The following is a 56,930-nucleotide window of genomic DNA, read 5'->3' as shown; positions in this document are numbered from 1 at the left end:
ACCGGGGTCATGATCGGAAGAACGCTGGCGAGGCACCAATGACCTCGGACAATTCCTACAGAAATGTGGGAATTGTTTGGAAATCCGCAGGAGTCCGTGGCGCGGATGCTGCAATTCGGGTGTTGTAAAAACAAAACGGGCGACCCGCATGGGGTCGCCCGTTTCAGGCTCGCGATACAACTTTCTGGGTACTGCCCGATGCAATCGTCAGGCGGTCTGTGCGCTTCTGCGGCGCATCAGCTTGCCGATCAGCACGACCAGCACGGCGCCGATCACGCCGAACACCAAGTGCGCATGCGGCACGTGCACCTGGAACCATTCGGCATCCACCGGATCGCTGACCAGCATTTCGCCAGCCAGGTAGCCCAGCAGCGCGGCGCCCAGCACGATGATGATCGGGAAACGCTCCATCACCTTCAGCAGCAGCGTGCTGCCGAAGACAATCAGCGGAATCGACAGGCCCAGGCCGATGATCAGCAGCATCAGCTGGCTGCCTTCGGGGCCCTTCTGCGCGGCGGCGGCCACGGCCACCACGTTGTCCAGCGACATGACCAGGTCGGCGATCAGGATCGTGCGGATCGCGGCCCAGATGTTGTCCTTGGCGTCATGACCTTCTTCGTCGTCATCGCCAGTCAGCAGTTGCACGCCGATGTAGACCAGCAGGACGGCGCCCACGATCTTCAGGTACGGCAGGCTCAGCAGCTTGACGGCTGCCACGGTCAGCACCACGCGCATGATGATGGCGGCGGCGCTACCCCAGAAAATGGCCTTCTTCTGCTGGGCGGGGGGCAGGTTGCGCGATGCGAGCGCGATCACCACGGCGTTATCGCCCGACAGGACGATATTGGTCAGGATGATCGACCCCAGCGCAATCCAGAACGTGCTGCTGGACAACAATTCCACGGCTAGACTCCTCGAAATTCCAAAATTATGTTCCGTGCCCGCGGGAGCGGCCGGATGCGGCCAACTGCGGACTTTCGGATGTCTGAACTACCAGACATGAAGATTTATCGTACGAACCTTTCGATTCGGTTTCAACCGGGGTGGTTCGTGTCTCCGGATATACCCTAGGACATTGCCACGCCAGAACGACATTGCCCCCGCCACAAGGACGGGGGCAATGAATCGCGGTTCGCGAGGCGTCATGTCGACTCTCGCGCCCCGCAGGTACGGCATGCCGTGCGATGTGCCTGATAGCGCACAGGCACGTCATTGGCTGGCTGCTTACAGCATTGCCTTCAGCAGACGGCCCATTTCCGACGGGTTCTTGGTGACCTTGATACCGCAGGCTTCCATGATTTCCAGCTTGGCCTGGGCCGTATCGGCACCGCCCGAGATCAGCGCGCCGGCGTGGCCCATGCGCTTGCCCGGAGGCGCGGTCACGCCAGCGATGAAGCCAACCACCGGCTTCTTCATGTTTTCCTTGATCCAGTAAGCCGCGTTGGCTTCGTCCGGACCACCAATCTCACCGATCATGACCACGGCGTCCGTATCCGGATCGTCGTTGAACATCTTCATCACGTCGATGTGCTTCAGGCCGTTGATGGGGTCGCCACCAATGCCCACAGCCGACGACTGGCCCAGGCCCAGCGCGGTCAGCTGGCCCACGGCTTCGTACGTCAGCGTGCCCGAGCGCGACACCACGCCGATGCGGCCCTTCTTGTGGATGTGACCCGGCATGATGCCGATCTTGATCTCGTCCGGCGTGATCAGGCCCGGGCAGTTCGGTCCCAGCAGCAGCGTCTTCTTGTTCTGCTTGCGCATCTTGTCCTTGACTTCCATCATGTCGCGGACGGGGATGCCTTCGGTAATGCAGACCACCAGGTCCAGGTCGGCGTCAACGGCTTCCCAGATGGCGGCAGCTGCGCCTGCGGGCGGCACGTAGATCACCGACACGGTCGCGCCGGTCTGTGCCTTGGCGTCCTTCACGCTGGCATAGATAGGAATGCCTTCGAAGTCTTCGCCGGCCTTCTTCGGGTTCACGCCGGCAACGAACGCGTTCTTGCCGTTGGCATAGTCGCGGCAGCCACGGGTGTGGAACTGGCCGGTCTTGCCGGTGATGCCCTGGGTGATGACCTTGGTGTCCTTGTTGATCAGAATGCTCATTTGCTAGTCCTTTTAGTCGCCCCGCCCGGCTGCGGCCAGGCGGCAACGAAAGTTGTCCTTACTTGCCAGCGACTGCGGCCACGACCTTCTGGGCGGCTTCTTCCATCGTGTCGGCCGAAATGATCGGCAGACCCGACTCAGCCAGCATCTTGCGGCCCAGCTCTTCGTTCGTGCCCTTCATGCGGACGACCAGCGGCACGCCCAGCTGCACGGCCTTCGACGCGGTGATCACGCCTTCGGCGATCACGTCGCAGCGCATGATGCCGCCGAAGATGTTGACCAGGATGGCCTGCACGTTCGGGTTCTTCAGCATCAGCTTGAAGGCTTCGGTCACCTTCTCGGTCGTGGCGCCGCCGCCAACGTCCAGGAAGTTGGCCGGCTCGCCGCCGAACAGCTTGATGGTGTCCATCGTGGCCATGGCCAGACCGGCGCCGTTCACCAGGCAGCCGATGTTGCCGTCCAGCGAGATGTAGGCCAGGTCGAACTTCGAGGCTTCGATTTCGTTGGCGTCTTCTTCGTCCAGATCACGGTACGCGACGATCTCCGGGTGACGGAACAGTGCGTTCGAGTCGAAGTTGAACTTGGCGTCCAGGGCGATGACCTTGCCGTCGCCGGTCAGGATCAGCGGGTTGATTTCGGCCAGCGAAGCGTCGGTTTCCCAGAACGCCTTGTACAAGCCTTGCAGTGCCTGGCGAGCCTGGGCGATGCTGGCGTCGGGCACGCCGATCTTGCGGGCGATGTCGTCGGCGTCAGCGTCCTTCAGGCCTTCGGCCGGATCAACGATCAGCGTGTGGATCTTTTCCGGGGTGTGGGCAGCGACTTCCTCGATGTCCATGCCGCCTTCGCTCGATGCCATCAGGGCCACCTTCTGCGACACGCGGTCCACCACCAGCGACACGTACAGTTCCTTCTTGATGTCGGCGCCTTCTTCGATCAGCAGGCGGTTGACCTTCTTGCCTTCCGGGCCGGTCTGGTGCGTCACCAGCGTCATGCCGAGGATGTTGCTGGCGTAGGTCTTCACCTCGTCGATGCTCTTGGCCACCTTCACGCCGCCGCCCTTGCCGCGGCCGCCTGCGTGGATCTGTGCCTTGACAACCCACACCGGGCCGCCGAGCTGTTCAGCCGCCTTCAGGGCCTCTTCGACCGAGAAAGCCGGGATGCCGCGCGGAACCGGCACATTGTATTTGCGCAGGATTTCCTTGCCTTGATACTCATGGATATTCATGCGTGTTTCCTTTCGGGTAGGCGTAAAGGGATTGGAAAAATAGTTGGAGACGAAGGGCTTGCGCCTGTTTCCTTGGGCCGACCGTGACGGTCAGCCCGACGTACCGTTGGGCCGGTGGGCCAGGGTGTCTTCGCCACCTGATGCGGGGGCATCGGCGCGTGACGCGGTCTGGGGGGACGACGCCGCAGCGCCGGCTTTCGGTTTCGGCTGGTGACCATACCAGCGCGGGTAAAACTGGCGAACCACCTCGCCCTCGAAATGGAGCGCGTGGCATCCATGGAGCTGCATCGGCGGTTCGGGATTGGGGTCGTCGGCGCCGTCGCGAATCTTGAACACATCGCCCGCGAAGGCCTGGATGGCGGCGGTCGGCAGCACGCCGGCCAGTTCGGTGAGATGGGTGCAGCCGGCGACATGGCCCAGCCGGTCGCGCACGGCCTTGCGGAACCCCTTTGTCAGGTTCAGGCCGATCAACTGGCGGTAGGCCGGGCCGATCGTGTCACAATGCGTCGGATAAGGCACCCAGTCCGAACACGCCTCGGCGTCCACGATATTCAGGCGCAGGTCGATCGTCACGCGCAGCCAGAGGTCGTGCAACGGCTGGCCTTCCGGGCGGATGCGGTTACCGGCCAGTTCGATATCGCGCGGCTTCGTGTCGGTCAGGCGCGCCTCGATGTCCCAGAGGCCGTCATCCCGCAAATACGCTTCGGCCGTGATGGCACGGCGATGACGCAAGGCACGGTTGACGGGCGGGGAAAGCGGCATGACTGCGGGGCTGAAGCGGCAGGCTGAACGTGGCGGAATTCTGAGGCAGTACTTGCGCGGCGTTCGCTACGGCAAACTTCGCGGCTTCTCTTCGGTCCGGACGGCCCGGCGCATGCCGGACGGCCGTCTGGGCCGGATAACCCATGGAGTTTAACATGCCGCGCTGCTTTGACCGGGAACATCCTGCTCGACAGTCTGGCCGGCCCCGATTGTTGCAACGACAATGGCGGCAAACCGGCCTCACACCTGGGTTTCCGGCCGCCGACACGGCGCGGCGCTGCGTTGCATCAGTGGTACGACAACTTGCTTGACGGCCGCGCGAATACCCCTTATGCGTACGCAGGTATGCAGATGGCCACCCGGCGTAGGGTCCGCCGTTGCTCGCCGTTGGTACTCGTGCTGCTACTCGCCCTCGTACCCGTCCTCGGCGCCCCGGATGATCTTGCCGATCACGCTCCGCGAGAAGCCCCGGGCCATCATGAACCGGATCTGCTTGGCCCGCGCTTCGGGTGAATCAGGCGGCACACCAAACCGCTTGCGCCACACCTCGGCGGCCCGCTCCACTTCGGTATCGCGCAGCCGGTCCTGGAGTTCCCGCAGTTGGTCGTTGCCAAGTTGGTGGGTCTTCGCCTCCTGCATCACGCGCGCCGCGCCATACCGGCTGGCGCGCCGGTGGACCAGGCTATCGACGAAGCGATCATTCGACAGCCAGTTTTCGCGCTCCAGCGCATCGAGCAAGGCCTCCACTTCTTCGGCCGATTCGGCATGGGGCGCCAGCTTGCGCGCCAGTTCGACGCGACTGTGCTCGCGGCGCGAGAGATAGCCAACGGCGCGGGCCTTGAGGGAAAGCGGGGGACGGGTTCCGGCCATCAGGAATCAGGAGAGCGTTTGGGGGGCAAGGAGGGGACGAAAAACAAAAAAGCCGCCGCACTGTCATGCGACGGCTTTTGTTGCCGGCAGGCGTCAACCTCAGTCTTCGATCTCGGCCGGCGCGCCCAGCGCGGTGTTCGTCGGGGCCACGCCCAGCGCCGCACGCACCTTGTTTTCGATCTCGGCGGCGATGTCCGGATTCTCGCGCAGGTATTCACGCGCGTTGTCCTTGCCCTGGCCGATCTTGTCGCCGTTGTAGCTGTACCACGCGCCCGACTTTTCGACGATCTTGGCGTCCACGCCCAGGTCGATGATCTCGCCCTGGCGCGAGATCCCCTGGCCGTAGAGGATGTCGAAGAACGCCTCGCGGAACGGCGGCGAAACCTTGTTCTTGACCACCTTGACCTTGGTCTCGTTGCCGACCACTTCGTCGCCCTTCTTGATCGAGCCGATACGGCGGATGTCCAGACGCACCGAGGCGTAGAACTTCAGCGCGTTACCGCCGGTCGTGGTTTCAGGCGACCCAAACATCACACCGATCTTCATGCGGATCTGGTTGATGAAGATCACCAGGCAGTTGGTACGCTTGATGGTGCCGGTCAGCTTGCGCAGTGCCTGGCTCATCAGGCGGGCCTGCAGACCCGGCAGCGAATCGCCCATCTCGCCTTCGATTTCGGCCTTCGGCACCAGCGCGGCCACCGAGTCGATCACGATCAGGTCGATCGAGCCCGAGCGCACCAGCGCGTCGGTGATTTCCAGTGCCTGCTCGCCGGTGTCGGGCTGGGAGATCAGCAGGTTGCCCACGTCCACGCCGAGCTTGCCCGCGTACTGCACGTCCAGCGCGTGTTCCGCGTCGATGAACGCGCAGGTGCCGCCCAGCTTCTGCATTTCGGCGACGACCTGCAGCGTCAGCGTGGTCTTGCCCGACGATTCCGGACCATAGATCTCGACCACGCGGCCGCGCGGCAGGCCGCCGACGCCCAGCGCGATGTCCAGGCCCAGCGATCCGGTGGACACCACCTGGATATCCTTTTCGACGTCGCCATCGCCCAGGCGCATGATCGAGCCCTTGCCGAACTGCTTTTCGATCTGGGAGAGCGCGGCGGCAAGCGCCTTCTGCTTCTCAGCACTTACGCCGGCGCCGGCCTTCTTGTCGTCCATGGTCGTCCTTCAGTCAATGGGTGGTCAATTGGTGTATAAATAGGCCGCATGCGGCGTGGCGCCTGCTTTTCAAGCCTTTTCCGATGGATTTCGGGCGGCTTTCGAAGGCTTTTGGCGCCTGGACTCGCCAGTCCCGGCCCTGCGCAGTCCCTTCCGGGACGACTCGCGCGGAATGTCGGGTACTGTATAAAAAAACAGTATGCTTGGCAAGCCCCACCGGCACCGCAAACCGGCTGCGGGCGATGCAGCACAAAAAAGGTGACAAGGGTGGAGACAAACCATGCGGATTCTGATCGCCGAAGATGACGACGTGCTGGCAGACGGCCTGACACGGTCGTTGCGCCATTCCGGCTATGCCGTCGATCACGTCGCCAATGGCGTGGAAGCCGACTCGGCCCTTTCCACGCAGAGTTTCGACCTGCTGATCCTGGACCTTGGCCTGCCCCGCATGCCCGGGCTGGAGGTGCTCAAGCGGCTGCGTGCGCGCGGCGCGATGCTGCCTGTGATGATCCTGACCGCGGCCGACGGCGTGGACGAGCGCGTCAAGGGGCTGGACCTGGGCGCCGACGACTACATGGCCAAGCCCTTCGCGCTGTCCGAGCTGGAGGCACGCGTGCGTGCGCTGGTGCGGCGCGGCGCCGGCGGGGGCGCCACGCTGATGCGCCACGGCCCGCTGGCCTTCGACCAGGTCGGCCGCATCGCCTTCCTGAACGACCAGATGCTGGACCTGTCGGCGCGCGAGATCGGCCTGCTCGAAATCCTGCTCACGCGCAGCGGCCGGCTGGTGTCGAAGGAACAGCTTGTCGACCACCTGTGCGAATGGGGCGAGGAAGTCAGCAACAACGCCATCGAAGTCTACGTGCACCGCCTGCGCAAGAAGATCGAGGTGGGCGGCATCCGCATTGCCACCGTGCGCGGCCTGGGCTATTGCCTGGAGAAATTCCAGCCGGCCATGGCCACCCACGGCTGACGCAAACCGCCCATGAGCCTGCTGCGCCTGCCCTGGCGACGCCATCCCGCCGCAGGCGCCGCCCCGCTGCCCGAGGCCGCGCGCCCCACGCTGGCCGACGCCGCCGCCGAGGATTCGGCGCTGGCGGATGCCCTGCCCCATCTCGAGGAAACCTCGGCCCATCCCGCCCCGCGATCGCTGTTCGGCGAGATCCTGGACTGGATGCTGGCGCCGCTGCTGCTGCTCTGGCCGATGAGCATCGCGGTCACGTACCTGGTGGCCAAGTCGATCGCCAACGGACCGTTCGACCGGGCGCTGGAGGCCAGCGCCATCGTGCTGTCGCAGCAGGTGCGCGAAGTAAACGGACGCGTGACGCTGCAGCTGCCGCTGTCGGCGCGCGAGATCCTGCGCGCCGACGAGACCGACAACATCTATTACCAGGTGGTGGGCAAGCGCGGCGAGTACGTGGCCGGCGACCACGACCTTCCGCTGCCGTCCGAAGAGGAACAGGGCCATGCCGGGCTGGTGTCGATGCGCGACGACCGCGTGGCCGGCAACGATGTGCGCGTGGCTTATACCTATGTCGATCTGAAAAACGTCGGCGGCAACCAGCCGGTGCTGGTGCAGGTGGCCGAGACACTGGACAAGCGTGCCCGGCTGGCCAACGAGATCATCAAGGGGGTGATCCTGCCGCAGTTCGTGATCCTGCCGCTGGCCGTGGTGCTGGTGTGGTTCGGGCTCACGCGCGGGCTGGCGCCGCTGACGGCCATCCAGCAGCGCATTCGCTCGCGCAACCCTGGCGATACGAGCCCGATCGACGAACGCGCGGCGCCGCAGGAAATCACGCCGCTGGTGGCGTCGTTCAACGACCTGCTGGCCCAGCTCGACCAGTCCGTGCAGACACAGAAGCGTTTCATTGCCGATGCCGCGCACCAGATGAAGACCCCGCTGGCGGGCCTGCGCATGCAGGCCGAACTGGCGCAGCGCGAGCAGTCGCCCGAGGAACTGCGGCGGTCGCTGGCGCAGATCGCCGGCAGTTCGGAGCGCACGGCGCACCTGGTGACGCAGCTGCTGTCGCTGGCGCGCATGGAAAACCTGGCCGGCGCCGGCGGCATGGCGCCGCTGGACCTTGCCGCACTGGCTCGCGACGTGGTCAAGGACTGGCTGCCGCAGGCATGGGCCCGCAATATCGACCTGGGGCTGGAAGCCGACGATCACCCGGTCATGATCACCGGCAACCGCCTGATGCTGACCGAAATGCTCAACAACCTCTTGGACAACGCCATCCGCTACACGCCGGCCGGCGGCCATGCCACCGTGCGCGTGGCCAGCGACGCCTTCGAGCCGTTCGCGTACCTGGACGTGGAAGACACCGGGCCGGGCATCGCGCCGGCCGAGCGCGAACGGGTGATGGAACGCTTCTATCGGGTGCTGGGCACCAACACCGAGGGCAGCGGGCTGGGGCTGGCCATCGTGCGCGAGATCGTGCAGCAGCATGGCGGCGAAGTCGCCATCGACGACAACGTGTACCAGGCGTCCCCGCGGCTGGCCGGCGCGCGCCTGCGCATCACGCTGCGCCGGCTCGCCCCCGACGAGAATCCGGCATGAGCAGGAAAACGCCCCGCGACCGGATGACGCCCCTCGAACGGCGCGCCTGGCACCACAACGTGCGATGGATCGGGGGGCTGCTGGCAGCCTGGTTCCTGATCACGTTCGGCGTGAGCTGGTTCGCGCGCGAACTGCGCTTCGATTTCATGGGCTGGCCCTTTTCGTTCTGGATGGCCGCGCAGGGATCGCTGATTCTTTACGTGCTGATGGCCGCGCTGTACGCCTGGCGCATGAATCGCGCCGACGACGAGATGCACGCCCGCGAGCACGAACTGGCCCGCACGGACGCCGGCATCGACACCGGCATCGACGCCCATCCGGCGCCCCCCGCCGAACCTGACGACGCCGGCGGAAAACCGCGCCACGCCCCCTTCTAAGGGTTTCCTCTCGGGCCGCGCTCTTTGCTGCGGCGCAAGACGGCGTCCCGGCCCGCCAGCGGGCGCCCCGCGCCCCGAATGCCTCGCAATGCAGCACGCGCCGGGCCGCGCATCGGCCCGGTTTGCCTAGCGTATACCCCGACCGATTCCACCCGGTTTGCCCCGGATCTGTCAGAACTCAGTAAGTTTCGCCTCCCACAATCGTTCCAACCTTGGCGCAATGGGCCGGTACGTGCACACGTACACGGCCCTGACGGCGGGGACCTGAAGATTTTCGACGGAAGAACGGAAACGGAGGAGACAACACATGGCAAACGCGCAAAACGTGGGGACCGTACCTGCGGCCCACAATGCGCCGATGACGAAGGAAGAGAAAAAGGTCATTCTGGCCTCTTCCCTCGGCACGGTATTCGAGTGGTACGACTTTTACCTGTACGGTTCGCTGGCGGCGGTCATCGCCAAGCAGTTCTTCGCCGGCCTGGACCCGACGTCGGCATTCATCTTCGCGCTGCTGGCCTTTGCCGCAGGCTTCATCGTGCGGCCGTTCGGGGCACTGGTGTTCGGCCGCCTCGGCGACATGATCGGCCGCAAGTACACCTTCCTGGTGACCATCCTGATCATGGGCATGTCGACGTTCATCGTCGGCCTGCTGCCCGGTTACGCCACCATCGGCTGGGCCGCCCCGATCATCCTGATCGCATTGCGCATGCTGCAGGGCCTGGCACTGGGCGGCGAATACGGCGGCGCGGCCACCTATGTGGCCGAACACGCGCCGCACGGCAAGCGCGGCGCCTACACGGCATGGATCCAGACCACGGCCACGCTGGGCCTGTTCCTGTCGCTGATCGTGATCCTGCTGGTTCGCGAAGCCACCGGCCCGAACTTCGACGTCTGGGGCTGGCGTATCCCGTTCCTGGTCTCGATCCTGCTGCTGGCCATGTCGGTGTACATCCGCCTGTCGATGAGCGAGTCGCCGGCCTTCCAGAAGATGAAGGCCGAGGGCAAGACGTCGAAGGCACCGCTGACCGAAGCCTTCGGCCAATGGCGCAACCTGAAGATCGTGATCCTGGCACTGGTGGGCCTGACCGCCGGCCAGGCCGTGGTCTGGTACACGGGCCAGTTCTACTCGCTGTTCTTCCTGACCCAGGTGCTGAAGGTCGATGCCAAGACGGCCAACCTGCTGATCGCCGGCGCGCTGGTGATCGGCACGCCGTTCTTCATCTTCTTCGGCTCGCTGTCGGACAAGATCGGCCGCAAGTGGATCATCATGCTGGGCTGCGCCCTGGCCGTGCTGACCTACTTCCCGCTGTTCAAGGCGATGACCCACTACGCCAACCCGGCGCTGGAGCGTGCCCAGCAGTCGGCCCAGATCGTGGTGACGGCCGACCCGGCCACCTGCTCGTTCCAGGGCAGCCCGATCGCCCGCGAGATCGACTTCCGCAGCTCGTGCGACATCGTCAAGCGCACGCTGGCCCAGGCATCGGCCAGCTACGAGGTGGTGAACGCCCCGGCCGGTACCGTGGCTTCGGTCAAGATCGGCGACAAGGAGATCAAGGCCTTCGACGCCACCGTGGGCAACGGCACGTTCGACGACGCCAGCAAGAAGCAGATCGCCGATTTCAAGAAGTCGGTCAGCGGCGAGATGACGGCGCACGGCTACCCGACCAAGGCCGACCCGGCCCAGATGAACACGATCATGGTCCTGGTGATCCTGGTCATCCTGGTCATCTACGTCACGATGGTGTACGGCCCGATCGCGGCCATGCTGGTGGAAATGTTCCCAACCCGCATCCGCTATTCGTCGATGTCGCTGCCGTATCACATCGGCAACGGCTGGTTCGGCGGCCTGCTGCCGACCATCTCGTTCGCGCTGGTGGCCCAGAACGGCAATATCTACTACGGCCTCTGGTACCCGATCATCATCGCCGCCATGACCTTCGTGCTGGGCGCACTGTTCGTCCGCGAGACCAAGGACGTGGACATCTACGCCAACGACTGAACGGCCACACGACACATACGACAACGACGCGGCAATCCCGGCATTCACCGGAGGGATACAACCGGTAACCCTCGCTCAGGATGGCTGGCCTACCGGCCAGCCGCTCCTTCCAGGCAGACCCTCGGGTCTGCCATTTTTTTGGGCGACCGCCGAAGCTTGCAGAAAATTGTCACAAAGGTGTTGACAGGCCGAAAACCGAAGGTATAATTTCGATCTTCGTTGGCGAATTAGCTCAGTCGGTTAGAGCGACGGAATCATAATCCGCAGGTCCGGGGTTCGAATCCCTGATTCGCCACCATCTATTAGAAAAGCCGCAATCTCTCACGGGATTGCGGCTTTTTGCTTTGGGGCTGCGCAACGGCCCGTCGCCGGGCCCGGGCCATCGCAACGCATCTGGGCCAGCCGTCGCGGCGGTTGCCCGAGGCTCAGACCAGCGCCATCAACGGCGCCAGCATCGGGCTCTGCGCGGCCAGCGTGCGCTGTTCGGCCAGTACGCCGCGCAGGATGTCGTGCGTCGTATCGGGGTTGGCCAGCACCACGCGGAATACCGCGATGGCCCTGCCGCCCCATTGCGACGATGTCAGCTGCGTGCGCGACACGAACGACCGCCCGGCGTCGCGCTGCATCTCCTGGATGCTGATGGTCAGCGCGTCCAGCGCCTGCTGGATCTGCTCGCGCTTCTGCGCCGGGGTAGACGCCGACAGCAGCGCCGCACGCACGGCTTGGGGCACGTAGCGGTACGTCAGGATGCAAAGCTGTGGCCGGCTGTCGAGTTCGAAATCGGGCTGTTGCGCGATCAGTCCGGCAAAGAACTTCGCGTTGTCGATGCCGCTGTCGATCAGCCTGGCCAGGCCCTTGCGTCCCAGCAGGTGCAGGTTGGCATAGAGCATCACGGCCGCCGCGCCGCGCGAGCCTTCCAGCGTGTGGCGACCCAGGTCGACCGAACCCTTGCGCACGATGTAGTTCGCGTGCTGGATGATCTCCTGCGTCCAGGCCGGATCGCGGAACAGCACCATGCCGGCGCCCATCGGCACGTAGAACTGCTTGTGTGCGTCGATCACCACGGAATCGGCCCGCTCGATGCCGGCAAAGCGCCCGCGTTCGCGCTCGGACAGCAAGGTCGCGCCGCCCCAGGCGGCATCGACGTGGAAGTGGCAGCCAGCTTCCTGCGCCACGTCGGCAATCGCGTCCAGCGGGTCCACGGCGCCGGTCTCGGTCGATCCGGCGATGCCGACAATGGCCATCGTGCGGACATTGCGCGCCTTGAGGTCCGCGAGCGTTTCGCGGAGCTTGTCCATCCGCATGCGGCCATCGCCATCGACCGCCACCGGCACCAGGTTGTCACGCCCGATCCCCAGCACGTCGGCGGCCTTGCGCAGCGAATAGTGGCCACGCTCGGACACCACGATTGCCAGCCCGTCGTAGCCGTAGTGGCGCAGCGCCGCCATCAAGCCCGCACTGTGGATGCCCGGGAAGCCGTCGCGTGCGCGCAGCACGTTGTTGCGGCTGGCCCAGAGCGCCGCCAGGTTGGCCGTGGTGCCGCCCGCGCAGAACGCGCCAAGCGAATGCTCGGGGTTGTGCAGCCACTGCGCGTAGAAGCCGCCGTCGCGCGCGAAGACCAGCTTGTGCAGCATGCCGATGACCTGGCGTTCCAGGCCGGTGAGCGCGCCGGAGGTTTCCAGCTTCACGACGTTCTGATTCAGCGCCGCCACGATCTTGGCCAGCGACGGCATGAACGACGGCAGCGACGACGTCATATGGCCAATGAAGCTCGGCGACGCCACCGGCATCACGTGGCGGAACACATCGTGCAACAGATGATCGGCGTGCACCTGCGGCGCGGTCGGATCTTCTGGCAGGTCTACCGAGGAAAACTGCGCCTCGCGCGTGGCGCACGCGCCAACCGGATCGAAATCCTGGCTGGCGAAGAAGTCGGCGGGATGCTCGGCGATGCGTCGCTCGAGGTCTTCGAACGCGCCCCGGTCCGCGTCGAACCAGTGCAGCGGACAGTCGTCGTCCAATTGGCGTTCGTGCGAGTTGTCTGACGTCTCCGTCTTCGGCGCGTTCATTTGCAAAGCCCAGTCAATACCGTGCCGCCCCGGATGCGGCGCGGTGTGGCTGGGATTATGCCGGATAAGGGCCCGCCAGGGCCGGGCCAGACCGTACAGGGAAGCGGCCAATCCCGCCCCCGGCGGGCGTCAGCGCGCCGCGCGCCGCAGGCTCCGCCCCGGCCGCGCGCCGGTCGCCGCGCCGTGCTCCCACACGGCCTGCCCGTTCACGAACACGTGTGCGATGCCGGCCGACGGCTGCTGCGGGTCGAGATAGCTGGCCACATCCTTCACGGTCTTCGGATCGAACACGGTGACGTCTGCCGCATTGCCCTCCTGGATCTCGCCGCGCCCTGCCAGTCCGAAGGCGTGCGCGGTCATGCCGGTCATCTTGTGGACCGTCTCCTCCAGCGTCAGCAGTCCGAGATCGCGGCTGTAGTGGCCCAGCAGGCGCGTGAAGGTGCCCCACAGGCGTGGATGCGGGTAGTCGTCGGACGGAATCCCGTCGGACCCGATCATCGTGTCGGGATACGCCAGCACGCGCTGGACATCGCCTTCATCCATGAAGAAATACATGCCCATGCCGGGCATCACGCGGTCCAGCGCCTCGGCGCGCGAGCACTGCCATTCCTGCGCCAGATCGGACAGCTTGCGGCCGGCGCTCCTGGGCTCGGACTGCGAATAGGTAATCAGGATCTCGTCGCTGATGGCCAGCCGTTCGCGGCGCAGCAGCGACGACGAGGCCGTGTACGGGTAGCAGTCCAGGCAGATCTTCTGCGCACGGCCCAGTTCGCCGATGCGCGCCAGCGTTTCGCGGGTGCGGCCGAAGTTGGGCTTGCCGATGACCTTGTGGTGCGAGATCACAAGCTTGACGTCGATGGCCCGCGCAATCCGGGCCGACTCCTCGATGGCCTCGATCACGCCATCGCCCTCGGTGCGCATGTGCGTGGCATAGACGCCGCCGAACCGCTTCAGGTCGCGCCCCACGCCGATGATCTCCTCGGCCGGCGCGGCCGCCGCCGGCGGGTAGAAGGTGCCCGTGGAAAGGCCAATCGCCCCCTGCTCCAGCGCGGCGTTGGCCGCCTGGCGCATGGCTTCGACCTCGGCGCCCGTGGCAGGCCGGTCGAGATCGTCCTGATGCACCGCGCGCAACGCCGTATGGCCCACCAGCGATGCCACGTTGACGGCGGCCGGCGTGGCGTCCAGCGCGTCGAGATACTGACCGAACTCGGCAAAGCGCCATTGCGGTTCGACCGTCCGCAGCGGCAGCGGCGGGTCCCCGCCGCTCTGCCTGTACGGCGCCAGGCTGATGCCGCAGTTGCCGTTCACGACAGTCGTCACGCCCTGCGAGATCTTCGGCGCCATGCCCGGCGACTCCAGAACGGCGCGGTCGTCGTGCGCGTGACTGTCGATAAAGCCCGGCGCCACGACCATGCCGGCCACGTCGATCTCGCGGACGGCGCGCTGGCCAGTGGCATCGCCAATGAACACGATACGGCCACCTTCGATGGCCACGTCGGCACGGTAGCGCGCCGCGCCGGTGCCGTCGATCACGTCGCCGCCGCGCAGGATCACATCGAACATGCTGGTCTCCCCTTTCAGTCGAGCTTGATATCTGTCTTGCGGATCAGGTCGCCCCATTTGCGGCTTTCCTTGCCGATCATCTGGGCGAAGGCCTCGGGCGAACCGCCCACCACCACCGATCCGTTCTGCTCGGCTTCCTTGCGCATCGCCGGCAGCTGCAGGTAGGCATTGATCTCGCGGTTCAGCCGCTCCACCACAAGCCGGGGCGTGCCGGCGGGCGCCACGATGCCACCCCAGGCATTGACCTCGAAGCCGGGCAGGCCGGATTCCTCCATCGTCGGCACATTGGGCAGCACCGGCAGCCGCGCCTTGCTGGTCACCGCGATGGCGCGCAGCTTGTTGCCCTGCACGGCGGCGATGATGGACGGCACGTTGTCGAACATGAAGTCGACCTGGCCGCTGATGACGTCGATCTGCGCCTGCGGCGCGCCACGGTATGGAATATGGCGAAATTCGATGTGCGCCTGGTCCTTGAGCATTTCGCCACTCAGATGGCTGGTGGTGCCGTTGCCGCCAGAGCCCATCGTCAGCCGGCCCGGATTCTTGCGCGCGTAGTCGATCAGTTCCCTGAGGTTACGCACCGGCAGGCCGGGGCTCACGGCCAGGATGTTCGGGACAGTCGTGGTCGCGCAAACCGGCACCAGGTCCTTGTCGGGGTCATAGCCGGGGCGCGCCAGCAGGCTGCGGTTGATCGCCATCGTCACGATATTCCCGAAGCCGATGGTGTAGCCGTCCGGCCGGCTGCGCACCAGCGTCTGCATGGCGATGCTGCCTGCCGCGCCGGGCCGGTTGTCCACCACCACCGATGTGCCGAGCTTGTCGCCCAGGTACTGCGCCAGCTTGCGGCTCGACTGGTCAGGCGTGCTGCCCGCCGCCGCCGGCACGATCAGCGTGAGCGGCTTGCCGGCGGGCCATTCGGCGGCGTGGGCGGTGCCGGCGGCACATGGGCCCAGCAGCCCGGCCATCATCCCCGTGATCACGGCACCGGTTTTAAGAATTTCAATGGCTTTGCGTCTCTGGGGTATCGTCATCGGTAACCTCGCGGCAAGCGTGTAATCTCAGTGGGAACGCGCTATGTTGCGCCCGGCGCCGCGCGGCTGTATATCGAAGTTTCGGCAAGCGGCCATTACTTTTTTTGATGACATGAAGCATCCCGCCAGACGTCATATCCCCTCCGTGGTCAACCTGAACACGTTCGAGACCATCGCGCGCCGGGGCAGCGTGACAGCCGCCGCCGACGAACTGGGCCTGAGCCAGGGCGCGGTCAGCAAGCAGCTGCTCGATCTCGAAAGCTTTCTAGGCACGACGCTGTTCGCGCGCAACAACGCCCGGCTGGCGCTGAGCGACGAAGGCGCGGGCTACCTGGCACGCATCCGGCCGCTGCTGGATCAGCTGGAAGCGGCAACGGTGGCCGCCTCGGGCGCCGCCCAGCGTATGCGCGAGGTGCGCTTCTCGGTGCCGAACACGTTCGGGCTGCTATGGGTCATGCCGCGCCTGTGCGGCTTCGCGGCGGCGCATCCCGAAATCCGCATCCACGTGGCGAACCACATCGGGGCGGTATCGTTGCGCGACGCGGGGCTGGACGCCGCCATTGTCTACGCCGAGGACGGTCTCGACGACGACAGCGCCGATCTGCTGCACGGCGTGCGCAGCCTGCCCGTGGCGGCGCGCGAGCTGGTACCCGGCCGGCTGCCGCTGCCGGCCAGCCGCATCGCGGCGCTGCCGCTGCTGCACCACACGACCGCGCCCAGCGCGTGGGCCAGCTACCTGCGCGATCTCGACGCCAGCATCGCCCTGCCGCTGCCGTCGGGCACGCAGTACAACCTCGTCACGTTCGCGCTCAAGGCCGCCGAAGCCGGGCTCGGTGCCGCGTTGGTGCCCGACTATGCCGTCGCCGACAGCCTGCGCGAGGGCCGTGTGGTGCAGCTCAATCACGCTTCCCTGCCCTCGCGGCGCGGCTACTACCTGATTCGCCGCCCTGACCGCGCCGAAGTGCCGGCGGTGAAGGTGCTGCGCGAATGGCTGATGGCCCGGCGCGCGGATGTTATCGGCATGAAGGACTAGCGTACGTGGGCGACGCCTATAACGCCGCGGCGTCGCCCCGCCTGACGCGCGGCTTGGGCACCCGGGGCCCCGGCTCGCCCTCCATGGGCAGGAGCCGATGCACGCGCGCGAATTCCGCCAGATCGATCAGCGAGCCCAGTCCCAGCTTGTCCATGATGCTGGCCTTGTGCGAACTGACGGTCTTGTTGCTGATCTCCAGCACATCCGAAATCGCCTTGTTGGAATGGCCCACCGCCAGCAGACGCAGCACGGTCAGCTCACGGCGGCTCAGCAGCGCCTTCGGGTCCGCCGGGTTGGCCGCTGCGCGGCGGAAGGTCGGCAAGGACTTAAGCGGAAACGCCGCGTAGCCGCTCATCAGCGCACGCACGGCGTCGGCCAGCCCTTCCAGCCCGGCGCCCTTGTCGATAAATCCATGGGCGCCGCCCAGTAATGCGCGCTCCGCGGCGCGCCGCTGCGCCGACAGCACCAGCACGCATGTGACCGGCCAGGTCGACACCACTTCCTCGAGCACGGCGTCGCCGGGCAGGTCGTCGAGCTGCAGATCCATGACGACCAGGTTGGCCGGGCGGTCGCGCAGCGCCAGCAGGCCGGGGGCGCCGCCGGCGGCAACGCGGACCTCCTCGAAGCCGGAGACGGTCTCCAGGATGTTGCAGACCGTCTTGCGAACGGCGATATGCGGATCAATAACGATTGCGTTGGGCATGCCAGGTCTCCGTGAATGCGAACAGCGGGCAGCTTAGGCGTTCCTGCGCCTCGCCTGCGGCAGAACGGGCTGAAAATGCATGCTGAAACTTCCGGGTTTTCTTACGGAAATTTCAGGTGTTGAGTAGTTGCGTCCACGAGGGGGCCGAAGCACGCACGCTGACGACAGCGCTGGATCACATCGCCACGCAGATGACAATCGTGAAATCCTTAAAAATTACGCGTTGATTTGATCTACGTTACGGTGTGAGCACGGTCCGCGTGCCATGATGATCACGTCGCGCCAGCCGTGCGCCCGTAGCGTTTCAACCAAGGAGATGCCATGCCCCCGATGTCCACGATCGTGCTTGCCACCGACGGTTCCGCCTTCAGCGACGCCGCCGCACGCTTTCTGGCCGATGGCAAGCTGCTGCAGGCCGGCTTCACGGTGCATGTGATTCACGTGTCGCCCGATGTCACGGGCCAGGTGCGTGCCTTCGTCAGCAAGGAAACCATCGACGCCTGGCACAACGAGGCCAGCGACAAGGCCATGACACCGGTCTGCGCCATCCTGGAAGCGGCGAAGATCCCGTTCGAGCGCCACGCGCTGCATGGCTATCCGCCCGAGAAGATCCTGAGCCATGCGAAATCGGTGAATGCCAGCGCCATCGTCATGGGCACCCACGGGCGCGGGTCGTTCTTCGACGCCGTACTCGGGTCGGTAGCCGGCCGCGTTCTGGCGCAGGCCCCTTGCCCGGTGGTGATGGTGAAGGCGGAGGAAAAGGTCAAGCCGCAGGCTTGACGCAATCACCGGCCCGGGCGGGCCAGGAAGGGCCGATGCCGATGGATCAGACCGCCCAGAGCGGCGGTTCGTCCATCAGCGCGATCTGTTCGCGCAGTTCGAGGATGCGATCCTGCCAGTAGCGCGCCGTGCCGAACCACGGAAACGCGGCCGGGAACGCGGGATCGCGCCAGCGGCTGGCCAGCCAGGCGCTGTAGTGCAGCAGGCGCAGCGTGCGCAGCGCCTCTACCAGCCACAGCTCGCGCGTATCGAAATCGGCAAAGTCCTCGTAGCCGGCCACGATGTCGGCCAGCTGGTCCTGCATCGCGGCGCGATCGCCTTCCAGCAGCATCCAGATGTCCTGTACCGCCGGGCCCATGCGGCTATCGTCGAAGTCGACGAAGTGCGGCCCGGGCGTGCCCCGGCCGCGCGCATCGGCTTCGTCGATCCACAGCACATTGCCGCGATGGCAATCGCCATGCAGGCGCAGCAGGCGAACGTCGCCCGCACGCTCGTAGCAGCGGCGCACCGCATCGAGCGCCAGGTCCACGGCCGTGCGCCAGGGCGCCAGCAGATCGGCGGGAATGCAGTCGTGATCGAGCAGATAGTCGCGCGGGGCCACGCCGAACGTGTCGATATCGAGCGCCGGCCGTGCCTGGTAGGCCGTGGCCGCGCCACAGGCATGAATGCGGCCGATGAAACGGCCCAGCCAGGTGCGCGTGGCGGCCTGGTCCAGCGGCGGCTCGCGGCCGCCGCAGCGCGCAAACACGGCAAAGCGGAAGCCCGCGTGCGCCAGCAGCGTGCTGGCCGACGCGTCGCCCATCGGCAGCGGCAGTGCCGGCACGGCGGGAATCTCCGCATCGGCCAGCTGTTGCACAAAGGCATGTTCTTCGAGGATGGCCGCGTCGCTCCATCGGCCAGGCCGGTAGAACTTGACCACCACGGGCGAGGCATCCTCGATGCCGGCCTGCCAGACGCGATTCTCGTAGCTGTTCAGGGCCAGCAGACGGCCATCCGGATAGAAGCCCGCCGCCTCCAGCGCATCCAGGATGCACTCGGGCGTCAGCCCCGCGTAGGGGACATCGTCGTCTGACAGCGGGTTATCCGGGCTGGCCATGGTTGGGTCCGATCAGGGAGCGGGCTTGCGGCTGCCGCCAAGCAGCGCGGCCTGCGGCGCCGGACGGCGATTGCGGGCCGGTGCCGCAGCCACGGCATCCTGTGCAGGACGCGGCTGCTGGGGCCGCGCCTGCTGCGGGCGCGGTTGCTGTGGCGACCGGGCCTGCTGCGGACGCGGGCCGGCCGGCTTGGCGGCGCCATTGCCTGCACCGTTGCCATTGCCGTTGCGGCCTTCGCCACGTGCCGGCTGCGCGCCCTGTGCGGCACGCGGCTGGCGCGGCTGGCCTGGCTGACCGGCCGATTCCTGGCGCGGCCCTTGCGGGGCACGCGGGGCGCGGCGCTCGCCGCCATTGGCATTGCCGCCGCCGTTGCCGCGCGGCTGGCCGCCACGGCCCTGCTGCGCGCCGCCACGTTGCTGGCGGCCCTTCTGGATCGGCTCGGCGGCAATGCTCGGGTCCACTTCAAACCCGGGCAGCGTCACCTGTTCGATCTGACGCTTGATCAGGCGCTCGATATCGCGCAGCAGGCCATGCTCGTCGACGCAGACCAGCGAGATTGCCTCGCCCTCGGCGCCCGCGCGGCCCGTGCGGCCGATACGGTGCACGTAGTCCTCGGGCACGTTGGGCAGGTCGAAGTTCACCACGTGCGGCAGCTGGTCGATATCGATGCCGCGCGCGGCGATGTCGGTGGCCACCAGCAGGCGCAGCGTGCCGGCCTTGAACTCGGTCAGCGCGCGGGTGCGGGCCGACTGGCTCTTGTTGCCGTGGATGGCCAGCGCGGACAGGCCGTCCTTGGTCAGTTGTTCCGCCAGGCGGTTGGCGCCGTGCTTGGTACGCGTGAAGACCAGCACCTGGTGCCAGTCGTGCTGGCGCACCAGATGGGCCAGCAGTTCGCGCTTGCGGTCGCGGTCCACGGGGAACACGCGCTGCGCCACGGTTTCGGCCGTGGTGTTGCGGCGGGCCACCTCGATCGACGCGGGATTGTTCAGCAGGCGGTCGGCCAGCGCGCGGATATCGTCCGAGAACGTGGCCGAGAACAGCAGGTTCTGCCGCTTGGCCGGCAGCACGTTCAGGATCTTGCGGATGTCGTGGATGAAACCCATGTCGAGCATGCGGTCGGCTTCATCGAGCACCAGCAGTTCCACGTGGGACAGGTCGATGGTGCGCTGGGACACGTGATCGAGCAGGCGGCCGGGCGTGGCCACCACGATGTCCACGCCACGCTTGAGCGCGTCGATCTGCGGATTGATGCCGACGCCACCGAACATCACCATCGAGCGCAGCTTCAGGTACTTGCCGTAGTTGCGCACGCTTTCCTCGACCTGGGCGGCCAGTTCACGCGTGGGGGTCAGCACCAGGGCGCGGACCTGCGGGCGGCCGCCGCGCGGCGCGGGGTGGTGCGCCGCCCCTTCGGCCAGCAGCTGCAGCATCGGCAGGGTGAAGCCGGCGGTCTTGCCGGTGCCGGTCTGGGCGCCGGCGAGCAGATCGCCACCTTTCAGAATTGCGGGAATGGCTTGCGCCTGAATCGGGGTCGGCGTGGTGTAGCCCTGTTCGGCCACGGCACGCACCAGCTTGTCGGACAAGCCAAGATCGGAAAAAGACATGAAATGACGCTTCGGCTGCCCGTTGCGCAGCAGATGTGCGCCAATCGTGGGGCAGCTCGGGTAGAGAACCGTACCTGAGGGTCAGGGCCGGCGGGATGGGTCGATTGCCCCCGTTCCCGGGCTGGAAAGGCCCGTAGTGTACCAGTCTGTGGAAAGCGGCGCGCCGCTTGTCGGCGCCAGGTGGCGCTGCGCTATCATGACGGCCACCCGGTGCCGGCGCGCCCCCTTCCCTCGCCCTTCCCCATCGCCATGCGGTTCCGTTTCCTCGAAGACCAGGAAGTCACGCTCTTTGCGGCCATCCCCGTCGGGCTGCTGGCCGGCATCGTGACCACGCTGTTCAAGGACGCGCTGGAGGCCAGCGGCCTGGTCATGTTTGGCAAGGACGCCGATATCGTGCTGATCTTTGCGGGCCTGGCCCTGGCGTGGCGGGTCGTGATCCCGGTGGTGGGCGGCGCCCTGGCCGGCGCGCTGCTGGTGGCGGCACGGCACTATGCCCGCAACGAGACCCTGCCCAGCGAATACATGGAAGCCGTGGCGCGCGGCACCGGCCGGCTGCCGGTACGCATCACGCTGCTGCGTGCGCTGTCGTCGTTCTGCTCGATCGTCTCGGGCAGCTCGGTGGGCAAGGAAGGCGCGATGATCCAGCTGGCCGCGCTGGCCGGATCGATCTTCCCGTCCGGGCGCGCCGACCAGGCCACCGGCGACAGCAACATGCGGCGCATGCTGACCGCGTGCGGCGCGGCGGCCGGCCTGGCCACCGCCTATCACACACCCTTGTCGGCCGCGGTATTCGTGGCCGAAGTCGTGTTTGGCGCCCTGGCCGTGCAGCGCCTGATGCCGCTGCTGCTGGCGTCGGTGGCCGGCACCATGGTCAGCCAGTGGCACGGCGGCCTCGAACCGCTCTACACGGGCCTGCATATCGGCCCCGACCTGCTCCAGCAACCGCACCTGCTGCTGGCCGCCGCCGGCATCGGCCTGATCGCCGGGGTGTCGGGCGCAGTCTTCATGCGCGCCAACACGCTGGCCCGCAACGCATTCCGCCACGTGCCCGGCGGCCCGGTGGCGCGCCTGGCGCTGGGCGGCCTGCTGGTCGGGCTGCTGGCCATCGTGGTGCCCGAAGTGGTGGGCAACGGCTACTACACGATCCAGACCATCCTGCGCAACGAACCGCTGTCGGTGGCGGTCTGGGGCGTGCTGCTGGCCAAGCTGCTGGCAACCGTGGTCAGCATGGGCTCGGGCGCCGTGGGCGGCGTGTTCACGCCATCGATGTTCGTGGGCGCGGCCCTGGGCCAGCTCGTGGCGCTGGGCATTCCGGGCGGCACCGCAACGCCGGTGCTGCCGCTGGTCGGCATGACGGCCTTCCTGTCGGCCACCAGCCAGGCACCGCTGATGTCGATCCTGATGGTCTTCGAGATGACGCTGGCTCCCACGTTGCTGCTGCCGCTGATGATTGGCGCGGTGGCGGCGTACTACACGGCGTCGCGCTGCCAGACGCTGTCGCTATACAGCGTGGTGGTGGAGCGCGCGCAGGCCTCGGCGGCCGCCGAACGCGCGCGCGGCCTGCGGCTGGCCGGGCTGTGTGATCCGACCAGCACCGTGATCGATCCCACCGCCACGGTGGCCCAGGCGGCCGACAAGTTCGCCGAGACCGGCACGCGCTACCTGTATCTGGTGAACACAGCCGGCACGCTGCTGGGTGCGATCTCGATCCATGCCGTCCAGCGCGCCCAGCGCGAGGCGCCCGATGCCACGCTGCTGTCCCTGGGCGATCTGGCGTTCCCGTCCCTGACGCCCGATTCCCGGCTGCGCGACGCGCTGGCCATCTTCTCCGAGCACGGTATCAACCGCATTCCACTGGTGCGCGATGCCGCCAGCCGCGAACTGATGGGCACCGTGTCCAAGCAGCGTGTGCTGCAGGAGGCATCCTGCCTGTTCTGAGGCGGCTACGCCACACGTGCCGGCCCTGCGGTTCCCCCGGCCACGGCGCAAACGGGTAAAATCGCGGGTTACCCTGCCTGCGCGATGGCTGCAAGCGTGATGGCGTCCGGCGCCGGCGGTATTCCAAGAACGATCGGTGTATTTCTTGTCGGGAGCCTTCATGCTGAAGCCGTTGTCGCGTTCGTCGCACATCGCGTGCGCCGCAGTGCTGCTGTTGTCCGCCGTCCCTGCCATGGCGCAGACCGCCCAGACCACAAACCAGTCCACTGGCCAGGTCACGACCCAGGTGGCGAACCTCGCGGTGGCCGGCGCCCCCGTGCGCGTGATACCGGCCGACGCTCCGATGGCGCGCCTGGAGCTGGCGCGGCCGGCGGCCACCGACCCGCTGCAGGCAAAGCTCGATGGCAAGGCCCATGGCGTGGCCCCCGGATTGCGGATCTTCAGCGCCGACACCGTGCTGGTCAATCCGAATGCGGTGGCAGGCAAGACGCTCAACGTGCGCTACAAGCTCGACCTCTATGGCCAGCTGCTGACCGCATGGGTACTGACCGACGCGGAAGTGAAGGCCTGGAAGGCTGCGCACTGACCCTTTAAGAATCGACCTGTTGTGCCCTGATGCCCCCAGGTAAACCACTGAGACCGGCACCATGAAGAAGGTATTTGTCAAAACGTACGGCTGCCAGATGAACGAGTACGACTCGGACAAGATGGTGGACGTGCTGAACGCCACGCAGGGCATGGAGCCCACGGACAACGTCGAAGACGCCGACGTGATCCTGTTCAACACCTGCTCGATCCGCGAGAAGGCCCAGGAGAAGGTGTTCTCCGAACTGGGCCGCATGAAGGCGCTGAAGGCCGCCAAGCCCGACCTGGTGATCGGCGTGGGTGGCTGCGTGGCCAGCCAGGAAGGCGCGGCGATCGTTTCGCGCGCCCCGTACGTGGACGTCGTGTTCGGCCCGCAGACGCTGCACCGCCTGCCCGACCTGATCAACCGCCGCCAGTCCACCGGCCTGTCGCAGGTCGATATTTCGTTCCCGGAAATCGAGAAGTTCGACCACCTGCCGCCAGCGCGCGTGGATGGCCCGAGCGCCTTCGTGTCGATCATGGAAGGCTGCTCGAAGTACTGCAGCTATTGCGTGGTGCCGTACACGCGCGGCGAGGAAGTGTCGCGTCCGTTCGAGGACGTGCTGGCCGAAGTGGCCGGCCTGGCCGACCAGGGCGTGCGCGAGGTCACCCTTCTGGGCCAGAACGTCAACGCCTACCGCGGCACGATGGGCGGCACCAGCGAGATCGCCGACTTCGCGCTGCTGATCGAATACGTGGCCGAGATTCCCGGCATCGAACGCATCCGCTACACCACCAGCCATCCGAAGGAATTCACCTCGCGCCTGGTGGAGCTGTACGAACGCTGCGACAAGCTTGTGAACCATCTGCACCTGCCCGTGCAGCATGCATCGGACCGCGTGCTGATGGCGATGAAGCGCGGCTACAGCGTGCTCGAATACAAGAGCATCATCCGCCGTCTGCGCACGATCCGCCCGGACATGTCGATGTCGTCGGACTTCATCATCGGCTTCCCCGGCGAAACCGACGCCGACTTCGACAAGCTGATGGCCATGGTGCACGACATCGGCTACGACACGTCGTTCTCGTTCATCTTCAGCCCGCGCCCCGGCACGCCGGCCGCGAACCTGCACGACGACACGCCGCATGACGTGAAGCTGCGCCGCCTGCAGATCCTGCAAGCCGCAATTGAAGAAAATGTGGTGCGGATCAGCCAGGGCATGGTCGGCACGGTGCAGCGCATCCTGGTGGAGGGGCCGGCCCGCAAGGACCCGACCGAACTGCATGGCCGCACCGAGAACAACCGGGTGGTCAACTTCGCCCTGCCGGGCATCCCCCAGGCGCAGCGCGACCGCATGGTCGGCCAGATGGTGGACGTCAGCATCACGCAGGCGTTCCCGCACTCGCTGCGCGGCGAAATCGTTGTCCGCCAATAAGCCTTTATGAAGATTCCGACAGCAGAATTCGTCGCCCCCAAGGACGACAACACGCGCCTGCAGAACCTGTGCGGGCCGCTGGATGAAAACCTGCGCCAGATCGAACAGGCGCTGGACGTGACGATCCAGCGTCGCGGCCACCGCATGACCGTGCGGGGCGAGCGCGCGCAGGACGCGGCGCTGGCGCTGGAGCGCTTCTACAACAACGCCAAGGTCACGCTGTCGATCGACGACGTGCAGCTTGGGCTGGTCGAGGCGCGCCAGATCGCCGCGCATGGCGCCTACCTGCCCGGCAACGGCGACGACGCCGGATCGCCCGATCTCGAAGACGATTCGCCGGTGCTGCACACGCGGCGTGCCGGGCTGCAGGGCCGCACGGCCATGCAGCGCGAGTACCTGCGCAACGTCCTGTCGCACGACCTGACGCTGGGCATCGGGCCGGCCGGTACCGGCAAGACCTACCTGGCCGTGGCCTGCGCCGTCGATGCGCTGGAACGCGACGCGGTCAAGCGCATCGTGCTGACGCGTCCGGCCGTGGAGGCCGGCGAACGGCTCGGCTTCCTGCCCGGCGACCTGGCCCAGAAGGTTGATCCGTACCTGCGCCCGCTGTACGACGCGCTGTACGACCTGCTCGGCTTCGATCGCACGCAGAAGATGTTCGAGCGCCAGATGATCGAGATCGCGCCGCTGGCCTACATGCGCGGCCGCACGCTGAACCACGCCTTCATCATCCTGGACGAGGCCCAGAACACCACGCCGGAACAGATGAAGATGTTCCTGACGCGGATCGGCTTCGGCTCCAAGGCCGTGATCACCGGTGACACCACGCAGATCGACCTGCCGCGCGGCCAGAAGAGCGGCCTGGTGGAGGCGCAGCACGTGCTGCGCGAGGTGCGCGGCGTCGCTTTTACCCGCTTTTCGAGCATCGACGTGGTGCGCCATCCGCTGGTGGCGCGCATCGTGGATGCCTACGACGAATATCACGCCCAGCACAAGGACGCCTGAACTTGACCAAGAAGTCTCCCGCAACCAAGACGCCCGACGCCACGCGCGTTGTCCTGTTCGACGCCGACGGCCGCGCCCGCAAGGCATCGGCGCACGCGGTGCGCATCCAGCTGGCCGACGGCCGCAGCCTGACGCTCGACCTGTCGCAGGCCCATGACGGCGTGGTGGCGCTGCTGGCCGAGCACACCGACACCCGCCAGCAGGCCGGCCTGCTGGTGCGCCCCGACAACGGCGACGCGCTGTCGGTCGCCGTGACGGCCACGCCGATCGTGACCACCACGGGCACGCCGGCCACGCCGGCCGAGGTGGAGCTCGACATCCAGTTCGGCGACGGCACGCGCAGGCGCCCCGGCGTACCGTCCCGCAAGCAGATCGAAAAGTGCGTGAAGTCGGCCCTGTATGACGATGCCGCGCTGACCATCCGCTTCGTGGACGAGGAAGAAGGCCGCGCGCTGAACCGCACGTACCGGGGCAAGGACTACGCGACCAATGTCCTGACATTTGCCTATGCCGAGGGCGCCGACGACCCCGTGACCGGCGACATCGTGCTGTGCTGCCCGGTGGTGGAGGCCGAGGCAAAGCAGCAGAAGAAGCCGCTGGAGGCGCACTACGCACATTTGATCGTCCACGGCGTGCTGCACGCGCAGGGCTACGAGCACGAGGACGACGCCGAGGCCGAGGAAATGGAGGCCATCGAAACCGAAACGCTGCAGGCGCTGGGCTTCAGCGACCCGTACCAGCCTGTGCGCGAATAAGCACAAAGAGCAGCTCCCCGTGATGCCGGCGCCATTGCAATCCGGCCGTCACGGGGCTGCAAGCCTTTTAGTGTATGCTTCAGACGATCTCCACCACGCGCTAGCCGCGACATGAACGACCCCTATCCCAGTTCGAAGCCTGCCAGCTACAGGCAGCAGGATCGGCCCCGATCCCTCCTCGAACGCCTTTCGGATTTCATCTCCCCCGAGCCGGACACCCGCGCCGAACTGCTGGAAGTGCTGCAGGACGCGCATGAGCGCAACCTGATCGACGCCGACTCCCTCTCGATGATCGAGGGTGTGTTCCAGGTGTCGGAGCTGACGGCGCGCGACATCATGGTGCCCCGTGCCCAGATGGATGCGGTCAACATCGCGGATACGCCAGAAGCGTTCATCCCCTACATGCAGCAGACGGCGCACTCGCGCTTTCCGGTGTACGAGGGCAATCGTGACAACATCATCGGCATCCTGCTGGCCAAGGATCTGCTGCGCTACTACACCGACGAGAATTTCGACCTGCGCGAAACGCTGCGCCCGGCCGTGTTCATTCCGGAGTCCAAGCGCCTGAACATCCTGCTGCGCGAATTCCGGATCAATCGCAACCATATTGCGATCGTTGTCGACGAGTACGGCGGCGTGGCCGGGCTGGTGACGATCGAAGACGTACTGGAGCAGATCGTCGGCGACATCGAGGACGAATTCGATCTGGACGAAGACCAGGACATGATTCTGCCAACCGCGGACGGCGCCTGGCGGGTACGCGGCCTGACCGAGATCGAACAGTTCAACGAGGCATTCGGCACGGCCTTCCCGAACGAAGACGTCGACACGGTGGGCGGCCTGCTGACCAACCACGTGGGCCATGTCCCGCATCGCGGCGAGGTCATCACCTTGCCGCCGATCCGCTTTGAAGTGCTGCGCGCCGACGCGCGCCAGGTGCATCTGCTGCAGGTACACCGCGAGGCTCCGGCCGACACCAACGGCGTGGCCGACGCATGAAGCGCGCCGGCACGCCCGACGCCGTGGGCACCCGTCGCGCCGATCCGCTGATCGGTGCCGGTCCATCTTCCCCTTCCTCCGCTTCCGCTGGCGCCCGCAGCGCATCGCGCCAGGGCATGCTTTTCCGGCTACTGATCGCCGCCGCGCTGGGCGTGGCCCATACGCAGGCATTTGCGCCCCATGACTGGTGGTGGCTGCAGATCCTGTCGCTGGCCGGGCTGGTGGCACTGGTTGCCGATGCGGGCCGCCCGCGCGCGGCGGCCGCCACGGCATACGCATTCGGCATGGGCTGGTTCCTGTCCGGGATCTGGTGGCTCTATATCAGCATGCACGTCTACGGCGAGATGCCGGCGTGGATGGCCGCGCTGGCCGTGGTGCTGTTCGGCGCGTACCTGTCGCTGTGGCCGGCGCTGGCCGCCGGCGTCTGGCACTGGCTGACGGGCCGCGGCCGTGGCGGCGTCCTGACCGCGCTGGCATTCGGCGCGGCCTGGGCGCTGTCGGAATGGCTGCGCGGCGTGCTCTTCACGGGCTTCCCGTGGCTCGGTAGCGGCTATCCCCATACCGACGGCCCGTTGTCGGGCTTTGCGCCGCTGCTTGGCGTCTACGGCATCGCGTTCCTGGCGGCGGCGACATCGGCGTTGCTGGTCACCGCCGTACGCGCCGCGCTGCGCCGTGGCGAACCGGGCGCCACGCGCATCGCCGGCTGGTCCGCCGGGCTGGTGGCAGCCACGCTGGGCGGCGGCCTGGCGCTGGTGCCGGTGGCGTACACCGCCCCGATCGGCAAGCCTGTCAGCGTGCGGCTGTTGCAAGGCAACGTGGCGCAGGACATCAAGTTCGAGCCTGTGGGCATCCAGCGTTCGCTGGAACTGTACCGCGACATGATCACGGCGGCGCCGGCGGACCTCGTCGTTACGCCAGAAACGGCGTTCCCGGTGATTCTGCAGGACCTGCCGGTGGATATCGCCAGGGATGTGCGCACCTATATGGAGAAGACCGGCACCACCGTGGTCTTCGGTGCGGCGGGTGCCGATTCGCCCGTCGACTTCACCAACAGCGTGTTCGCCATCGGGCCGGAGCTGGAGGCGCTTTACCGGTACAACAAGCACCACCTGGTGCCGTTCGGCGAATTCATCCCGTTCGGCTTCCACTGGTTCGTCAACATGATGAAGATGCCGCTGGGCGACTTCCGGCGCGGCACGCTGGATCAGCCGGCGGTGCCTGTGCGAGGCATCCATGTAGCGCCCAATATCTGCTACGAGGATCTGTTCGGCGAGGAAATCGCCGCCACGCTGCGGCAGCAGGCCACGCCCGCCAACCTGCTGGCCAATGTGACCAACCTGGCCTGGTTCGGCGACACCATCGCGCTGGACCAGCATCTGCAGATCTCGCGCATGCGGGCCCTGGAAATGCGCCGGCCGATGCTGCGCGCCACCAATACCGGCATGACGGCCGTGGTCCGGCCGGACGGGACGGTGCAGGCGAAGCTGCCGACGTTCGAAGTGGGTACGCTGACGGCGGACGTGCAGGGCACGCAGGGCCTGACGCCGTATATCCGCTGGGGCAACGTGCCGGCATTGGCCGGCAGCGTGCTCGTGTTGTTGCTGGCGCTGCGGGGGCGGCGCCGGTTGCCGGATTAACCGACCAGCGCGCTGGCCATCGACACGGCGGCGGCGGCCACCATCACGGCGATGGCGACGATATAAGGTTTGCGAGACAGCAGCGACATGACCAATCCCCTAAAGTTGTTGTTTCGAGCCCGCATCGCGTTATCGGCTGCCCCGGCCCAAAGCTGATGCTTTTGGCCCGGGCCCGGCAATCCGGCCTGGCGGCCATCTGGTTTTTGATTCGGTGACCGCGTGCTTTAACTGTATACAAAAACGGTATCGGCACCTATCGGACAGTTCTGAAACCCGTGTCAGGATTTACCCGACCCGTTGCGCCAAGCCGACACCCCCCGCATGCACGATTCGTGCCCTGCGACACCGTTTTCCTGCGGCAACCCGGCTGAGACAGGCCAAAAACCCGATAGAATCCAAGGTTTGGCAAACCCGGCGCGAGACGCTTCGCGCACTTGCCGCCAGCTTTTCATTTCGTCTTCCTATGCTGACCTTCCAACAAATGATTCTGACCCTGCAGGCCTACTGGGACCGGCAGGGTTGCGCATTGCTGCAACCGATCGATCTGGAGGTCGGCGCCGGTACATCGCACGTGCATACGTTCCTGCGCGCGATCGGCCCCGAGCCGTGGCGCGCCGCCTACGTGCAGCCGTCGCGCCGGCCCAAGGACGGCCGCTATGGCGAAAACCCGAACCGCCTGCAGCATTACTACCAGTACCAGGTGGTGCTGAAGCCCGCGCCCGAGAACATCCTGGAGCTCTACCTGGGCTCGCTGGAGGCGCTGGGCCTGGACCTGAAGCAGAACGACATCCGCTTCGTCGAGGACGACTGGGAAAATCCGACGCTGGGCGCCTGGGGCCTGGGCTGGGAAGTCTGGCTCAACGGCATGGAAGTGACCCAGTTCACGTACTTCCAGCAGGTGGGCGGCATCGACTGCAAGCCGATCACCGGCGAAATCACGTACGGCATCGAACGCCTGGCGATGTACCTGCAGAAGGTGGAAAACGTCTACGACCTGGTGTGGACCGAGTGGGAGGAGAACGGCGTGACGCGCCGCCTGACCTATGGCGACGTCTACCATCAGAACGAGGTGGAGCAGTCCACCTACAACTTCGAGCACAGCAACACCGAGATCCTGTTCCGCCACTTTGCCGAGCACGAGGGCGAAGCGCGCCGCCTGATGGGCGATGCCGGCGAGAAGAACGAAGACGGCACGCCGAAGCTGACCGACACCCGTCTGGCGCTGCCGGCGTACGAACAGGTGCTGAAGGCCGCCCACACGTTCAACCTGCTCGATGCGCGCGGCGCCATCTCGGTGACCGAGCGCGCCGCCTATATCGGCCGCATCCGCAACCTGTCGCGCATGGTGGCGCAGGCCTATTACGATTCGCGCGAGGCGCTGGGCTTCCCGATGTGCAACAACGGGGCCCGCGCATGACGGCCCGCGTGCGCGGCGCGCTGGCACTGCTGGCTTTTGCCGTGCCGGTTGCGCTGTCGCCCGCCGGCAGCGCGCTTGCCGCCGCGCGGACGTCGCCCGCGCCGGCGCCGCAGGCCCTGTACCTGCCGGCTGACCTGGCCAATATCTGCGAGGCGGACAGCCAGGCGCTGCAGCAGGCCATCACGCGGCACTGGCGGCCGTCGCTGTCGTCGATCGACCAGTGGGCGCAGCTGGTGCGCTCGTTCTCGTGCGACCTGTCCGGGTCGCGAGACCTCGGCTGGCACCGCGTGCCGCTGCGCGCCTACGAGAGCGCCATCCGCTACCCGCTGCAGTGGGTCGAATGGGAAGACAACGCCGGGCGCTCGCGCCGCACGGTGCGGACCTACTACTCCGCCGCGCAGCTGCCCGCGAAGATCGATTTCTGGGTGGGTGGGCGCATCGACGAGATCCGCTACGACCGCCGGTCCCATCGCATCGACGCACGCTTTCCGGCCGCGGGCACCCGCGGCGCTTCCGGCGTGGCCGCGCAATGCGCCTACACCACGCTGCAATTCCGCCAGCAGAACGGCCTGTGGCTGCTGTCTGGCGTGGAACCCAATCTCGCGCCGCGCTGCTGACGCGCGCGCCCATACCTGTTGGATAGATTCATGTCGCAACCCATGACCGATTCGCTGCTGATCGAACTGTTCACCGAAGAACTGCCGCCGAAGGCACTGGCCCGCCTGGGCGACGCCTTCGCACAGGGGCTGTTCGATGGCCTCGGCGCGCGCGATCTGCTCGAAGCCGGCGCCGCCGTGACGCCGTTTGCCACGCCGCGCCGCCTGGCCGCCCTGGTGACCGGCGTACGCCGCACCGCGCCGGACCGCGAACAGCGCGAAAAGGTGCTGCCGCTGACCGTGGCGCTGGACGCCAACGGCGCCCCGACCGCCCCGCTGGCCAAGAAGCTGGCCGCCCTGGCCAGGTCGGTGGGCGTGGCCGAGATCGACTGGCAGACGCTGGAGCGCGCCTCGGACGGCAAGGCCGATGCGTTCTTCTACCGCTACACCGCCAAGGGCGCCGCGCTGGCCGACGGCCTGCAGGCCGCGCTGGACGACACGCTGGGCAAGCTGCCGATTCCGAAGCTGATGAGCTACCAGCGCCCGGACGGCACCACGGTGCATTTCGTGCGCCCCGCGCACAGCCTGATCGCGCTGTACGGCGCCGAAATCGTGCCGGTGTCGGCGCTCGGCCTGCCGGCCAGCAACATCACGCAGGGTCACCGCTTCCTGTCGCAGGGCGCCATCGAGATTCCGCACGCCGGCGAATACGCGAGCCTGCTGGAATCGCGCGGCCGCGTGATCGCCGGCTATGCCGACCGCCGCGAGCGCATTCGCACCGCCCTGCTCAAGGAAGCCGGCGCCGACCAGGTGATCATGCCCGAGTCGCTGCTGGACGAAGTCAATTCGCTGGTCGAATGGCCGGTGGTCTACCCGTGCCACTTCGAGGAAGCCTTCCTGGCCGTGCCGCAGGAATGCCTGATCCTGACGATGCAGACCAACCAGAAGTACTTTGCGCTGACCGACGCCGCCGGCCACCTGCGCAACCGCTTCCTGATCGTCTCGAACCTGGCCACCGACACGCCGCAGTCGATCATCTCCGGCAACGAGCGCGTGGTGCGCCCGCGCCTGGCCGATGCCAAGTTCTTCTTCGACCAGGACCGCAAGAAGACGCTGGCGTCGCGCGTGCCGCAGCTCGGCAACGTGGTCTACCACAACAAGATCGGCAGCCAGCTGGACCGCGTGCAGCGCCTGCAGCAGATTGCCGGCCATATCGCCGACGCGATGAACGCCGCCGGCGCCCAGGTGGACAAGGCCGCCGCGATGCGCGGCGCCGAACTGGCCAAGGCCGACCTGCTGACCGACATGGTGGGCGAATTCCCCGAGCTGCAGGGCACCATGGGCACGTACTACGCGCGCCATGACGACGAGGCCGAGGACGTGGCGCTGGCGTGCTCCGAGCACTACCGCCCGCGCTTTGCCGGCGACGCGCTGCCCGAAGGCAATGTCAGCACCGCCGTGGCGCTGGCCGACAAGCTCGAAACGCTGGTGGGCATCTGGGGCATCGGCCTCCAGCCCACGGGCGAGAAGGACCCGTTCGCGCTGCGCCGCCACGCGCTGGGCATCCTGCGCATGCTGATCGAAAAGCCGCTGGCGGTGTCGATCGACACGCTGCTGGGCCTGACCGCGCAGGCGTTCGCGGGCATCGCCACCGTGAAGCCGGCGCGCGACGCGATCTCCGACTTCCTGTACGACCGCGTGCGCGGGTACCTGAAGGACAAGGGCTACACCACGAACGAGGTGGAAGCCGTGGTGAGCCTGCGTCCGCAGAGCCTGCACGACATCCTGGCCCGCATGGAAGCCGTGCGCACGTTTGCCGCGCTGCCCGAGGCCGAGGCCCTGGCCGCCGCCAACAAACGCATCACGAACATCCTGAAGAAGACCGACGAGGCCATCGGCACGGTTGACCGCGCCCTGTTCCAGGAGGCCGCCGAAAGCGCGCTGTTCGACGCCATCGAACGGGTGCGTCCGGGCGTGGAAGCCGCCTTCGCGGGTGGCGATTTCACCGCCGCGCTGCGCGACCTGGCCCAGCTGCGCGACGCCGTGGACCGCTTCTTCAACGACGTGATGGTGATGGCCGAGGACGCGAAGCTGCGCGCCAACCGCCTGGCGCTGCTGGCCACGCTGCACGGCCTGGCCAACCGCGTGGCAGACATTTCGAAGCTTGCCGCCTAAGCCGTCCAAGCCGTCTTCAAGCCGCCCCGGAGCCGCCATGCCACAGTCCCAGCCGAAGTTCGTGATCCTCGACCGCGATGGCGTGGTCAACCTGGACAGCGACCACTTCATCAAGACCCCCGACGAGTGGGTGCCGATTGCCGGCAGCCTCGAGGCCATCGCCATGCTGAACCAGGCCGGCTATCGCATCGTCATCGCCAGCAACCAGTCGGGCATTGGCCGGGGGCTGTTCGAGATGAGCGCGCTCAACGCGATGCACGAGAAGATGTACAAGGCGCTGGCCGCGCTGGGCGGGCGCGTGGAAGCCGTGTTCTTCTGCCCGCATACGGCCGCCGACAACTGCGACTGCCGCAAGCCGAAATCGGGCCTGTACGAGCAGATCGGCGAGCGGTTCGGCATCGAACTGCGCAACGTGCCCACGGTGGGCGATTCGCTGCGCGACCTCGAAGCCGGCGTGGCCGTGGGCTGCGTGCCGCACCTGGTGCGCACCGGCAAGGGCCTGCGCACGCTGGACAAGGGCGGCCTGCCGGCCGGCACGCGCGTGCATGACGACCTGGCCGCGTTCGCGCGCTGGCTGATCGCCGAAGGGGCGCACAAGGCCCCCGCCCCGAGCGCCCACGCGGCGCAGCCCGCTCCCTGAGGCCTGCCCGCCTCCTGATTCTTCGCCCCCATCGATGACCTTTATCCGCTCCCTGCTGTTCGCGCTGTACCTGGTGGTGCTGACCCCGCCCTACGCGTGCATGTGTTTCATCGTCTTCCCGTTCATGAACGCGGAGAACCGTTTCCGCTTCGTGCGCGGCTGGCCGCGCCTGGTGATCTGGGCCGCGCGCCTGATCTGCGGCATCCAGTACCGCATCGAAGGCATGGAGAAGATGCTGGCGATGCTGGACAAGCCCGTGGTGCTGCTGTCCAAGCACCAGTCGGCCTGGGAAACCGTGGCCTATGTGGCGCTGATGCCCAAGCCGCTGTGCTTCGTGTTCAAGCGTGAACTGCTGTTCGTACCGTTCTTCGGCTGGGCGCTGGGCATGCTCAAGATGGTCCACATCAACCGCAAGGACGGCACCCGGGCGTTTGCCTCGGCCGCCCGGCAGGGCCGCGAGCGGCTCAACGAGGGCGCCTGGATCATCATGTTCCCCGAGGGCACGCGCACCCCGGCCGGCAAGGAAAACCCGCGCTACAAAAGCGGGGGCGCCCGCCTTGCCGTGGAAACGGGTGCGTGGGTCTTTCCGATGGCGGTCAACTCGGGCCGCCTCTGGCCGCGCAATTCGTTCCTGAAGTACCCGGGCATGATCACGATCTCGATTGGCGACGCGATTCCGTCGGCCAACAAGACCGCCGATGTACTGAACCAGGAGGTGGAAGCCTGGATCGAGGCCGAGATGCGTCGCATCGATCCGGAAAGCTACCGCCGCGCAGGGAGCCAGGCCACCGCATGAAGCTGTTGCGCCCCACCGCCGACCCCAACGCGCAGCTGGAGCTGCCGCTGGCCGACGCCACGCCGCCCGTTCCGCCCGCGCAGCAGCACCTGCTTGCGCCGGCGCCCGACGCGCAGCCGGGTACCGGCCCGGCGGGCGAGCGGACCGGCGAGCGGGGTGGTGACCGGGCTGGCGACATGTGGCCGCCGATCCTGCCCAATGGCCGCATGCTGCAGGTCGGCGAGCGCACGCTGCACTATTCGCTCAAGCGATCGTCGCGCCGGACCATCGGGTTCACGGTGGATGACCGCGGGCTGTCGATCACGGCCCCGCGCTGGGTCACGCTGGTCGACATCGAGTCGGCCATCCTTGAAAAACAACGCTGGATCTTTGCCAAGCTTGGCGAATGGCGCCATCGGGAGTCGCGCCGCGTGCTGCCCACCGTGCAGTGGCGCGACGGCGCCGAACTGCCGTTCCTGGGCCAGCCGGTCACGCTGCGGCTCGAATCGCCGGCCGGCGTGCTGTGTTTCGATGCCGATACGCGCGTGCTGCATCTGGCGCTGCCGGCACACGCCGAAGAGCAGCAGATCAAGGACCGCGTGCAGGGCTGGCTGCAGAACCAGGCCCGCCGGCTGCTGGCTGAACGACTCGACCTCTACGCCGCCAAACTTGGCGTGCGCCACACCGGCTTTGCGCTGACGTCGGCGGCCACGCGCTGGGGCAGCTGCACCGCCGACGGCAAAATCCGGCTCAACTGGCGCCTGATGCATTTCCCGCTGTCGATGATCGATTACGTGGCCGCGCATGAGCTCGCGCACCTGAAGGAAATGAATCACAGCCCGCGCTTCTGGGAAACCGTCGAATCGATCTTTCCCGAGTTCCGCGACGCACGCGCCCGCCTGCGCGCGCATCCGCCCGAGCTGCTGCCGACGTTCTGACCGGCCGATGGGCTGGCTGGCTGAACCTGCGTGGCTCACCAGGCATAGCGCGCGCCCAGCCGCAGCGCGTACTGCCGGTAGCCCTGGTTGCCCCACTGCCCGCCGATATTCCCCCAACTGCTCCAGCCGCGTGACAACCTCGCGTCGATGCCGAGCTTGAGCTCGTAGCGGTCGCGCGGAAACAACTGCCCCAGCACCGTCTCGCTGAATCCGACCGATGTGCTGGTCTGGTCGTGCCACCAGTTCAGCGTGGCATAGGGCTGCAGCCGTCCGCCATCGTCCCGGTCCAGCGTGCGGAACATCCGCATGCCGAGCCGTGTCACCAGCCCATTGGTATCGCCACCGCTGACTTGCGTGCCGCCGGGCTCGGTCACGCTGACGCCACGATGCCGCAGCCATGCCACCTGCGCCTGCGGCTCGACCCGCCATGATGATGCCGCCAGCGGCAGCGCCCATCCCCCTTCGAGCGACACGTTCCACGCCTGGCTGTGATAGCCGACCTTGGGCAACTGGTCGCCGCGCACATGGCTGTCGAACCAGGCGTACTGGAACCAGGTGTCGACATAGGGCCCCAGGTCCGACGCGGCCTGGCCGAACCACGTCGCGTACACGCCCGCGCCATAGCCGTTCACCTCGCCTTGCGCCCGGGCGGTGTTGCCCGCGGCCAGGCCGTCGGTGCGCACGTTGCCGTAGCCGAACATCGCGCCCACGTGCAGCCGGTCGGCCGCGCCGAACAGCGAGCCGCGCGCAAAATCGCCGCCCCCCTGCAGGATCACCGTATTGGCCCGCGCGCTGTAGTCGTTGCCGCGGCTGCCGCTTTCGGCGGTCTTGCCCACCACGCGCAGCCATCCAGCCGGTGCCGACGAAAACGGCAACTCGCCCATCCGGTCATGCAGGCTGTGCAGGAACAGGCTGGCCGCCGCGTGCTCGTTGGCGATGTAGGCGGGCACTTCGGGCCGGTACATCGGCTTGGGCGGGGTCGGAGGGGCCGGAGGGGCCGGGGGATCGGGAGGCGTGGGCGGCGGGTCGGGAGGCGTGGGCGGGTCGGGCGGCGTCGGCAGTTGCTGCGACCTCAGATACCAGTTGCCATCGGCGGGGCGCTGCGTGCTGCCGCGATACAGCCGGTATTCGTAAGGCCCGGCCACGGCGCGGCCCGCCAGCACGAAGGTGCCGGCCGGGGCGCTGCCGCCGTTGATGGCCTCGATCACGCGGATTCCCTCGCTCGTCAGCGCCCCCTTGCCGCCGGCGTTGACAATGCGCAAGGCCGTCGCACCGGTTGCCGTGCCGCCGTCGATCACGAGCTTGTCCGCCGGCGATCCGTCGCCCGCCAGCGCCGCCCTCAACCCCAGTGTGCCGCCCTGGCTGTGGTACTGGCTGACCGTGAGCGCATGGAACACGCCGTCCGCAGGCGGCGCGAAGGCCACCGTACTGCCGATGTTCTCCAGCCGCGTCAGGTTGGAGTCGTCTGTCACCAGCCAGGCCGAGTTGTCGCGCAGGGCCAGCCGTACCGCGTGCTGCCCGCCCCCTTCGGCGGGCAGCACCAGGGAGGCACCCCGCAACGCCGAGCCGCTGGCCGTGACATCGACGACGATCGGGGCGGTCCGGGAATCGACGATCAGCATGTAGTGGCCCGCCACGCTGCTGCCAGTGATCGCCACCGCTGCCGGACCGCCCAGGAACGACAGCGCGCTGCCCTGGCTTGCCAGCAGCGTGCTGCGCGTGATCTCGGCGGTCTGCAGCATCGAATCGTCGGTGCTGTACATCGACAGCGCACTGCCACCGGTGCCGGTGCTGACGGCGCTGCCGTTGCGCAACGCAATATGGGCCTGGTCGACCACCTGCATCGCCGACGTGGCCATGCCCGAGGCCGTCACCGCCGTGCCATCGGCCACGATCTGGCTGCCCGTTCCACGCGCGGACAGTCCGTGCGCACCGCGCATCAGCGTGGTGACGCTCCCGCCGGTCATCGTCACGGTGCCGCCGTTGATGGCCTCGACACCGACAGACCCGGGCCCGGTCGTGACGATCGTCGTATCTTCGGTCTGCACGGCCGTGGCACTCTGCGCCAGCACGCCGAAGGCAACGAGCCCACTGGTCGCGATATCCACGCCGCGCAGCACGATCGTGCCCGATCCGTTCGCCGATCCGGCGCCCGGCGATTGCGTGCCGCTGGTCTGGATGGGAATGCGCGCGCCCTGCCCATCGACCGTGACACTCGAATTCGATGAAGTCAGGGCCACGCCGGGCGAGGTATCGCCGGTCGTGGTGATCGAACTGGCGCCGAGCAGCGACACCGTGCCCGTGGCCACGGTAATGCCTGCTGCCTCCGCGCCCTGCGTCAGAATCCGCGAATCGTGCATCTGGAGGATGCCGCCATAGTCGGCAAACAGGGCGTGTCCGCGCTCGCCCGACGTGGAGATATCGACCTGCCCGGTGACGGTCGCGCTGCCGAATGCATGGACCCCGTTCGAATGCGCACCCAGCATCGCCAGGGTGCTGCCGGGCGCGTTGAAATGGATGGCGCCGCCCGATTCGGCGTAGGCGCCTGTGGATTCGTTGCCGCCAGAGTGCAGGGTGACCGGCCCCGTGACGGTGATCGATCCGTTGTTGGCCGCATGAAAGACCGAAGCGTAGCCGCTGTTGCCCGTGTCGAACGTGCCGCCGGCAACCGTCCCGTTGCAGTTGTTGGCGGTGTAGGACTTCGCGGTCGGTGAGGGTGGCGCGCAATCCGCAGCGTGAGCGGAAGGCACCGCCATCGCCATGGCCAGCACGCACGCCAGTGCGCCGCATGTACTGCCCAGGCAGCATCGCGTCATACAGTTTCCCCTCTGTCAGAGAAAGCCTGTCGCGCGATCTTCGGCGCTGCCGCGCCGTGATGGACCGGCGTAGGCGTTCGTGCAGCTGTCGAAAGTAATCGGCAATGTAGCAACTTCCGGGCCTCCGCGCCCGCGCTGCCGATGTGAAATTTTCTTTGCCGCGTGTTCAGCGGTGCCACGGCGGGCCATCCGGCACGATGGCGCGGGCAGGACTAGAATGACGGACTCTGTTGTCTCAACAACCCAAAGAAGGTCCCCCTATGCGACTCCTCCACACCATGCTGCGCGTTGGCGACTACCAACGCTCGATCGACTTCTACACGCGCGTGCTGGGCATGCAACTGCTGCGCGAAAGCGACAATCCCGAGTACAAGTACCGCCTGGCCTTCGTCGGCTACGGCCCGGAAAGCGAAACGGCCGTGCTGGAACTGACCTACAACTACGGCGTCGACCAGTATGACCTGGGCACCGCCTACGGCCATATCGCGCTGGAAACCCCCAACGCCGCCGAGGCCTGCGACCGCATCCGCGCCGCCGGCGGCAAGGTCACGCGCGAGGCCGGTCCGGTCAAGGGCGGCACTACGGTGATTGCCTTCGTGGAAGACCCCGATGGCTACAAGATCGAACTGATCGAACGCAACTCCACCCGCGACGCCGCCCGTCCGTAAGCGACGCGGCGATGTCCACACAACTGATAACAAGGCGCCCGCTGGACAGCATGGCCATCGGACTGATGGTATTGCTGTGCGCCGCATGGGGACTCCAGCAGGTGGTCATCAAGGTCACCGCTCCGTTGATGGGCGCCGTGCTGCAAGCCGGCGTCCGCTCGGCCATCGCCGCGCTGCTGGTGTTCGCGTTTGCCGCGTGGCGTGGCACCCCGCTCTGGGAACGCGACGGCACGCTGCGCGCCGGGCTGGTTGCCGGCCTGCTGTTCGGCGCCGAGTTCTTCTGCATTTTCGTCGGGCTGGGCCACACCACGGCATCGCGCATGGCCGTGTTCCTCTACACGGCGCCGATCTTCACCGCGCTGGGCCTGCACCTGTTCGTGCCAGGCGAACACCTGCGGCGCGGCCAGTGGGCCGGCGTCGCGCTGGCGTTCCTGGGCATGGTGCTGGCATTCGCCGATGGCATCGTCACCGCATCCGCGCAGTCGAGCACGCTGCTCGGCGACGCGCTGGGCGTATTGGCCGGCGCCCTATGGGCTGCCACGACGATCGTGGTACGGGGCAGCAAGCTGTCTCACGCGCCGGCCAGCAAGACGCTGCTCTATCAGCTGGCGGTGTCGGCGGTGCTGCTGCTGGTGATGGCGGTGGCCGCGGGCCAGGTCCATCGCGTGGAAGTCACGGGTTTCGTGGTGGCCAGCCTGTTCTACCAGTCGGTGCTGATCGCCTTTGCCAGCTACCTGATCTGGTTCTGGCTGCTGCGCCAGTATCTGGCATCGCGACTATCGGTGTTCTCGTTCCTGACCCCGCTGTTCGGAGTGGCCTTCGGCGTGCTGCTGATGCACGACCACGTCGGCATGCGATTCGCGCTGGCGGCGGTGATGGTGCTCGGAGGCATCGTACTGGTGAACCGGAAGGCCTGAGCGGCCTTCGGTGTCCGTCCCTCCCGGCTGGCGGGAGGGACGCATGGCGCGTGAAAGGCCCGATTACTTCGGGAACGAGAACATGCCCACCGCGCCGCGCACTTCGTCCAGCGTCTGCTGGGTCAGTTCGCGGCCGGCTTCCGTGCCCTTCCTGAGGATGTCGAACACGTAGCCCGGGTCCTGCGCCAGTTGCTCGCGGCGCTCGCGGATCGGGCGCAGCATTTCCTGGAGGATGCCTTCCACGCGGCGCTTGAGCACCATGTCGCCCAGGCCGCCGCGCTGGTAGTGTTCCTTGAGCGCCTGCACTTCCTCCACGTTCGGATCGAACGCGTCCAGGTACGTGAACACGACGTTGCCTTCGACCTGGCCCGGGTCCGACACCTTCAGATGGTTCGGATCGGTGTACATCTTGTGCACGGCTTCGCGGATCTGGTCCGGCGACGCCCCCAGCGGAATCGCGTTGCCCTGCGACTTGCTCATCTTGGCCTTGCCATCGACGCCCGGCAGGCGGCCATGCTTCGGAATCAGCGCGGCGGCCTCGGGCAGGATGTCGCGGCCCACCTGATGGTTGATGCGGCGCACGATTTCGTTGGTCTGCTCGATCAGCGGCGCCTGATCCTCGCCCACCGGCACCAGCACGGCCTTGAAGCCGGTGATGTCGGCGGCCTGCGAGGCCGGATAGCACAGGAAGCCGGCCGGGATGTCGCGGCCAAAGCCACGGGCCTGGATCTCTTCCTTGATCGTCGGGTTGCGCTCCAGGCGCGACACCGTGACGAAGTTCAGGTACATCAGCGTCAGTTCGGCCAGCGCGGGCAGGTGCGACTGCACCGTGATGGTGGTCTTGGCGGGGTCGATGCCCACGGCCAGGTAGTCCAGCGCCACTTCCAGCACGTTGCGGCGAACCTTGTCCGGGTCGTGCGCGTTGTCGGTCATCGCCTGCGTATCGGCCAGCAGCACGTACTGCTTGTGCGTTTCCTGCAGGGCCACGCGGCTCTTGAGCGAGCCAACGTAGTGGCCCAGGTGCAGCGGGCCGGTGGGACGATCGCCAGTCAGGATGACGGGACGCGGATCGGTCTTGGTCTGTTCGGTCATGAGCGTCGCGATTGCTTCAGGATGTTCGGAGATTCAGCGGGAAATTCGAATTCGGTATCGGCTGCGCTGGGGGCCGCGGTGTCAGGCCGCGCCGCGCGCAGGCGGCACGGCGCTGTTGCCGACGATGCGGGCCAGTTCGACATACTCGGCCACCGGCACTTCCTCGGCGCGGCGGCCCAGGTCGAAGCCGAGCGCGTCGAAGTCCACCTGGTCGCGCAGGAACGACAGCGTGTTGCGCAGCACCTTGCGGCGCTGCGAAAACGCGGCGGTCACCACGTCGCCCAGCACACCGGGGTCGCACGCCGGATACGGCGAACGCAGCGTACCGTCTTCGGCGCGCGGCCACGGAATCATGCGCACCACGGCCGAATCGACCTTGGGCGGCGGGTTGAACGACGCCGGCGGCACGTCGAGCACGTGTTCCATGTGGTAGCGCACCTGCAGCATGATCGACAGCCGGCCGAACGCCTTGCTGCCCGGCTCGGCCACCATGCGCTCGACCACTTCCTTCTGCAGCATGAAATGCTGGTCGCGCACGTGATCGGCGAAATCCATCAGATGGAACAGCAGCGGGCTCGAGATGTTGTACGGCAGGTTGCCCACGATGCGCAGCGCGCGGGCCGGCTCCTTGAGCTTGCCGAAGTCGAACGCCAGCGCGTCGCCGGCATGCACGGTCAGGCGGTCGTTGTAGCGGTTGCGCAGGCGCTCCACGAGATCGCGGTCGAGCTCCACCACCTGCATGCTGGGCAGGCGTTCGAGCAGCGGGTTCGTCAGCGCGCCCAGACCGGGCCCGATTTCGACGACGACGTCGTCGGGCTGCGGATCGATCGCGTTGACGATGCCGTAGATGATGCCGTCATCGACCAGGAAGTTCTGGCCGAATCGTTTGCGGGCCACATGGCCCTGATGCACGTTTGGACGCATAAGTCAGTGCCGGCCGTTGGCGGACGCGCCGTTGCCGTGGCGTCCGCTGGCATGGCCGGCCATGGTAATGGCACACCGGATGGCCTCGATCATGCTGCCGTGCTCCGCCCGGCCGGTGCCGGCCAGGTCGAGCGCGGTGCCATGATCCACCGATGTGCGGATAAAGGGCAGGCCCAGTGTGATGTTGACGCCGTGGCCGAAGGTGCCGTACTTGAGTGGCGCCAGACCCTGGTCATGGTACATCGCCAACACGCAGTCGGCATCGCGCAGGTGTCGCGGCTGGAACAGCGTGTCGGCGGGATACGGCCCGCGTGCGTCGATGTCGGCGTCGCAGGCCAGCGCCAGCGCCGGGCCGATGACGTCGATCTCCTCGCGGCCCATATGCCCCGATTCGCCGGCATGCGGGTTGAGCCCCGTCACCAGGATTCGGGGGCGGGCAATGCCGAAATGGCGGCGCAGATCGTGGTCGACGATCTTCAGCGTCTCCTGCAGCATCGGAATGGTCAGCGCGTCGGGCACGGCGCGCAGCGGCAGATGGGTGGTGGCCAGCGCCACGCGCAGCATGGCGTTGTCATGCGCGGGCTGCGGCCCGGCCAGCATCATCACCACGCGCGGCACGCCGGCGCGTTCGGCCAGGTATTCGGTATGGCCGGTGAACGGCACGCCGGCGTCGTTGATCGTGCTTTTCTGCACCGGCGCGGTGATCATGGCCGCAAAGCGACCGGCCTGCAGGCCGTCGATGGCGGCATCGAGCAGCGCCAGCACGTAGCGGCCATTGCGGGCATCGAGCTGGCCGGCCTCGCAGGCCACGCCCAGCGCCACATCCTCGACGACCACATCGCCATCGGCCAGCCGGCGCTGCCACGCATGCGCCACGCCCAGCGCCTCGGCGCGCCGCGCCAGCAGGCGCGCGTCGCCGATCACATGGAACCGGTACGCGCCATGGCCCATGCCATTGGCCGCGCCGCCAAGCTGCAGCAGGGCCCCGATCGTGATGTCGGGGCCGATGCCGGCGGGTTCGCCGGTGGTGATGGCAAGCGCCAGGGGCGCAGGTGCAGGGTCGGGCATGGCAGGAGCGGCGCGCGTCAGCGTTGTCGGTTGATCCGGTATTCCACGTACGCCGCGCTGCGCAGCTGGCGCACCCAGTCATCATAGGCGGCGCGCAGCTTCTGTTCCCGCACTTCCTGCCGGGCGAAGTCGCGCTGCTTCTCGGCGGAGACCTCGGTCTCGCGACGGTTTTCCACCTGGATCAGGTGCACGCCGAACTGCGTGACCACCGGCTCGGAGATTTCACCCGGGCGCAGGCGGTTCATGGCCTGTTCGAACGCCGGCACCAGTTCGCCCGGCGACACCCAGCCCAGTTCGCCGCCCTGCTGGGCGGAACCGTCCTGCGAGTAGCGGCGCGCCGCATCGGCAAAATCGGCGCCGTGCGCAAGACGGTCGCGCAGCGTCGTCATCTGGCGCCTGGCTTCCGCCTCCGGCATGTTCGGGCCGGTACGGATCAGGATGTGGCGCACCTGGGTCTGCGTGATGTGGTCGGCCGTGGCCTGCTGCGCCGGAGCCGCCGTGCGCTTGGCCGCCAGCTTGAGCACATGGAAGCCGTTGGCCGATTCCACCACGTCCGGCACCACCTTGCCCGGCTGCAGGTCGACCACGGCATTGGCGAACAGCGCCGGCAGGCGGCCGATCTCGCGGAAACCGAGCGCGCCGCCCTGCGACGCTTCGGGCGCGTCCGAATTGGCCTTGGCCAGTTCGGCAAAGTCCGCGCCGCCCTGCGCCTGCTTGAGCAGGCCTTCGGCCTTGGCCTTGAGCTGTGCCTTCTGGGCCTCGGATGCGTCATCGGGCACGCGCACCAGGATCTGCTGCACGTTGTATTCGGCCGGGCCCACGGCGGCGGGCTGACCGCTGCGCGCCGCCAGGAAGTTGTCGATCTCGCCGTCGTAGACCTGCACCTTCGAGTCCACTTCGCGTTCGCGCAGGCGGATCACCTGCACCTGCTTGCGCAGTTCGTCGCGGTACTTGGTCCAGCTCATGCCGCTGGCCTCCACGCGGCTGCGCAGGTCAGTCGCCGACATCTTGTTCTGCTGCGCGACCGATTCGATCGCACGGTCCACTTCCTGATCGGTGACCTTGATCCCGGCGTCCTGCGCGGCCTGCGTCTGCACGCGCTCCATCACCAGCCGCTCCAGCACTTCGCCAAGCAGGTCCGGCCGCTCGGGAATCGGGCGATTCGCGGCCCGGAGCTGGTTCTCGATCTCGTCGGCCCGGTCAAGCAGCTCGCGACGCGTGATCACGCTGTTGTTGACGATGGCAACCACCTCGTCCACCAGCTGCGATCGCTTCTGCGCCGGCTGCGGAATGCCCATCTGCGGCTGGCTGGGCGCCACCGTGCTCGTCTGGCCACTCTGCTGCGGCACGAAGATGCCCTGGGTGCGCGCGCCCGGGGCGCGCAGTTGCGCGGCGGCCGGAGCGGCCAGCGTGACGAGCACCGCGGAGAGCAGCACCTGCTGCCAGGGATTCAGGCGGGACATAACCGAAAAGGCTTGACGTTTCATCTTGGTCCGTCATTCATAGTGATCGTACGGGGACGTGGGCACCGGTCGCGCGGTCACGGGCTCGTAGCCCGGCACGTTCAGGCGCAGCATGTCCAGCGGATTGGAGCCGACTTTCGACAATCCGCGGAATTCCACCTGCAGGAAGACCCGGCCGGTGTATCCGTTCGTGGTGTTGCGGAAACGCTGGTACACGAAGCGGCCGACCCAGCAATCGGCCGTGTATTCAAAGCCGGCCAGCGCATCCACCAGCTGGTTGGCCGACTGGTCATACGCCACGCGGCCAATGCCGTAGACGCGCTGGGTGATCGGCCACTGGCCCGACACCTCGAACTGGTCGATCGCGGTATTGTCCGTGACCGACGTGGGCCGGCGGTAGCGATAGCCCATGTTGAGCAGCTTGCGCGACTCCGGACGCCACTGGAACGCCACGTTCGAGTAGTTGACACGGTTCTGGTCCGGATTCCACTGGATGCCCGCGTCAAGGTAGTAGCCGCGGAACAGCTGGATGGTCGTCGCGGCCAGCAGGTCCGAATACGTCGGCTTGGTATCGTTCAGCGTGCCGCCAATCTGCACGCGCTGGCCGGTGAAGTCGATCCGTTGCGCGATCGTACCGCGGAACCGCTCGACGCCGGTCTCGGACTCGATCAGGCGGGTGGTCAGGCCTGCGGTCAGCTTGTTGTTGTCGGCAATCCGGTCATTACCGCTGAACGGGTTCTCGGTAAAGATCTGGCCATAGCTGAAGTCCGACTGCACGGTGTCGAACAGCGGAAACTGGCTCTGGTCGCGGAACGGCGTGTAGACGTAGAACAGGCGCGGTTCCAGCGTCTGCGTGTAGTTCACGCCGAACAGCCGGCTCAGGCCCGGCGCATCGCGCTCGAACGTCATGCCCGAATCGACGCTGACGGTCGGAATCGCACGGCTCAGCGTGTTGGACGCGCCGGTCGTGTTCGTGCCCGCGTCCATGTTGTACTGCGCCGCGTTGAAGATCACCTTCGGCGTCACATACCAGCCCGGCCGGATGATCGGGTAGCTGATCGAAGGGTTGAAGTAGGCGCGACTGCCTTCGGGTTGCTGGAATCCCGTCGAGGTCAGCGGAATCTTGAAGCGCGTGTAATCGGTGTCCAAGGCGATATCGAACCCGCCAAGGTCATAGCGTGTGTACCTGGCACTGATCTGCGGCTCGCGCTCGTACGACGGCTCGCTGGGGCGAAGCGTCTGGAATTTCTGGACCCGCGCCAGGAACGTCCAGTTCTGCCAGCCGTAAACCACGCCCCCTTCCTGCGTGTACTGACGCAGGGTTGACTGCGATACACTCCGCGTCAGGTCATCCGGATACTGGTCATCCGAGACCTTGCTGACGTTCGCGTACGCCGTCATGCCCGGGATGATCGCCTGGTTGTGTTGGACCGAGTACGCCCAGCGGTCGCGGCCGGCCTTCTTGTCGTCGGGCAGGATTTCCGCACGGATTCGGCCGCTGTAGCCTGCGCCGATATACCGGAAATCACCGCCCAGCTGCACCCCGCGCGACGACAGGATACGCGGATACACGGTCAGGTCGCGGTTCGGCGCCAGATTGAAGTAGTACGGGACCGTGATATCCGCGCCCGACTTCGAGCTGTAGCCGAACAGCGGCGGCAGCACACCGCTGCGGCGATCGTTGTTCAGCGGGAACGAAAACGCCGGCGCCGCCGCCACGGGCACGCCGAAGAAGTTCAGCACGCCGCCGTAGGCCACGCCCACCTCGCGATCGCTATCGAGATCGAGCTTGCGCGCGCTGAAATACCAGTCGGCATTGTCGGGCGAGCAGGTCGTATAGGTGGCCTTCTTGAGCGTGCTGCGGTCCGGATCGAGGAAGTCGATCCGCTCGGCGCTGCCCGATCCCCCGGTCTGGTCGAAATAGTAGTCCGGCGACAGCATGTAGCCTTCGTTGGCCTGCACGCGCAGCTTTGCCTCCGGGCCCACAGCCAGCGTGCCGCTCTTGGACAAGCGCACGTTGCCAGTCGCGTGGGCCTCGTCGGTGTCCTGGTCATAGGTCAGCTTGTCGCCCTTGACCACACCACCATCGCGGCGCAGTTCGGCATTGCCTTCGAGTTCGACGCCCTTCTGGTTGTACCCGGTCATCCGGTCGCCCGAGGCATAGGCCGGCGCATTCGGATTCGAGGGCGTAGACGAGGGCGCCACCCCCAGCGTGCTGCTGCCCGCATTGGCGGGCTGGCGCGGCGGTTCGGTCAGGCGCGGCACCAGTTCGCCCGCCTCGGGCGGCGGCGGCTCGGGCTCGGCAGCCTGGGTGACCACCGGCTCGATCATCTCGATATTGGGAATGGTGGACGCAGCGCCGTACTGCGCATGCGCGTTGACCGAAAGGCCGGCCATGGCCAGCACGAGCGGTCGCAGGGCGCTGGCGGGCACGCGGGCGCGCCGGGGCATGCCCTGGCGCGCAGGCGGTCGGGTGGCCGGATGATGCGGTTGTCGTTGTTCGGTCATGCAAACGGTTGTCGGTCGGCTCGGCGGCGGGCGCTGCGCGGGGCGTCGCAATGCGGCTCCCGCGCCCCCCAGCCCAATGCCGGAGCGGGCTGCGGGGCGACAAAGGCCCCTCCCGAGGGCCACCCGGCGCCCGGGTCTGGTCGGGTATTATACGGGGCATCGTATTCTCCCTTTCCGGCATGGCTGCACTTATTGACGACCCGGGTCACGACCCGCGCATCGAACAACTGAAATCGTGGGTGGCCGGACTCGGCACAACCTGGTCGATCGACCCCGCTTCGTGCGTGCCGGCATCGGCCGACGCCAGCTTCCGCCGCTACTTCCGGGTGCGGACCGGCCATCCCGGGCATCCGACCGCCATCGTGATGGACGCGCCCCCGGCCCATGAGGACTGCCGGCCGTTCATCCACGTGGCAAAGCTGTTCGGCGATGCCGGCGTGACGGTGCCCACCGTGCTGGAACAGGACCTGGCGCAGGGTTTCCTGCTGCTGGCCGACCTGGGCAGCCAGACCTACCTGTCGCGGCTGGACGCCGCTTCGGCCCGTCCGCTGTATGGTGATGCCGCCGCCGCGCTGGTGCGGATCCAGCTGGCCACGCGCCCCGGCGAACTGCCGGCGTACGACCGCCCGCCGCTGCAGCGCGAACTGGACCTGTTCCCGCAGTGGTATGTGGGCCGGCACCTTGGCGCCACGCTCGACGACCGCCAGCAGGCCGATCTGCGCGAGGTCTTCGACACGATCCTGGCCAACAACCTGGCCCAGCCACAGGTCTACGTCCACCGCGACTACCACTCGCGCAACCTGATGGTCCTGCCCGAAGGCGCCACGGCGGGCGCCAATCCGGGCATCCTGGACTTCCAGGACGCCGTGATCGGCCCGATCACCTACGACGCGGTGTCGCTCTGGCGCGACGCCTATATCGAATGGGAAGAAGAGCAACAGCTCGACTGGCTGATCCGCTACTGGGAACAGGCGCGCAAGGCGGGCCTGCCGGTGGCTGCCGATTTTGGCGATTTCTACCGCGATTTCGAATGGATGGGCCTGCAGCGCCACCTGAAGGTGCTGGGCATCTTCGCGCGGCTGTACCACCGCGACGGCAAGGACGGCTATCTGGCCGACATGCCGCTGGTGCTCAAGTACACGCGCAGCGTGGCGGGCCGCTATTCGGAAATGCGCAAGCTCGTGCGTCTGCTTGACGCCCTGGAAGGCACCGAGCGGCCCACCGGCCTGACGTTCTGACCGTGTCCGCGCCTGTTGAAACGCCCCCGGACCCTTCCATCACGCGCCGCGGCGAGTGGTGGGCCGGGGTCTGCGCGCTGGCGCCGATGCTGCTGGGCGTGGTGCCGTTCGGGCTGATCTATGGCGTGCTGGCCGTCAACGCCGGCATGCCGGCCTGGCTGGCCTGCGCGATGAGCGCCATTGTCTTCGGTGGCGCGTCGCAGATGATCCTGACCCAGTTGTGGTCCGCCGGCACCCCTGCCCTGGTCATCGCGTTCACGGTGGCCATGGTCAACCTGCGTCACGCGCTCTATTCCGCCACCATCGCGCCGTCGCTGGCGCCCCTGCCGCGCCGCTGGAAGGCGCTGGTGGCCTACCTGCTGACCGACGAGGCATTTGCCGCGATGACGCGGCGCCTGGGCGATACCGGCCCGCGTGCCCGCTACCGCCACTGGTTCTACTTTGGCGCCGGCTTCGCGCTGTGGGCCAGCTGGCAGCTGTCGACACTGGCCGGCGTGCTGGTGGGCGCCCAGGTGCCGCGCGACTGGCCGCTCGATTTCTTCCTGCCGCTGACCTTCATCGCCATCATCGTGCCGAACCTCAAGCACCGCGCACAGGTGGCGGCCGCGCTGGTGGCTACCGCGCTGGCCGTGGCCTGCTACACGATGCCGCACAAGCTCGGCATCATGGTGGCGGCGCTGGGCGGCATTGCCGCGGGCATGCTGCTGCTCGAACGCAACCGCCGCGGCGGGCAGCCCGCCGCCGGCGCGCCCGAGCGCAAGGAGCACGTGGCATGACGTCGCTGACCCTGCTGTGGGTGTTTCTGGGCGCGGGCCTTGCCACTTACCTGATCCGGCTGTCGTTCATCGCCGTCGAAGGCCGCGTGCGCCTGCCTCCGTGGTTCCGCACCGCGCTGCAGTTCGTGCCGGCCGCCATGCTGTCCGCGCTGATCGCGCCCGACCTGCTGATGCACGACGGCGCCTTGTACCTGAGCCCCTACAACGCACGCCTGGTGGCTGGCCTGGTGGCCATCGCCGTGGCGGCCCGCACCCGCAGTGTGGGCTGGACGATTGCCAGCGGCATGGCCACCCTGATCGGCCTGGAGACCCTGTTTTGAAAGCGATGATCTTCGCCGCCGGGCGCGGCGACCGCATGCGCCCGCTGACCGATACCACGCCCAAACCCCTGCTGGCCGTAGGCGGCAAGCCGCTGATCGTCTGGCAGATCGAGGCGCTGGCCCGCGCCGGGTTGCGCGACATCGTCATCAACCATGCCTGGCTGGGCGACAAGCTTGAAGCGGCGCTGGGCGACGGGCGGCAGTTCGGTGCGCGCATCCACTGGTCTGCGGAAGGCACCGCGCTGGAAACCGCGGGCGGTATCGCCCATGCGCTGCCGCTGCTGACCGCCGGGGACGGCGACGGGGTCTTCCTGGCCGTGTCGGGCGACATCTTCTGCGATTTCGACTATCAACAGCTGCTGCCGCGCACCCGTGCCATGGCGGCCGCCGCCCGCCCGCAGATGCATCTGGTGATGGTGCCGAACCCGCCTTTCCATCCGCAGGGCGACTTCGTGCTGGGCGATGACGGCCATCTGCGCATGCCCGCCGACGGCGCGGCCGGCCAGGCGCTGACCTTCGGCAATATCGGGCTCTACGATACGCGCCTGTTCCGCGATGTCGCGCCGGGCCAGAAGGTGGCCATGTCGCCGTATTACCGCGAGGCGATCCGCCAGGGTACGGCAACCGGCGAACGCTTCGATGGCCGATGGGAAAACGTCGGCACGCCCGAGCAGCTGGCTGCCCTGGACCGCGCGCTGCGCGGCTGAACGTCCGGATTCGCACGGCGCGCACCGCCCGCGCAGCCCTTCAGGCGCCTTTCAAGCGCCTTTCAGGCCGCATGTCGCGCCCGCATCGCGCGCCGTCGGGTTTAGAATCGGCACATTCCCCTCACCGGCCTCCCCTCATGTCCGCACCCGATTCCGCTCTCCTTGGCGCGTGCCGCGACCGCCGTGCCCGTGTGCTGCAACACCTGCGCGCCCATGGCGGCGGCGTGGCCATCGTGCCGACCGCCCCGGAAGCCATGCGCAACCGCGACAGCGACTATCCGTACCGGCACGACAGCTATTTCTATTACCTGACCGGCTTCACCGAGCCCGAGGCCGTGCTCGTGCTGGTGGCCGGCGCGGGGGGCGAAGGTGAGGACCGGAGCATCCTGTTCTGCCGTCCGAAGCATGAAGAGCGCGAGATCTGGGACGGCTTCCGCTTTGGACCGGAAGGCGCCCGCGCGACCTTCGGCTTCGACGAGGCCCATTCGGTCGAGGAGATCGACAAGCTGCTGCCGCCGCTACTGGCCAACCGCGCGCAGCTGGCCTACCCGCTGGCCGCCACCCCCGACATTGACGCAAACGTGCGCCGCTGGCTCGACGCCGTGCGCATGCAGGGCCGCGCCGGCGTGTCGTCGCCGTCGGTAGCCATGGATGTGCGCACGCTGCTCGACGAAATGCGCCTGTTCAAGGATGCCGGCGAAATCGCCACGATGCGCCGCGCCGCCGAGATTTCGGCCCAGGCCCATGTGCGGGCCATGCGCACATCGCGCGCCGGGCTGCGCGAATTCCACCTCGAAGCCGAACTGCTCTACGAGTTTCGCCGGCATGGCGCGCAGAGCGTGGCCTACAACTCGATCGTTGCGGCCGGCCCCAACGCCTGCGTGCTGCACTACCGCGCCGGTCCGGCCGAGCTGCGCGACGGCGACCTGTGCCTGATCGACGCCGGCTGCGAACTGGACGGCTACGCGTCGGACATCACGCGCACCTTCCCGGTGTCGGGCCGCTTCACGCCTGCCCAGCGCGAACTGTATGACCTGGTGCTGGCCGCGCAGGATGCCGCCATCGCCGAGACACGCGCCGGCGTGCCCTACAACGTGCCGCATGACGCGGCGGTGAAGGTGCTGGCGCAGGGCATGCTCGACACGGGCCTGCTCGACCGCAACAAGGAAGGCACGCTCGATGACGTGCTGGCCAGCGGCAGCTATCGCCGCTTCTACATGCACCGCACGGGCCACTGGCTCGGCATGGACGTGCACGACGTGGGCGAGTATCGCGTGCCCGGTCCGCTGCCGGCCGGCCAGGAAGGCGAACGCCCGTGGCGTCCGCTGGAACCAGGCATGGTGCTGACCATCGAGCCCGGCATCTACGTGCGCCCGGCCGAAGACGTGCCCGAACGCTACTGGCATATCGGCATCCGCATCGAGGATGACGCCGTGGTGACCTCGGGGGAATGTGAACTGATGACGCGCGGCGTGCCGGTAAAGGCCGACGAGATCGAGGCACTGATGCGCGGCAATGGAGGATCGTCGCGATGAAGGCGTTGTTGAGCAAGCTGTTTGGCGTGGGCGTACCGAAGCACCGGCACACCGCCCAGCCCGTGGACCCGAACCAGCCATTCGTGGTGAACCTGTATGACGACCGACTGGTCGTGCACCGTCCGGATGGCCAGCGCGAAGAACTGGCGTGGGACGGGCTGGAACGCGTGGTGGTGCGCGTCTCGGACCGCGCTCCCTGGGCGGGCACGCCGTGGCTGATCCTGGCCGGCGACGCCGACAGCCAGCAGGGCTGTGTGGTGCCGATGACGGCGGCCAACCACGATGCGCTGGTGGAACGGCTGCGGCAACTGCCGGGCTTCAGCCAGCAGAAGCTCGATAACGCGATGCGCGATGCCGCTGCCGGCAAGTCGCGCACCGACGCGAACCTGTGGAAGCGCGGCGCGGCCGAGGCGGCGCCCGTGCAGGAGGAAGCCAGCCATGACGCAAGCGGCCAGCCCTGACACTGCCGGTGCGGCGCCGGTGATGGACACCGAGCCGCGCGATATTGCCATCGTCGGCGGCGGTCCGGTGGGCCTGGCGCTGGCCTGCCAGCTGCTGCGCACCACGCACTGGCGCATGACGCTGATCGACGCGGCCACGCCCGCCCGCGCCGCACGCGATCCGCGTGCCATCGCCCTGTCACACGGCAGCCGCCAGTTGCTGGAGCAGATTGGCGCCTGGCCCGTGCCCGCGCAACCGATCGAGCACATTCACGTGTCGCAGCGCGGCCGCTTCGGCCATGTGAAGCTGCATCATGACGACTATGGCGTGCCGGCGCTGGGCCACGTGGTCAAGTACGGCGACCTGTGCCAGACGCTGGAACGCGCCCTCGCCCGTGCCGCCGACGCGGCGCCGGGCCGCCTGCAACGCGTTTTCGAGACCCGCATCGAGCATATCGATCAGCAAGGCGACCGAGGCGAACGCGAACCCGCCGCCCTGGTGCGGCTGAGCGGCACCACCCATGTCGACCAGGAAAGCCTGCCAGTGACGTATGCGGCACGCATCGCCATCCAGGCCGAAGGGGGCCTGTTCCACCAGCAGGTGCAGCGCCTGGCGCGCGGCACTGAAGTCACCCGGCGCCGCGACTACGGCCAGACCGCCATCATTGGCCATGTCACCTGCTCGCAGATGCAGCCGGGCTGGGCCTGGGAACGCTTTACCGACGAGGGGCCCCTGGCGCTGTTGCCGCACGAGGATCACGGCGTACCCGGCTATGCGCTGGTCTGGTGTTGCGCGCCGGAACAGGCGCAACGGCGCCTGGCGCTGTCCGACGCCGGGTTCGCCGAGGAACTGGGCCATGCCTTCGGCACGCGACTGGGCCGCTTCACCCTGGTCGGCAAGCGGCACGCCTTCCCGCTGGGACTCAATGCCGCGCCGGTCACCGTCAGCGGCCGGGTGGCCGCCGTCGGCAATGCGGCGCAAACGTTACATCCGGTAGCCGGCCAAGGCTTGAACCTGGGGTTGCGCGATGCCTTTGCGCTGGCCGATTCGCTCAGGGCCAGTTGCACGCCGCAGGCATTGCAGACATTTGCCAGCCGCCACCGGCTGGACCGCGCCATGACGATCGGCATTACCGATCTGCTGCCGCGCGTGTTCGGTATCGGCGGGCCGCTGGCGGCCCATGCGCGCGGCGCATCGCTGGCAGCCCTGGCGTGCGTGGCGCCGCTCAAGCATGCGCTGGCCCGGCAAATGATGTTTGGCGCACGCCGGTAGCGCCACTGGAGGGCGGCTCCCTGCCGTCCCACGATATTTGCTCATTTATTGGGCAACCGTATCAGTTTGGCGGTAAAATCCCGGCCTCGCCCATGACCCCGACCACGCCGACAGCTGTTCCGGCAGGGGCATGTTTTTGCCAGTTCCCAGCCAGATTCCAGCGTCGTCACCGTGCAGATCGGTCCCCACCAGCTCCGCAACAACCTCTTTGTCGCCCCCATGGCCGGGGTGACGGACCGGCCGTTCCGGCAACTGTGCAAGCAGTTGGGCGCGGGTTACGCGGTGTCCGAGATGGTGGCGTCCAACGCGCAGCTCTGGAAGAGCGAGAAGACCATGCGCCGCGCCAATCACGCGGGCGAGGTCGAGCCAATCTCGGTGCAGATCGCCGGCGCCGAGCCGTCGATGATGGCCGAGGCGGCGCGCTACAACGTCGACCGGGGCGCCCAGATCATCGACATCAACATGGGCTGCCCGGCCAAGAAGGTGTGCAATGTGGCCGCCGGATCGGCGCTGCTGCAGAACGAACCACTCGTGGTACGCATCGTCGAGGCCGTGGTGGGCGCCGTCGGCGACCGCGTGCCGGTCACGCTGAAGATCCGCACCGGCTGGGACCGCGAGCACAAGAATGCGCTGCGCGTGGCGCGCATGGCCGAAGACGCCGGCATCAGCATGCTGACGATCCATGGCCGGACCCGCGCCGACCTGTACCACGGCGAGGCCGAGTACGAGACCATCGCCGCGGTCAAGGCGGCGCTGCGCATTCCGGTGGTGGCCAACGGCGACATCACGTCGCCGCACAAGGCGAAGCTGGTGCTGGAAGCGACCGGCGCCGACGCCATCATGATCGGCCGCGCCGCGCAGGGGCGTCCGTGGCTGTTCCGCGAGATCGAGCACTTCCTGAAGACCGGCGAACTGCTGCCGGCGCCCGAAGTGGCCGAGATCCGGGCGATCATGAACCATCACCTGGCGGATCACTACGCGTTCTACGGTGAATTCACCGGCGTGCGCACCGCGCGCAAGCATATTGCCTGGTACACGCGCGGGCTGAAGGGCGCGAACCTGTTCCGCCATCGCATGAACACGCTGGAAACCACGGGCGCGCAGCTGGAAGCGGTCAATGCGTTCTTCGACGAGCAGGCGGCCATCTCGGATCGCCTGGTCTATGTCGACGACACCGCCGCGACGGACGAAGAAGAAAACATCCACAACAAAAAGAAACGGGAACTGCTTGCCGCATGAGCCGCAACGCTATCGACCAATGTATCCGGGACAGCCTGGATACCTACTTTCGTGACCTGGACGGCGAAGAGCCGTCCAACATGTACAACATGGTGCTGGAGGCCGTGGAACGGCCGCTGCTGGAAGCCGTGATGTTGCGCGCGGAGCGCAACCAGTCGCTGGCGGCCGCGTATCTCGGCATCAACCGCAATACCCTTCGCAAGAAGCTGCAGCAACACGGATTACTTTGAAGCGTTCCCCCAAGCCATGATCAAGCAAGCCCTTCTCTCTGTTTCCGACAAGACCGGCATCGTCGACTTCGCCCGCGACCTGAACGCGCTCGGCGTCACGCTGCTGTCCACCGGCGGTACCGCCAAGCTGCTGGCCGACGCCGGCCTGCCCGTCACGGAAGTTGCCGACTACACCGGCTTCCCCGAAATGCTCGACGGCCGCGTCAAGACGCTGCACCCGAAGGTGCACGGCGGCATCCTGGCGCGCCGCGACCTGCCCGAGCACATGGCTGCCCTGGCCGAGCACGACATCCCGACGATCGACCTGCTGGTGGTGAACCTGTACCCGTTCCAGCAGACCGTGGCCAAGGATGACTGCACGCTGCCGGACGCCATCGAGAACATCGACATCGGCGGCCCGACCATGCTGCGCTCGGCGGCCAAGAACCACCGCGACGTGACCGTGATCGTGGATCCGGCCGACTACGCCGTGGTGCTCGACGAAATGCGCGCCAACGCCAACAGCGTGGGCTACGACACCAACTTCCGCCTGGCCACCAAGGTGTTCGCCCACACCGCCCAGTACGACGGCGCGATCACGAACTACCTGACCAGCCTCGGCGCCGACAAGTCGCACCAGGCCCGCAGCAGCTATCCGCAGACGCTGAACCTGGCCTTCGAGAAGGTGCAGGAAATGCGCTATGGCGAGAATCCGCACCAGTCGGCCGCGTTCTACCGCGACCTGAAGACCGTGGACGGCGCGCTGGCCAACTACGTGCAGCTGCAGGGCAAGGAACTGTCGTACAACAACATCGCCGACGCCGACGCCGCGTGGGAATGCGTGAAGTCGTTCGACGCCGCCAACGGCGCCGCCTGCGTGATCATCAAGCACGCCAACCCCTGCGGCGTGGCCATCGGCGCCAACGCGCTGGAAGCCTACGACAAGGCCTTCAAGACCGATTCGACCTCGGCCTTCGGCGGCATCATCGCCTTCAACGTCGAGCTGGACGAGGCCGCTGCCCAGGCCGTGGCCAAGCAGTTCGTGGAAGTGCTGATCGCCCCGTCGTTCAGCACCGCCGCGCGCAACGTGTTTGCAGCCAAGCAGAACGTGCGCCTGCTTGAAATCCCGCTCGGCCGCGGTGTCAACCAGTATGACCTCAAGCGCGTGGGCGGCGGCCTGCTGGTGCAGGGCCCGGACGCCCGCAACGTGCAGCCGGGCGAACTGCGCGTGGTGACGCGCCGTCATCCGACCCCGAAGGAAATGGACGACCTGATGTTCGCCTGGCGCGTGGCCAAGTTCGTGAAGTCGAATGCCATCGTGTTCTGCGCCAACGGCATGACGCTGGGCGTCGGTGCCGGCCAGATGAGCCGTGTGGATTCGGCCCGCATCGCCAGCATCAAGGCCCAGAACGCCGGCCTGACGCTGGCCGGTTCGGCCGTGGCTTCGGACGCGTTCTTCCCGTTCCGCGACGGCCTGGACGTGGTGGTCGACGCTGGCGCCACCGTGGTGATCCAGCCGGGCGGCTCGATGCGCGATGACGAAGTGATCGCCGCCGCCGACGAGCGCGGTATCGCCATGGTGCTGACCGGCACGCGCCACTTCCGCCACTAAGCGTAGGCGTCCCCTCTCCCCGCTTTGCGGGAGAGGGGCGCGAACCTGCAGCATTGCAGGCGTGGGCAGCGTACACTACGCCCATCTGTTTCCCCCTCCCCGCTTCATGCGCATTCTCGGCATCGATCCCGGTCTGCGGACCACCGGCTTCGGCGTGCTCGAAAAGCACGGCAACAAGCTCGCCTATGTGGCCTCCGGCACGATCCGCAGTAATGGCGACGAAAGCCTGCCCCAGCGCCTGAAGACGCTCTATGACGGGATTGCCGAAGTCGCGCGCACCTATGCGCCCGATTGCGCGGCCATCGAGAAGGTCTTC

General features: G+C 67.1%; 50 protein-coding genes and 1 tRNA gene (1 of these 51 cut by a window edge). 33 read left to right on the top strand and 18 right to left on the bottom strand.

Translation table 11 applies throughout. From position 1 onward, the window contains the following. Positions 1 to 207 precede the first annotated feature (207 nt). The 6 genes from AC3FJ6_RS04850 to recA all read right to left on the bottom strand — a co-directional run bounded on the left by AC3FJ6_RS04850 (position 208) and on the right by recA (position 6,124). On the bottom strand, positions 208 to 903 hold the full coding sequence (locus AC3FJ6_RS04850; RefSeq protein WP_249640939.1) for a TerC family protein: 696 nt from the start codon (positions 901 to 903) through the stop codon (positions 208 to 210). A gap of 321 nt (positions 904 to 1,224) precedes the next feature. Next, positions 1,225 to 2,106: a succinate--CoA ligase subunit alpha gene (sucD, locus tag AC3FJ6_RS04845; RefSeq protein ID WP_092595242.1), complete on the bottom strand. Its 882-nt coding sequence runs from the start codon at positions 2,104 to 2,106 to the stop codon at positions 1,225 to 1,227. A gap of 58 nt (positions 2,107 to 2,164) precedes the next feature. After that, positions 2,165 to 3,331, bottom strand: coding sequence for an ADP-forming succinate--CoA ligase subunit beta (gene sucC, locus AC3FJ6_RS04840; protein ID WP_092595244.1), 1,167 nt, complete (start codon positions 3,329 to 3,331; stop codon positions 2,165 to 2,167). Between the two features lie 90 nt (positions 3,332 to 3,421). Next, positions 3,422 to 4,093, bottom strand: a complete 672-nt coding sequence (locus AC3FJ6_RS04835) for a DUF2889 domain-containing protein (RefSeq protein WP_092595246.1) — start codon at positions 4,091 to 4,093, stop codon at positions 3,422 to 3,424. 402 nt (positions 4,094 to 4,495) lie between these two features. Further along, positions 4,496 to 4,963, bottom strand: coding sequence for a recombination regulator RecX (gene recX / locus AC3FJ6_RS04830; protein ID WP_488770894.1), 468 nt, complete (start codon positions 4,961 to 4,963; stop codon positions 4,496 to 4,498). Positions 4,964 to 5,062: 99 nt separating this feature from the next. Next, on the bottom strand, positions 5,063 to 6,124 hold the full coding sequence (gene recA, locus AC3FJ6_RS04825) for a recombinase RecA (RefSeq protein WP_488770892.1): 1,062 nt from the start codon (positions 6,122 to 6,124) through the stop codon (positions 5,063 to 5,065). A 280-nt stretch (positions 6,125 to 6,404) separates the two neighbouring features. Here recA and AC3FJ6_RS04820 point away from each other — a divergent pair, with 280 nt between their 5' ends. The 5 genes from AC3FJ6_RS04820 to AC3FJ6_RS04800 all read left to right on the top strand — a co-directional run bounded on the left by AC3FJ6_RS04820 (position 6,405) and on the right by AC3FJ6_RS04800 (position 11,355). Then, positions 6,405 to 7,094 carry a response regulator gene (locus AC3FJ6_RS04820; RefSeq protein WP_092595252.1) on the top strand — a complete coding sequence of 230 codons (690 nt, stop codon included), beginning with the start codon at positions 6,405 to 6,407 and terminating at the stop codon, positions 7,092 to 7,094. A 12-nt stretch (positions 7,095 to 7,106) separates the two neighbouring features. Beyond that, positions 7,107 to 8,681, top strand: coding sequence for a sensor histidine kinase (locus tag AC3FJ6_RS04815; protein WP_488770890.1), 1,575 nt, complete (start codon positions 7,107 to 7,109; stop codon positions 8,679 to 8,681). Further along, the gene (locus AC3FJ6_RS04810; protein ID WP_488770888.1) at positions 8,678 to 9,058 is read left to right on the top strand and encodes a DUF4212 domain-containing protein; all 381 of its coding nucleotides are present in this window, start codon (positions 8,678 to 8,680) and stop codon (positions 9,056 to 9,058) included. The genes AC3FJ6_RS04815 and AC3FJ6_RS04810 overlap by 4 nt, the downstream gene beginning before the upstream one ends. A gap of 307 nt (positions 9,059 to 9,365) precedes the next feature. Then, positions 9,366 to 11,057: an MFS transporter gene (locus tag AC3FJ6_RS04805; protein ID WP_488770887.1), complete on the top strand. Its 1,692-nt coding sequence runs from the start codon at positions 9,366 to 9,368 to the stop codon at positions 11,055 to 11,057. 221 nt (positions 11,058 to 11,278) lie between these two features. Beyond that, positions 11,279 to 11,355: transfer RNA gene (locus AC3FJ6_RS04800), tRNA-Met, on the top strand. Positions 11,356 to 11,482: 127 nt separating this feature from the next. Here the strand turns inward: AC3FJ6_RS04800 and panP are convergent. The 3 genes from panP to AC3FJ6_RS04785 form a co-directional block, all read right to left on the bottom strand. Next, positions 11,483 to 13,078, bottom strand: a complete 1,596-nt coding sequence (gene panP, locus AC3FJ6_RS04795) for a pyridoxal-dependent aspartate 1-decarboxylase PanP (RefSeq protein WP_488770886.1) — start codon at positions 13,076 to 13,078, stop codon at positions 11,483 to 11,485. Positions 13,079 to 13,255: 177 nt separating this feature from the next. Further along, positions 13,256 to 14,689 (bottom strand): N-acyl-D-amino-acid deacylase family protein, encoded by a 1,434-nt coding sequence (locus AC3FJ6_RS04790; protein ID WP_488770885.1) that lies wholly within the window; start codon positions 14,687 to 14,689, stop codon positions 13,256 to 13,258. Positions 14,690 to 14,703: 14 nt separating this feature from the next. After that, on the bottom strand, positions 14,704 to 15,720 hold the full coding sequence (locus tag AC3FJ6_RS04785; protein WP_488770884.1) for a Bug family tripartite tricarboxylate transporter substrate binding protein: 1,017 nt from the start codon (positions 15,718 to 15,720) through the stop codon (positions 14,704 to 14,706). A gap of 112 nt (positions 15,721 to 15,832) precedes the next feature. Here AC3FJ6_RS04785 and AC3FJ6_RS04780 point away from each other — a divergent pair, with 112 nt between their 5' ends. Then, a complete protein-coding gene (locus AC3FJ6_RS04780; protein ID WP_488770883.1) occupies positions 15,833 to 16,753 on the top strand; it encodes a LysR substrate-binding domain-containing protein in 921 nt (306 codons plus the stop codon). Between the two features lie 16 nt (positions 16,754 to 16,769). Here the strand turns inward: AC3FJ6_RS04780 and AC3FJ6_RS04775 are convergent, their stop codons facing one another. Further along, positions 16,770 to 17,456: a LuxR C-terminal-related transcriptional regulator gene (locus tag AC3FJ6_RS04775; protein ID WP_488770882.1), complete on the bottom strand. Its 687-nt coding sequence runs from the start codon at positions 17,454 to 17,456 to the stop codon at positions 16,770 to 16,772. A gap of 330 nt (positions 17,457 to 17,786) precedes the next feature. On the opposite strand from AC3FJ6_RS04775, the gene AC3FJ6_RS04770 reads away from it, so the two are divergent. Beyond that, positions 17,787 to 18,236 carry a universal stress protein gene (locus tag AC3FJ6_RS04770; RefSeq protein WP_488771350.1) on the top strand — a complete coding sequence of 150 codons (450 nt, stop codon included), beginning with the start codon at positions 17,787 to 17,789 and terminating at the stop codon, positions 18,234 to 18,236. 46 nt (positions 18,237 to 18,282) lie between these two features. Here AC3FJ6_RS04770 and AC3FJ6_RS04765 read toward each other — a convergent pair whose 3' ends face one another. Continuing rightward, positions 18,283 to 19,332 carry a serine/threonine protein kinase gene (locus AC3FJ6_RS04765; RefSeq protein ID WP_488770881.1) on the bottom strand — a complete coding sequence of 350 codons (1,050 nt, stop codon included), beginning with the start codon at positions 19,330 to 19,332 and terminating at the stop codon, positions 18,283 to 18,285. A gap of 12 nt (positions 19,333 to 19,344) precedes the next feature. Further along, positions 19,345 to 20,934 carry a DEAD/DEAH box helicase gene (locus AC3FJ6_RS04760; protein WP_488770880.1) on the bottom strand — a complete coding sequence of 530 codons (1,590 nt, stop codon included), beginning with the start codon at positions 20,932 to 20,934 and terminating at the stop codon, positions 19,345 to 19,347. A gap of 249 nt (positions 20,935 to 21,183) precedes the next feature. Between AC3FJ6_RS04760 and AC3FJ6_RS04755 the strand changes: the two genes are divergently transcribed. The 13 genes from AC3FJ6_RS04755 to AC3FJ6_RS04695 all read left to right on the top strand — a co-directional run bounded on the left by AC3FJ6_RS04755 (position 21,184) and on the right by AC3FJ6_RS04695 (position 35,809). Continuing rightward, the gene (locus tag AC3FJ6_RS04755) at positions 21,184 to 22,872 is read left to right on the top strand and encodes a ClcB-like voltage-gated chloride channel protein (protein WP_488770879.1); all 1,689 of its coding nucleotides are present in this window, start codon (positions 21,184 to 21,186) and stop codon (positions 22,870 to 22,872) included. A 160-nt stretch (positions 22,873 to 23,032) separates the two neighbouring features. Then, positions 23,033 to 23,458 (top strand): hypothetical protein, encoded by a 426-nt coding sequence (locus AC3FJ6_RS04750; protein ID WP_488770878.1) that lies wholly within the window; start codon positions 23,033 to 23,035, stop codon positions 23,456 to 23,458. A gap of 61 nt (positions 23,459 to 23,519) precedes the next feature. Next, positions 23,520 to 24,872, top strand: coding sequence for a tRNA (N6-isopentenyl adenosine(37)-C2)-methylthiotransferase MiaB (miaB, locus tag AC3FJ6_RS04745; RefSeq protein WP_488770877.1), 1,353 nt, complete (start codon positions 23,520 to 23,522; stop codon positions 24,870 to 24,872). Positions 24,873 to 24,878: 6 nt separating this feature from the next. Continuing rightward, on the top strand, positions 24,879 to 25,877 hold the full coding sequence (locus tag AC3FJ6_RS04740) for a PhoH family protein (RefSeq protein ID WP_153946592.1): 999 nt from the start codon (positions 24,879 to 24,881) through the stop codon (positions 25,875 to 25,877). 2 nt (positions 25,878 to 25,879) lie between these two features. Beyond that, a complete protein-coding gene (ybeY, locus tag AC3FJ6_RS04735) occupies positions 25,880 to 26,632 on the top strand; it encodes an rRNA maturation RNase YbeY (protein WP_488770876.1) in 753 nt (250 codons plus the stop codon). A gap of 111 nt (positions 26,633 to 26,743) precedes the next feature. After that, a complete protein-coding gene (locus AC3FJ6_RS04730) occupies positions 26,744 to 27,631 on the top strand; it encodes a CorC family transporter (protein ID WP_488770875.1) in 888 nt (295 codons plus the stop codon). Further along, positions 27,628 to 29,268 (top strand): apolipoprotein N-acyltransferase, encoded by a 1,641-nt coding sequence (lnt, locus tag AC3FJ6_RS04725; RefSeq protein ID WP_488770874.1) that lies wholly within the window; start codon positions 27,628 to 27,630, stop codon positions 29,266 to 29,268. The genes AC3FJ6_RS04730 and lnt overlap by 4 nt, the downstream gene beginning before the upstream one ends. Before the next feature lie 463 nt (positions 29,269 to 29,731). Beyond that, on the top strand, positions 29,732 to 30,685 hold the full coding sequence (gene glyQ, locus AC3FJ6_RS04720; protein ID WP_153946588.1) for a glycine--tRNA ligase subunit alpha: 954 nt from the start codon (positions 29,732 to 29,734) through the stop codon (positions 30,683 to 30,685). Further along, positions 30,682 to 31,302, top strand: coding sequence for a hypothetical protein (locus tag AC3FJ6_RS04715; protein ID WP_153946587.1), 621 nt, complete (start codon positions 30,682 to 30,684; stop codon positions 31,300 to 31,302). The genes glyQ and AC3FJ6_RS04715 overlap by 4 nt, the downstream gene beginning before the upstream one ends. 30 nt (positions 31,303 to 31,332) lie before the next feature. After that, entirely contained in the window at positions 31,333 to 33,456 is a 2,124-nt protein-coding gene (glyS, locus tag AC3FJ6_RS04710; RefSeq protein ID WP_488770873.1) for a glycine--tRNA ligase subunit beta, read from the top strand. A gap of 37 nt (positions 33,457 to 33,493) precedes the next feature. Beyond that, entirely contained in the window at positions 33,494 to 34,096 is a 603-nt protein-coding gene (gmhB, locus tag AC3FJ6_RS04705) for a D-glycero-beta-D-manno-heptose 1,7-bisphosphate 7-phosphatase (protein WP_400394262.1), read from the top strand. Positions 34,097 to 34,130: 34 nt separating this feature from the next. Next, positions 34,131 to 34,892 (top strand): lysophospholipid acyltransferase family protein, encoded by a 762-nt coding sequence (locus AC3FJ6_RS04700; protein ID WP_488770872.1) that lies wholly within the window; start codon positions 34,131 to 34,133, stop codon positions 34,890 to 34,892. Then, a complete protein-coding gene (locus AC3FJ6_RS04695; RefSeq protein ID WP_488770871.1) occupies positions 34,889 to 35,809 on the top strand; it encodes a M48 family metallopeptidase in 921 nt (306 codons plus the stop codon). Before AC3FJ6_RS04700 ends, AC3FJ6_RS04695 begins: the two co-directional genes overlap by 4 nt. Positions 35,810 to 35,844: 35 nt before the next feature. On the opposite strand, the gene AC3FJ6_RS04690 is transcribed toward AC3FJ6_RS04695, so the two are convergent. Next, complete coding sequence (locus AC3FJ6_RS04690; RefSeq protein ID WP_488770870.1) at positions 35,845 to 38,625, bottom strand: autotransporter family protein; 2,781 nt, start codon at positions 38,623 to 38,625, stop codon at positions 35,845 to 35,847. Between the two features lie 260 nt (positions 38,626 to 38,885). Between AC3FJ6_RS04690 and gloA the strand changes: the two genes are divergently transcribed. Both gloA and AC3FJ6_RS04680 read left to right on the top strand, forming a co-directional pair. Further along, entirely contained in the window at positions 38,886 to 39,293 is a 408-nt protein-coding gene (gene gloA, locus AC3FJ6_RS04685) for a lactoylglutathione lyase (protein WP_066739460.1), read from the top strand. An 11-nt stretch (positions 39,294 to 39,304) separates the two neighbouring features. Further along, positions 39,305 to 40,210 carry a DMT family transporter gene (locus tag AC3FJ6_RS04680; RefSeq protein WP_488770869.1) on the top strand — a complete coding sequence of 302 codons (906 nt, stop codon included), beginning with the start codon at positions 39,305 to 39,307 and terminating at the stop codon, positions 40,208 to 40,210. A 63-nt stretch (positions 40,211 to 40,273) separates the two neighbouring features. Here the strand turns inward: AC3FJ6_RS04680 and trpS are convergent, their stop codons facing one another. The 5 genes from trpS to AC3FJ6_RS04655 all read right to left on the bottom strand — a co-directional run bounded on the left by trpS (position 40,274) and on the right by AC3FJ6_RS04655 (position 47,265). Further along, positions 40,274 to 41,302: a tryptophan--tRNA ligase gene (gene trpS, locus AC3FJ6_RS04675; protein WP_488770868.1), complete on the bottom strand. Its 1,029-nt coding sequence runs from the start codon at positions 41,300 to 41,302 to the stop codon at positions 40,274 to 40,276. Positions 41,303 to 41,383: 81 nt separating this feature from the next. Further along, positions 41,384 to 42,226 carry a 16S rRNA (adenine(1518)-N(6)/adenine(1519)-N(6))-dimethyltransferase RsmA gene (gene rsmA / locus AC3FJ6_RS04670; RefSeq protein WP_488770867.1) on the bottom strand — a complete coding sequence of 281 codons (843 nt, stop codon included), beginning with the start codon at positions 42,224 to 42,226 and terminating at the stop codon, positions 41,384 to 41,386. Positions 42,227 to 42,229: 3 nt separating this feature from the next. Continuing rightward, positions 42,230 to 43,294, bottom strand: coding sequence for a 4-hydroxythreonine-4-phosphate dehydrogenase PdxA (gene pdxA / locus AC3FJ6_RS04665; RefSeq protein ID WP_488770866.1), 1,065 nt, complete (start codon positions 43,292 to 43,294; stop codon positions 42,230 to 42,232). Between the two features lie 17 nt (positions 43,295 to 43,311). Further along, positions 43,312 to 44,781: a peptidylprolyl isomerase gene (locus tag AC3FJ6_RS04660; RefSeq protein ID WP_400392073.1), complete on the bottom strand. Its 1,470-nt coding sequence runs from the start codon at positions 44,779 to 44,781 to the stop codon at positions 43,312 to 43,314. 9 nt (positions 44,782 to 44,790) lie between these two features. Beyond that, a complete protein-coding gene (locus AC3FJ6_RS04655) occupies positions 44,791 to 47,265 on the bottom strand; it encodes an LPS-assembly protein LptD (RefSeq protein ID WP_488770865.1) in 2,475 nt (824 codons plus the stop codon). A gap of 179 nt (positions 47,266 to 47,444) precedes the next feature. Between AC3FJ6_RS04655 and AC3FJ6_RS04650 the strand changes: the two genes are divergently transcribed. The 11 genes from AC3FJ6_RS04650 to ruvC form a co-directional block, all read left to right on the top strand. Then, positions 47,445 to 48,503, top strand: a complete 1,059-nt coding sequence (locus AC3FJ6_RS04650) for an aminoglycoside phosphotransferase family protein (protein ID WP_488770864.1) — start codon at positions 47,445 to 47,447, stop codon at positions 48,501 to 48,503. 86 nt (positions 48,504 to 48,589) lie between these two features. After that, positions 48,590 to 49,279: an AzlC family ABC transporter permease gene (locus AC3FJ6_RS04645; protein ID WP_488771349.1), complete on the top strand. Its 690-nt coding sequence runs from the start codon at positions 48,590 to 48,592 to the stop codon at positions 49,277 to 49,279. Further along, complete coding sequence (locus AC3FJ6_RS04640) at positions 49,276 to 49,599, top strand: AzlD domain-containing protein (protein ID WP_488770863.1); 324 nt, start codon at positions 49,276 to 49,278, stop codon at positions 49,597 to 49,599. The genes AC3FJ6_RS04645 and AC3FJ6_RS04640 overlap by 4 nt, the downstream gene beginning before the upstream one ends. Next, entirely contained in the window at positions 49,596 to 50,306 is a 711-nt protein-coding gene (gene murU, locus AC3FJ6_RS04635) for an N-acetylmuramate alpha-1-phosphate uridylyltransferase MurU (protein ID WP_488770862.1), read from the top strand. Before AC3FJ6_RS04640 ends, murU begins: the two co-directional genes overlap by 4 nt. A gap of 137 nt (positions 50,307 to 50,443) precedes the next feature. Next, positions 50,444 to 51,841: an aminopeptidase P N-terminal domain-containing protein gene (locus AC3FJ6_RS04630; protein WP_488770861.1), complete on the top strand. Its 1,398-nt coding sequence runs from the start codon at positions 50,444 to 50,446 to the stop codon at positions 51,839 to 51,841. Then, entirely contained in the window at positions 51,838 to 52,302 is a 465-nt protein-coding gene (locus tag AC3FJ6_RS04625) for a hypothetical protein (RefSeq protein ID WP_400392060.1), read from the top strand. The genes AC3FJ6_RS04630 and AC3FJ6_RS04625 overlap by 4 nt, the downstream gene beginning before the upstream one ends. Next, complete coding sequence (locus AC3FJ6_RS04620) at positions 52,280 to 53,554, top strand: UbiH/UbiF/VisC/COQ6 family ubiquinone biosynthesis hydroxylase (RefSeq protein ID WP_488770860.1); 1,275 nt, start codon at positions 52,280 to 52,282, stop codon at positions 53,552 to 53,554. The genes AC3FJ6_RS04625 and AC3FJ6_RS04620 overlap by 23 nt, the downstream gene beginning before the upstream one ends. Before the next feature lie 171 nt (positions 53,555 to 53,725). Then, positions 53,726 to 54,793, top strand: a complete 1,068-nt coding sequence (gene dusB / locus AC3FJ6_RS04615; protein ID WP_488770859.1) for a tRNA dihydrouridine synthase DusB — start codon at positions 53,726 to 53,728, stop codon at positions 54,791 to 54,793. Then, the gene (locus AC3FJ6_RS04610; protein ID WP_066739474.1) at positions 54,790 to 55,023 is read left to right on the top strand and encodes a Fis family transcriptional regulator; all 234 of its coding nucleotides are present in this window, start codon (positions 54,790 to 54,792) and stop codon (positions 55,021 to 55,023) included. Before dusB ends, AC3FJ6_RS04610 begins: the two co-directional genes overlap by 4 nt. Positions 55,024 to 55,039: 16 nt before the next feature. Further along, entirely contained in the window at positions 55,040 to 56,614 is a 1,575-nt protein-coding gene (gene purH / locus AC3FJ6_RS04605; RefSeq protein ID WP_400392053.1) for a bifunctional phosphoribosylaminoimidazolecarboxamide formyltransferase/IMP cyclohydrolase, read from the top strand. A 106-nt stretch (positions 56,615 to 56,720) separates the two neighbouring features. Next, positions 56,721 to 56,930, top strand: partial view of a crossover junction endodeoxyribonuclease RuvC gene (gene ruvC / locus AC3FJ6_RS04600; RefSeq protein WP_153946805.1) — the 5' portion only. It continues 336 nt past the right edge of the window; 210 of the gene's 546 nt are visible here — the first part of the coding sequence; it begins with the start codon at positions 56,721 to 56,723; its stop codon lies beyond the right edge, outside the window.

This window comes from Cupriavidus sp. 94F1 (genome assembly GCF_057798875.1).
Note: the sequence above shows the minus strand (reverse complement) of the source record. Positions and strands in the feature narration are given on the sequence as shown.

Bases quoted from the DNA above. Each gene is read 5' to 3' on its own strand.
- gmhB (WP_400394262.1), top strand. From the start codon at position 33,494: ATGCCACAGTCCCAGCCGAAGTTCGTGATCCTCGACCGCGATGGCGTG.
- AC3FJ6_RS04820 (WP_092595252.1), top strand. From the start codon at position 6,405: ATGCGGATTCTGATCGCCGAAGATGACGACGTGCTGGCAGACGGCCTG.
- AC3FJ6_RS04700 (WP_488770872.1), top strand. From the start codon at position 34,131: ATGACCTTTATCCGCTCCCTGCTGTTCGCGCTGTACCTGGTGGTGCTG.
- AC3FJ6_RS04650 (WP_488770864.1), top strand. From the start codon at position 47,445: ATGGCTGCACTTATTGACGACCCGGGTCACGACCCGCGCATCGAACAA.
- AC3FJ6_RS04755 (WP_488770879.1), top strand. From the start codon at position 21,184: ATGCGGTTCCGTTTCCTCGAAGACCAGGAAGTCACGCTCTTTGCGGCC.
- AC3FJ6_RS04790 (WP_488770885.1), bottom strand. From the start codon at position 14,689: ATGTTCGATGTGATCCTGCGCGGCGGCGACGTGATCGACGGCACCGGC.
- AC3FJ6_RS04770 (WP_488771350.1), top strand. From the start codon at position 17,787: ATGTCCACGATCGTGCTTGCCACCGACGGTTCCGCCTTCAGCGACGCC.
- AC3FJ6_RS04695 (WP_488770871.1), top strand. From the start codon at position 34,889: ATGAAGCTGTTGCGCCCCACCGCCGACCCCAACGCGCAGCTGGAGCTG.
- rsmA (WP_488770867.1), bottom strand. From the start codon at position 42,226: ATGCGTCCAAACGTGCATCAGGGCCATGTGGCCCGCAAACGATTCGGC.
- miaB (WP_488770877.1), top strand. From the start codon at position 23,520: ATGAAGAAGGTATTTGTCAAAACGTACGGCTGCCAGATGAACGAGTAC.
- pdxA (WP_488770866.1), bottom strand. From the start codon at position 43,294: ATGCCCGACCCTGCACCTGCGCCCCTGGCGCTTGCCATCACCACCGGC.
- AC3FJ6_RS04715 (WP_153946587.1), top strand. From the start codon at position 30,682: ATGACGGCCCGCGTGCGCGGCGCGCTGGCACTGCTGGCTTTTGCCGTG.
- gloA (WP_066739460.1), top strand. From the start codon at position 38,886: ATGCGACTCCTCCACACCATGCTGCGCGTTGGCGACTACCAACGCTCG.
- sucD (WP_092595242.1), bottom strand. From the start codon at position 2,106: ATGAGCATTCTGATCAACAAGGACACCAAGGTCATCACCCAGGGCATC.
- AC3FJ6_RS04620 (WP_488770860.1), top strand. From the start codon at position 52,280: ATGACGCAAGCGGCCAGCCCTGACACTGCCGGTGCGGCGCCGGTGATG.
- AC3FJ6_RS04810 (WP_488770888.1), top strand. From the start codon at position 8,678: ATGAGCAGGAAAACGCCCCGCGACCGGATGACGCCCCTCGAACGGCGC.
- sucC (WP_092595244.1), bottom strand. From the start codon at position 3,331: ATGAATATCCATGAGTATCAAGGCAAGGAAATCCTGCGCAAATACAAT.
- trpS (WP_488770868.1), bottom strand. From the start codon at position 41,302: ATGACCGAACAGACCAAGACCGATCCGCGTCCCGTCATCCTGACTGGC.
- AC3FJ6_RS04680 (WP_488770869.1), top strand. From the start codon at position 39,305: ATGTCCACACAACTGATAACAAGGCGCCCGCTGGACAGCATGGCCATC.
- lnt (WP_488770874.1), top strand. From the start codon at position 27,628: ATGAAGCGCGCCGGCACGCCCGACGCCGTGGGCACCCGTCGCGCCGAT.
- glyS (WP_488770873.1), top strand. From the start codon at position 31,333: ATGTCGCAACCCATGACCGATTCGCTGCTGATCGAACTGTTCACCGAA.
- purH (WP_400392053.1), top strand. From the start codon at position 55,040: ATGATCAAGCAAGCCCTTCTCTCTGTTTCCGACAAGACCGGCATCGTC.
- AC3FJ6_RS04640 (WP_488770863.1), top strand. From the start codon at position 49,276: ATGACGTCGCTGACCCTGCTGTGGGTGTTTCTGGGCGCGGGCCTTGCC.
- AC3FJ6_RS04655 (WP_488770865.1), bottom strand. From the start codon at position 47,265: ATGACCGAACAACGACAACCGCATCATCCGGCCACCCGACCGCCTGCG.
- recA (WP_488770892.1), bottom strand. From the start codon at position 6,124: ATGGACGACAAGAAGGCCGGCGCCGGCGTAAGTGCTGAGAAGCAGAAG.
- recX (WP_488770894.1), bottom strand. From the start codon at position 4,963: ATGGCCGGAACCCGTCCCCCGCTTTCCCTCAAGGCCCGCGCCGTTGGC.
- AC3FJ6_RS04730 (WP_488770875.1), top strand. From the start codon at position 26,744: ATGAACGACCCCTATCCCAGTTCGAAGCCTGCCAGCTACAGGCAGCAG.
- AC3FJ6_RS04740 (WP_153946592.1), top strand. From the start codon at position 24,879: ATGAAGATTCCGACAGCAGAATTCGTCGCCCCCAAGGACGACAACACG.
- AC3FJ6_RS04630 (WP_488770861.1), top strand. From the start codon at position 50,444: ATGTCCGCACCCGATTCCGCTCTCCTTGGCGCGTGCCGCGACCGCCGT.
- AC3FJ6_RS04750 (WP_488770878.1), top strand. From the start codon at position 23,033: ATGCTGAAGCCGTTGTCGCGTTCGTCGCACATCGCGTGCGCCGCAGTG.
- AC3FJ6_RS04690 (WP_488770870.1), bottom strand. From the start codon at position 38,625: ATGACGCGATGCTGCCTGGGCAGTACATGCGGCGCACTGGCGTGCGTG.
- AC3FJ6_RS04835 (WP_092595246.1), bottom strand. From the start codon at position 4,093: ATGCCGCTTTCCCCGCCCGTCAACCGTGCCTTGCGTCATCGCCGTGCC.
- AC3FJ6_RS04625 (WP_400392060.1), top strand. From the start codon at position 51,838: ATGAAGGCGTTGTTGAGCAAGCTGTTTGGCGTGGGCGTACCGAAGCAC.
- AC3FJ6_RS04815 (WP_488770890.1), top strand. From the start codon at position 7,107: ATGAGCCTGCTGCGCCTGCCCTGGCGACGCCATCCCGCCGCAGGCGCC.
- AC3FJ6_RS04765 (WP_488770881.1), bottom strand. From the start codon at position 19,332: ATGGCCAGCCCGGATAACCCGCTGTCAGACGACGATGTCCCCTACGCG.
- AC3FJ6_RS04805 (WP_488770887.1), top strand. From the start codon at position 9,366: ATGGCAAACGCGCAAAACGTGGGGACCGTACCTGCGGCCCACAATGCG.
- glyQ (WP_153946588.1), top strand. From the start codon at position 29,732: ATGCTGACCTTCCAACAAATGATTCTGACCCTGCAGGCCTACTGGGAC.
- AC3FJ6_RS04785 (WP_488770884.1), bottom strand. From the start codon at position 15,720: ATGACGATACCCCAGAGACGCAAAGCCATTGAAATTCTTAAAACCGGT.
- AC3FJ6_RS04610 (WP_066739474.1), top strand. From the start codon at position 54,790: ATGAGCCGCAACGCTATCGACCAATGTATCCGGGACAGCCTGGATACC.
- AC3FJ6_RS04760 (WP_488770880.1), bottom strand. From the start codon at position 20,934: ATGTCTTTTTCCGATCTTGGCTTGTCCGACAAGCTGGTGCGTGCCGTG.
- AC3FJ6_RS04775 (WP_488770882.1), bottom strand. From the start codon at position 17,456: ATGCCCAACGCAATCGTTATTGATCCGCATATCGCCGTTCGCAAGACG.
- AC3FJ6_RS04645 (WP_488771349.1), top strand. From the start codon at position 48,590: ATGCTGCTGGGCGTGGTGCCGTTCGGGCTGATCTATGGCGTGCTGGCC.
- AC3FJ6_RS04660 (WP_400392073.1), bottom strand. From the start codon at position 44,781: ATGAAACGTCAAGCCTTTTCGGTTATGTCCCGCCTGAATCCCTGGCAG.
- AC3FJ6_RS04780 (WP_488770883.1), top strand. From the start codon at position 15,833: ATGAAGCATCCCGCCAGACGTCATATCCCCTCCGTGGTCAACCTGAAC.